Here is a 57671-nt window from a genome sequence, read left to right as displayed (position 1 = left end):
CGATTGCATGGTATTGGAGGCTACACTTTCTTTGTGCTTTACCGCTATATAATCTCTATTGGTAACATTTTCATTATAAAAAGAGCTGCCAACCATCAAAATGGGGGCTTGTAATCTATCGGCTAATTCAAAATGAGCTGCTCCTGTAATGAGAAGGTAGTTTTCATTATCATTTAAGCCCGCTTTAAGATGTTCGATACATTCAAACATATAATCATTTCGTTGCGCATTAGTTTTCTTATCACGCTCAGGATCATCGACAAAAAACATCACCATATCAGTTAGTGAAATACAATCAAGTAGCCTGCCTAACATGTAGGTTTGCAACTCTTTTTCAGAATCCTCATCGGTTTGGACTTCTGGACTTAGACAAAAGTTTTTCACGGCTTCTAACACAGGGGAATTTTTTGAAACAGGAACTTTATCTTTAACACCTTTTCCATCTGTGAATTCAAAATAAATATGTTTTACTGAAGTCAAAGATGGAAGGATGCTAATTAAATTTTCCCAAAAAGCCAAATCATTATGATTATGCAAAAGACACAAACCATTGTTTTTTTCAAGAAGCGATATGAATTCTTTTATAATGAGTTCTTTTCTTTCTTTAGATCCTAGAAACATTTAATCACCGATAGGTTAATTGAATTTTTTATCTAAACACAGGTTATGAGTTTTTGAGCAAAATAAATTATAGATAGTCATTCATATTATAGATTATTATATAAATAACTATTAGGGCTGAAACATTGCCTTATTGGCGCAGTTATAAGGGTTCACCTATTAACTAAATTACAGTAGAGAGAGAAAGAAAACCTAAGGATTTTGAATAATTTCATCATTCATAATAATTATTAGCGTGTCATTCGCTCCACCCACGACCCTATCTTGTAAAGATTTAAGCCAATCTTCAAACTTGGATTGTATGTATTGCGTTTAAGCTAAATAAACAAAGATACTCAAACTCGCTCGCTTGATGTTGCTAAAAATCTGGCTTCAGAATGAAATTATCATACTGTAGGATTAAAGTAATTCTGCAAATTCGGAGTTGAAAACCTCCTTTCGTTTGAATTCGATTCGATCTATCTTGTTAAGTGGTAAATTTAAAGCGGGTTGCTGTAGATTCTTCAGTGTCTCCTTATACCAAATAAATTGAGAAGCTTTTACCGAAGGAAAGCCGGAACGCATGATTAAGGTATTCTCTGCCGGGATCTTCATAATTGCTTCAGGTCGCATTAATGGCACGGCTTGATAATTTTTTCCATGACTATTGCTAATGCCTTGTGCCTGTAGAGAAGTGGATTCATTCGCTACCCGTTGCGTTTTAGTGCCTAACATTTTGCTGATGAACTCGGCATCGCCTAAATCGTCAGTGGTAAACGCCACTTTTGTTTTGATATTGGTAAAGGCTTTGGCTTCATCTTGAGAGTATTTTTCATAGGTTTGGGCAATGTATTGAAACATCAGAATACAGCGCACCCGGTATTCGCGAAGCAGCTTCAACGAGCGCCTTAATCGCTCAATACGGCCTAAGGAGGAAAATTCATCAATTAGACACAATAAGGGATACGGTTCTTTTTTAGGATCAGGGATTTCTCGAATCATGGCTGAAATTAATTGCTGCCAGAATAAGGTGAGTAAAGGCGCTAATCGTTCCATGTCGTCATCGGTAAAGCCGACATAAATAGTCATTTTCTTACGCCGTAACTCTTTGAAATCAAAATCGCTGGCACTGGTCGATATCGATACTTACTGAGGATTTGAACCCTAAGTGAATCAAGTCGCTATCCAGATGCAGCACCTTCACTTGAATTTGACCCTTGTCAATCAGAATCAATTCGCCTTCTCGTCTTCCCAAAATCAGCATGGTGTTCTCCCTTAGTTGCTGTGTAACATTTGTTTGATTAGTTTTAAGTACCTGCGCCCGACCTCGAGTGAAGCCGGAGTAGCTCGCTCATTCGGTGCTCTGTTCTTTAATGCCTCCTGTTCTTTTTCCCGAATGAGCAAGGTTCGGCACAGGTCATAAAATTGCGGTAAGGTTGGCGGAAGTTGCTTGCGTTTCAGGCAATGGTCGGTTGCCTCACGAATAATTGCCGGTGTAAATTCTTTCAAGCTGATTTGCCACTCGTTTTTCATAAACACGATAAACCCCTCTTCCTTCATGTGTGCACGCCATACCGCGCCGTAATAAGACGCAAATTTCAAAAATAAATCGTTAATGTGTTACGCTGGAGGCTCTTGGAAAGGCGATGACGTTGGAGGGCTCTTCGGCTTTGGCTTCCTGTCGAGGTCTACAGGTTGCCCAAAGCGGGTCGTAGCCGCTGGTTGCTGAAGTAGGCTTTTGATGTGTTGCATGGTGCTCGTCCTTTTGGTGTTGAGTCGGTAATTCATCGTTCCAGCATTGCAGGGATATCCAGTTACTGGCGTTTTTCCAGTTGGGCATCCAGCGTTTGAGAGCTATTTGTTGGTCGTAGTAAGCGATTTGCTGATGCAAGGCATTCATCATGCGCTGAAAGAGTTCGGCAGATGGATTTAATTCCAAGAAAGCCTGCTGTGCTTGAGGCATTGAGCGCTTGACTGGATACACCGACCAAAATTGCTCGAATTGTTTATATAAAAAAAATAAATAATTATTATTACTATTATGAGGTATGGCGGGTTCCGCCTTTTTGTCTATGGTGGCTTGCTGAGTAATTGCATCAAAAGCCCTTGCCCCGTCTGGGCTATTGGAGATATCCACAATGGCGGAATGGTGTGGCGCCTTGATGGCGGGTTTATTTTGGGCAGAAAAACGCTCAGTCGCTAATAAGCACTTTAAAATAAGCGCGTGCTCAGTACTGTGATTTTCGATTAAACCAGCCTTTTCCAATCCTTTAATGGCTCGGCGGATCTGATCTTTGCTTGGACTTCCGCTTTGTATTCCGGGGTGCGGTTCAACATAAAGCGCTTCAGCTATCGATTGATGACTGATCTTGCGTTTAATGCCTACTATGGCATTTTGTCTATCCATATAAGGGCGAATGCCTTGCAGGTAAATCAAGCGTTGTAAAAAGGGTAAACCGTTCAATGCAGTCAATTCCTTGTGATTAATTGTGAAATAATCCATTGGTAATGCATTCCTTAACTTTTTTATTCTTAATTTTTGTAAAACGTGATAATGTAGGTTATTAATTTATAAAGTTATCACTTTAAGTGATAATATGAAAAATATATCACACATTGTGATTAAATCAACTATTATTCATGGATTTTCTGTGGAGAGAAATTGAATGAATATCAAAGAACAAATTGGTCAGCGCATACAGCAAGCCAGAAAAGCCAAAAATTTAACACAAGCCAAATTAGCGGAGCTGGCAGGGAATTTTTCTCAGTCTCGTTTGAATAATTGGGAAAAGGGAATAAGGACACCTGGCTTAGAAGAGGTGAAATGTTTGGCCAAAGTACTAGGCATCTCACCTTCATATTTAATGTGTTTATCTGAACAATCTAGTTCTGCAAACTCAAATTCTCAGAACAATAAGTCTACTCTTTTGGTACCATTACTTGACTATGAACAAGCTACAGATCATGAGCGGTGGATTTCTAGTGCTAAAACCGATGGACCGGATGCACTAACGCCACACATTCCATTAAATGAAGAGCAAATGAAAAATCTAAGCTGTAATACTTTTGCTCTCAGAGTTAGTGATAAGAGTATGGCTCCTTTGTTATTAGTGAATGACATTGTCATTATTGATCCAGATCATGGCTATACCCCAGGAGCTATTATTGCAGCTCATTTTGCTGGTGAAAATAAAATACTCATTCGCGAATTAAAACAGTTAAATACTCAAGCTCACAAACATGAATTTGAGCTTATAGTAAAAAATGATGCTTGGGCAAATACAAAAATTAATATCAATGGGGGTGATAGAATCATTGGTATTGCAATCAGCTACTTTAGAAATCTACTATGAATAAATGCTGTAATTAGATGTGAACTATTTTAAGTAGCAAAAACAGAAGTGAATACGATGAACTGGAATATGATAAGATCTATAAATGGATCCCAGCAAGAAGGCTTTGAAGAATTAGTTTGTCAATTAGCTTACAAAGAAAAAGTCAATGATGGACATTTTATAAGATTAGGAAAGCCTGATGCAGGTGTAGAGTGTTACTGGGTATTAAACAATGGAGATGAATGGGGTTGGCAAGCTAAGTTCTTTCTTTCCAGCTTAAGTACTACCCAATGGAGTCAAATAGATAAGTCAATTAAAAGAGCATTGGAAACAAGACCAAATTTAAAGAAATACATAGTTGCTATTCCTATTGATCCACCAGACGCGAGAATTAAAGGCAAAATCTCAATGCTAGATAAGTGGATTAATAAAAAAAAAGAATGGACTGCACTTGCTAGACGAAAAGGAATGGAGGTTGAATTTGAAGCTTGGTGGTCAAGTGATTTAATTGAGAAGATATCTCCGCATGAAGGATTGGTGTATTACTGGTTCAATATAGAAGAATTTACTTCAAAGTGGTGTCTCGATGTCACTAAGCAAGCAATTTTAGATTTAGGAACACGATACACACCTGAAAACAACATAATACTTGAGATTAAAGATTTATTTTCAGGTTTGTATAGAGACGAATTTTTTTTAAATCAAACAAAAGGTATTTTTGATAGGGTATTTACCGCACTTAATGACTTATCAACTAAAAAGTATTTAGGTGAACAAAAAGAGCGAATTCAAGAATTATCTGAGAGACTATATAATACTTATGTTTCTACCGAGTTCACAGGCACAAAATCCATTCAATGGCATCTACTTTATTCAATTTTAAATCAACTTAATGAAACTATAAGTAACCTTGCAAAAAGTATTATAAATGACAAGCGGGTATATCACGAACTGACCAAGCTAGTTCAATACTTATCCGATTTAATAGACTATACTCAATCCCCCTTAGCAACACTAAGTAATGAGCCATTCCTTCTTATAAATGGTGATGCTGGTGCAGGTAAATCACATTTACTTGCAGATGTGATATTGGAAAGGAATGCTAGATCTCCAAATAATTTTCTTCTTTTAGGACAACACTTTGTTACAGACGATAATCCTTGGCATCAAATTTTAAAAAAACTTAATATAACATGTAAAGTTGATGAATTCTTAGGTTCATTGAATGCAAAGGGTGAAGCTCAACAAGAGCGGTTAATCGTATACATCGATGCAATAAACGAAGGAAGAGGTGTTAATTTTTGGCCGGGCAATGTTAATAGTTTTGTGGCTTTGATACAAAAATATGAATGGCTCGGGCTAGTACTATCAATACGAACTACATATATGGATGCAATTTTTCCTAATGGAATTAGTAAGTTGCCATTTACTTTATATACTCACATAGGATTCGCTAACTGTGTAGACACAGCAGCTCAGCAATTTTTTCACTACTATGGATTAGTCGCGCCAAATATCCCATTATTGCATCCTGAATTTCAGAATCCTTTATTATTAAAACTATTATGTGAAGCTATTAGTAAATCAGAGGGGTGCTCTTCACTTATAGGTTTTAAGGGCATGTCAACTATTGTATACACATACTTGGATTCTGTTAATTTAGCTATATCTAGCAAATTAAATATACCTAAAGAAATAAAAATCGTAAAAAAATCTTTACAAAAGATTATTGAAGAAATGGCAGAAAAAGGGGTTTCAGAATTAGTTTTTTTAGACGCATTTGTATTGTTAAATAAATTAATGCAGAACGAATTGCATTATCCAGTAAAAGATCTATTAACTCAATTAATATCCGAAGGAGTTCTGATAAAGAATATTTATAATGGCAAGCTTAATGAAGAAAGAATATCATTTTCTTTTGAAAGGGTGAAAGACTTTATTTTAGGAGACTATCTTTTAGAAAAATCAATAAAAGATGATGGATTTCATCCGTGTGAAATGCTATTAGCATGTTTCAAGGACAAGATTAGTTGTATAAGAAATCAAGGGTTATTAGAAATTCTGGCTATTCTTATGCCGGAAAAATTTGATAAAGAAATATACGAATTATTAGAGGATTTTTCTCATACATCAGTTGTGCAAGAGTCGTTTATACAAAGCCTAAAATGGCGGGAACTACCCTGCTTATCCACAAAGAATAGTGATTACATAAATAATATTTGGCGTAGTAAGCATAGTATTAATTTTTTCTTGAAAACAATTATATCACTTTGTGCTCAGCCAACAAATTGTCTCAATTCTCTTTATCTACATGAAATCATGATAAAGCAATCCCTAGCTATTAGAGATAGTTGGTGGACAATCTTTCTATGTAATGAGTTTTACGAGGGCTCAAGCATTTGGCTTCTAGTTCAATGGGGTTTGAATGTTAATGATGAAAACAATTTTCTTCAGGAATCAATCAAACTTGCTTCAATTTGTTTGGCGTGGTTTTTATCCTCAACAAATAATTTCCTAAGAGATAAAGCCACTAAGGCATTAATAAACTTACTAAAAGACCGAATTTCAACACTTATTGAGATTTTAAAACTATTTGAGAAAGTAAACGACCCTTATATATATGAACGACTATTTGCAGTTGCTTTGGGTTGTAGTATGTATGCTAAAGAAAAGTACAAACTGATTAATTTAAGCAATTATATTTATGGCATTATATTTGATGTTGAAAATGAAATATATCCACATATTTTGCTTAGAGATTATGCCCGTTCAATCATAGAATATACATTGCAAATTGGTTTTGATTTATCAATAGATGTTAACAAAATTAGACCTCCTTATAAAAGTCGTATGCCTGAATACTTCCCCGCAACTGAAGAAATAGACAAGAAGTATAAGCTAGCCTCTTCTGAAGATTATTATCGTGCACAAAATCAGATTATATCATCAATGGCAACTGAATATGGGCGAGGAATCGCACAATACGGGGATTTTGGTCGATATACTTTCCAACCAGCCATAAGCGCTTGGAACGTCAATATTGATAATATGAGTAATTTAGCAGTGGATTTAATTTTTACTAAATATGGATATGATGCGAAGTTACATGGACACTTCGATCAAAACATTGATTCAGGAAGTGTTAGACATTCAGGCTTAGAGCGAATTGGAAAAAAATATCAATGGATGGTTTTCCATGAGTTATTGGCGAGAATTTCAGATAACTGTCAGATGAAAGCACATTGGAATGGTACAGTAAAACAATATGAGGGACCTTGGGAACCTTTTGTCAGAGATATTGATCCTTCCATTATAAAAATAGGTACTTGTGCTACTTCTGATACAGAGAGGGCGGGGGCAATCAATTATTCAGATTGGGGTTTGACTGATGATGCTTGGATAGAAATGGAAGAGGATATACCTGATTTTCATTCGCTTATTAATTATTCTGACCAAAACCGTAAGAGTTGGATGGTTCTGGAGAGAATGGATACCTGGATGGAGCCAAAAATTTTAGGCGAGAAGGAGTTTGTAAAAAGGAAGCAATTATATCTACAAATCAGAAGTTATTTAATACCCAGAAGTTGTAGAGAAGATTTTTATTCTTGGGGTTGTAAGAAAAACTTTTTTGGCAGATGGATGCCGGAAGGTGACCAGCTATACAGTGTATTTTATAATGAATACTATTGGTCTCCAGCATACAAATATCATAAGGAAATCCAAGGGCAAGCAGACGTAGATATAACAGATCCTGACACAAAAGAATTTATCTGTTTAGGGATACCCACCGTAGAAACTTACATTCTTGAAAGTGGTAGGGACAGGTCTATAAATGAAACCATAACTTGTTTAAGACCTTGTTTGGAGCTTGCAGAGGGTGTTGAATTAAAAAGAGGGGATACTTTAGGTTATCAGTATGAAATGAATGGAAACTTAATTGTTTTTGACCCTTCTATTATTCATAATTGCGATCCGATTTTGCTAATGAGCAAAGAAAAATTATTGGAATACTTAGATAAAAATGATTTAAGCATTGTTTGGACAGTTATTGGTGAGAAGCTTATTTTGGATAATTATAAGCGGTTAGTTATCTCCGAAACAGGATATTTAGATGATCAAGGCGCATTGGTGAGCTGTAGAACGTTCTTTAAAAGATAGTTCTTTGCTATAACTTTTCCCCAAAACAAAAGGATGGCACAATTATTGACTCTATTTTGGCATATAGACTATAATTATACTAACACAGCCGCTATGCCTCTGATTATGAGTAATCATGCACACTTTAGCGGCTTTTGCTTATTTAGGATCATAAATTGCTTTTTGATAAGCCCGCGCTCTCAATCGATCAACTAGTAACTAAGTTAACAGAAAGAGGGCTTATAGTTGCTAACGTAGAGAGAGCTAAACGATATCTATTAAATATCGGTTATTATCGCTTATCAGCTTACATGCTCCCATTTCGAAGAAATAATCAAAATCATCTATTTGTGGAAAATGTTAATTTTGATAATGTTTTGAATCTATACATATTTGATAGAAAGTTAAGGCTTCTTTTACTTGATGCTATTGAACGTTTAGAAATCTCTCTCAGAGCGCAGCTAATTGATAATACAGTAATGTTGATAGGCCCTCACGGTTACCTTGATAAGAATAATTTTCATCAAAATTATAACCATCAATGGTTGCTCTCGAAAATTGAAAGTGAGATGGAGGCTTCTAGGGAGGTCTTTATTGAGCATTACAAAAGAAAATATACCACGCCTCAATTACCGCCATTCTGGATGGTTATGCAACTATTAACATTTAAGGAAATGACTTTTCTTCTTAGAGGGATTAAAGATTCAAATATAGCGAATAATATTGCTGCATATTTAGATGTGAAAAATGACATTCTTTTCTCTTGGAGCCGGAGTATATCGGATTTACGGAATTTATGCGCTCATCATAACCGTATTTGGAATAGGGTCTTTGGATCAAAGCCAAAATTACCCAAGAAGGCTCCCTCTAAATGGCCAAGTGATATTTTAAATTCATTTGAATTTTCTTTATACAATGAAAACCTGACAACGATCGATCCCCAAAGTAGCTTATGCTATCAAATAGTTATTATTTGGCATTGGATGAAAAAAATAAATCCAACTAGCAATTGGATGCAGCGGTTCTTGAGCATTATTGATGAGCATAAAATTGACGCAGGTTTCTTGGGATTTCACCGTGATGCTTTAAGTGACGAGTTTTGGCTTAAGCCTGAAATTAAACAGTGACGAAAACATGCCGTAGTTTTCACCGTTCCATACTGTTTTAGACAGTTTTAGGCAGTTCTAAACGATATTGATGCATCGTAAGTTGTTGATTATTAATTGTTATAAAAACTGAGCATAAGGCTTCGAACCAAGGTGTCGGGGGTTCGAGTCCCTCCGAGCGCGCCATTTAAAATCAAGCACTTAGCTCTAGTTTGTGACCAAAAAACCAAGTTACTGTGACCAAAACCTACATAATAACTTTAAAAATGTAATTAGTTTACATTTGTTAATATACTTACACCTATAGTTTAATTGTACATTAAAATATAAACCAAATAATACTAATTAAGCCAATGTTCCATCGTTTTTTGTAGCAAGCTGACAGAATCCATGAGTTTTTGTTTGGGCATTTTGCGAATATTTAAAAGCTTCCATTGTACTGTTGGGAGATATTGAATCTGATCGCTACATGCAAAAGACCACTCAGGCTCGCCCCTTTTAAAAGAGACTAAAAAATCATAATCCTGCTGAGTAAAATTATCTTTAAGACCCTGAATCATTTCTCCTGGTATTGCTGTTAGCTCTTCCAGGGTAACTGGTTCAGCAGTCATTCCTTTAAATTCACGTTCAAAAACTTGAGTTATATCTTTCCATCGTGGATTCAATATTTCTGAAATAGGCCTTTTGTGACTTAAAAGATAAGTAAGAAACCCATTAAAAAGCTCTCGGTCAATCTTTTGATTTTCTAACAAAACCTTAACATCAAAAAGATCTCTAGGATGCTGGCGATCTAAAGCAGCACATAATTTACCACCATAGAGATCAGGCAAAGAAACCACTTTCATTGACGCAAAACCAAACTCATTTTCCACCGAAGCAACAACATCAAGCTCAACGGGCGGCAAAAGAGTTCCACGCGCAACAGGTGAAACTTCTATCTTGATTTGGGTCCCTCTATTTAAAGAAGAATGATCTTCAACAATAATTCGCATTTCATCTGGTTTGTTATCTTGCAAAACTGCATTCAAATCTGGAATTTTATTAATATTTGCCGCAATAGCCGCTAATGCATTACGCACATTGGCTAAAGCAATCTCACGTGGCTCTAGAGGTAAATACGCTAGATCTATATCCACAGATAACCTCGGGAAATCTCGCACAAATAAATTAATAGCAGTACCTCCCTTTAAAGCAAAACAAGCTTCCTTTTCGACGAGAGGAATTAAACGAATGAGCAACAAAACCTGCTTATAATATGGTGACTGTTTATTCATATTTTAATCGCTACTTATAAATTGTTCTGGAACAGTGATTTGATATTGTTTTTCTAATTTTCCATCAGAGACTATTTGACGCTTACCTGCACCAAGATTAATTAAAGACTCATTTACCCGTCCGGCCCATGGATGCTTATAGAAATGACCAAAAAATAAAAAAAGTCGGTTCGTTTGAATAGATCCACTTCTTTTTAAAATATGTTCTACTTTTCTTGGACTTAAGTTTACTAATCCTTGAAAAAGTTCTGCTGCATGCTCAAATGACAAAGTAGAAGGTACAGCCTCCAGGACCTCGAATGCAGCTAACTCTTGATTGCTTGCTTTTAACTTAATTCCATCTACTTCTACAGTAGTTAAGTCATTATCATCTTGAGTATCTAACTTGGATGTTTTAATGATTTCCCAATTTGGTATTAGTTTATCCGAAACAACTAATTCTGGAAAATTCTTAAACCACTTTGGCAAAATCGTTTTTGCTTGAACGTTTATCCAAATGGAATTTGCTGCAAACTGTAGGTAATGCGATTTGCCCTGCTGCGCCAAACTTGTTAAACCTGCAAGATGGATCATGTACCGACTCTGATTCTGAAGACAATAAACTGCATTTTGCCATCCAGGTTTACGCCCTGCACGATAATAAACACCTGCTCCCAATTTTACCAACCATTGGCTTTGACAGTATTTTCTTGCTAACTGTGGGGTAATTCCATGGCTTGATAACCAAGATTGGAGCAAGATTTCACCTGAGGCAATATTATTCAGAAGCCAGTTTATTTTTGATGACATAAATATACTTATAGTTTAACTATATTAATAATATTAAACTACTCAAGAGGATTTTTGTCAATTTTGATCTACCCTAATAGTTATAAACGTATTACTTGACCACAGGCCTTCCAAAGAGTTTATCAAGTCTTGTCCATAGAAACGGTTATACTAGAATTTCCAATTTGGAAATCGGAAATCTGCGTTGTTCAAGTTGGGTATTAAGAAAATCCTTTTACACTAATCAAAGCCTGAATTATCCTAATAACCAGGCTTTGATATCAGGTACTTACTGCTAATTAAAATCATTTAGCGTTTCAGAATCCATCGGAAATATTGCTTTAGGTAAAGAAGGATTGCCAGCAACAGGTCGTTTAAAAAACAAATTGCCTCCCTGTTCTTGCGCATATGATGTTCTATTATATTTTGCCCGAGCTTCCTTAGAGGCTGCAAAGGAGGCGGTTTCCCATTCATAAGGGGAAAGGGGCTGGCCTGTTTTTCCAACCTGTTCCATACGTTTGGAATTTTCAAACAAATTGAATAAATCCTGGAATGAAGGCTCATTATCATTTTCTTCGCATTTATCCAGGACCAGATTAAGTTGCTTTGGGGAGATAAGCTCTCGGCTCGTTACGGGATATTTTGAACGGTAGCTTTTTCCCTGGTTTATCATTTCTAATTCAAAGATCCAGAAATGAAGTATATAGCTGGTGCGTTTATCTATTTTAATTTTGTTAGTTTCAATGAAATTCAAAAATAATTGGGCTACGGAAGAGCGGCCAACGGGCCCCTTTAGGTTCCATAAACCAATATCAAATTCGGCGTGTTCCCTGATATTAGGCGGGTTGGAACGACAACTTTCAGTATAGCCAAATATCGGTGTCTCTTTATCAAGAATGTTGTATAACTGCCTTACAAGATTTGTATCTCCTTTTATGTGAATTTCTTTTTCGTAATTATCAGTGAATTGTATTTCAAACATATTTAATCCCTCCCTACGAGAAAATTGACAAAGAAGCTCTCTGTAAACTTGTTTTCTACCCCCCAAATTGCTCTGTGGATACCACAGCAAAGTTTCTTATACAGGCAATCCATTTACGTTCGGCTGACATAACGTAAGAATGCATTATACAGTATTGCTCAACAATTGGTCAAATTGATCAATTTATCATGATATTGCTTATAATTTCTGGGACTGCCGCAGCTAAAAAAGTAGCAGAAGAAACGCTTGAAGAGGTTCGGAGTGCTATTGGATTACGGTATTTTGATATTTGATACTCTTTACCTGGCTTCAATTTTTGAAGCGATTAATTTGAAGGATTGAGAGGCTTAAAAATTCTGGATCTATTAAAGCTCCTTTCAATCCAAAAACTATGCGCCGGCGGCATGCATCGTAAAATTTAAGAGCACTGATAGAATCCATGTTCATAGTTATTGTCTTTGTGAGTTCCACCTCTTTTAAAAAAATTCAGTGATCAATTGATCTTCGAGACAGTGTACAAGATCATCGGAAATAATGATGGGTATAGCGGAGGGACTCATCTGCGGATAATGGCTAAGATATATTTAATGTGGTTTATATTTTTGCATAAGGTATTTTTTTATGGTAGTGTGACAATTGATGTCAATTCAAATCCACAGGAGATTACCATGCGTTCACTCTCTGAAATAAATAAGCTCATTCAATTAAATCTTGGTTTGTCTACTCAATGTCGGGGGTATCTTTTTAAGCGCTAAACCCAAAAATTTAAATCTCTCCATTCATTCTAAAGCAACTGGCGAATCCATCTTATCCACCACTCGTAAAATGGGAAAAAACTTCCTGGATTACCACAGACGTACATCCCTTTCTCAACCCTTGACTAATATTGATCACGTTATCACTTATCACAATGGCCTTTTGGAATTATGGGGTAAACGAAATGATCATAGTTTGCATATTCAGGACTCTGCTGAGACTGAAGCACTAAAACCAACCTATAATATCTTGAAATCACTGTCCCATAATTCAGTGATATTAGACTGTGTTCTTCGATCGATATGTACTCATCATATCAGGACAGGTCAAGATGAGCTTGACTTATTGAATTTAGTTGAATTACTGACTGAGCTCAGCTCCGGGGATCCCTACTACATTAAACCTCATCAGGCAGCAATTGAGCAATTGATATTGGTTGCCAATAAGGCCCGATTGTCTCCATGTCTGCATGAGATAGCTTGCTTACAGACCCGATATGCAAAGGAAATCAGTCCTGTAAATGAAGGGTATCTAAAGCAGGCAGCGGAACTTCAATTGACTGGAATGCATCAAATTATTTCTCGCTGGAATTTGTCTTTTAATAAAACACAGGTACTCATTGCAGTCGCTGAGGGACCTAAAGAGGATTTGATAGAAGGGCAGTATTTTGATGCGCTATATAAAGAAAAAGGGAAGGATAAACCCTGCCTTGATTATGTAGTAATGCTGCCTAAACAATTAGGCACAATTACTGGTGCCTGTTTAATTGATAATTTAAGAGAACGATTGCTTAATCAAAGCATTGCAAATAATATGCTGGGTTGTCCCAAAAAAATGGCTAGAGATGTCTTGGGACCCTATGCACCAGCAATTCTGGAAAGACTACTACCCTCGTACAGTCAATCCACTAAAATAATTAAGCCTGATCGATATTCATTCTTCCACCAGGCAGTGGAAAGGACTGATAGCCTGCAAAATGCATCCTGTCCTAAAATGCGAGGATGATATTTTCCTTTTGCCGAAACCGCCAGGAAAACGCTGGTTTTCAAGGTGGTTTCTCTTTAATTTGAACATGCCCAATATTACCTGGAAAGATTCACCAGTAAATCGATGAATTGGTCATGATCGTTAATACAGGGGATTACTTTCAACTGCTGCCCAGTTAGTTGATGCCATTGCCTTTGCGCTTGTATTCCGATTTCCTCCAGGGTTTCCAGACAATCTGCAACAAACGAAGGACAAACAATAGCTAGATCAGTAATGCCATCACTGGCAAGCCTGGTTAGCATTTCATCGGTGTAAGGTCTAATCCAGGGCGTTTTACCAAGACGGGATTGAAAGCTTTGCGTATACTGGGATTCGTTAAGCCCCAGTTTTTCTGTAATCAATCGGGTTGTTTCATAGCATTGAGCGCGATAACAGAAATGATTCTCTTTATTAACAGGCTTGCAGACGGGGTTACAGATTTCCGTGCAACCGCCCTTAATCAGCTGGCGCTCAGGCAGACCGTGATAGCTAAATAGATAATAGCTTGCCGGGGTTTTCCGGATTTGATCCGCGTAGGCTTCAATAAATTCATTGTACTGATAAAAATCCCTGATAACGGTCAGCTCCGGTATAATCTGCCAGGACATGATGTGATCGAGGGCGGCTTCAATCGCACTGCCTGTTGCCGCAGAAGAGTATTCAGGAAATAATGGGATAATTGTTATTTCCCGCAAGTCTTTTAAAGGATCTAATGCTGTTTTAAGACTAGGGCTCCCATAACGCATACCTAAGGAAACAACATAGTCTTCGCCCAGTTTTTGCTGTAATTTCTGGGCGATCCTCTCACTAATGCGCAACAAGGGAGATCCATCCTCTCCCCATATGGATTGATAGGCGTGCGCTGATTTTTTGGGCCGAAAAGGGAGGATGAAGCACTCCACTAAAATGGTTCTTAAAACGACAGGCAGGTCAATAACGCGTTTATCGTGAAGAAATTCTCGCAAATAACGCCTGACATCGGAGATGCTATCGGATGCGGGAGTGCCTAAATTTGTCAGTAATACCCCTTTCTTCATGGGCCATCCTATCTTAGCTTGTTGAAAAAAACTAAATTATGTACGGAAATTTGGTTAAAAATCCAGATGAATGCGAATCAAATGAGAGATTGTAGAATTATAACTCGCCAGGTTTTGGATAAGTTCGATTTTAATTCAATTCAAATCGTCTCAACGTCATCCTGAACGCAGTGAAGGATCTCCTGAATCTGGCTCAGTTCCAAGCAGTTGAGATCCTTCGCTACCCTCAGGATGACGTACCTCGGTGTTACGTAGAATTAATTAAACTTAAGCAATTGATTTTTAAATACTAGCTGAGAATATTTTATGTAAAACAACAAAGTCAACCATAGCTCTCTCAAAAAGACGTTTATGGTCTAGTATTAACATAAAGATTAATTCCAATTCAGAAAGAGCTGTTAAGGAACAATAGGGAATAAGGAGATACATTATGATGGCAGCTGATAGTCTCGTAAATCGCTTACACATTAATCCAAAGCATGAGTTAGCATCGAATACGCCGTTTATGCTCAGGATGTTATTTAAAAAAGAAGATGATTTACCAGAGAAAACCGATATAGTTAATTTGTTTATTCAGTACATTCCACTTTATAAAGCCATGGAAACCCGATTGGAAGAGCTGACTAAACAGGGCACAGTCAATTATCTGGATATTTTTTGTAAGGAGCCCTGGCTTAATCGGTCCTGTTTGGTTGAGCAAGATATTTCCGAAATGATTAACTATGTCTCTGATGAGGAGCAGCACAATTTATTGCCTATAAATTACACATTTCCAGCAACCAAGGCTATGGCCAGGGCTGTAGAGCAGGCCGACCCCATGCATTTACTCACTTATCTGGCAGTTAGAAGTTTAGCCGATTGTTATGGTGGGCAGGCACTGGGCCGTTTAAACCAGAAAGCATTTGGCGAGGAGTATCCTCTTAGCGCCAGGTTTTATAAAAGCGCATCAAGACAGGCTAGAAGTCTCGGGGAAGAAGTGAATAACCTCAGTCTATCTAAAGAAGAAGAGCAAAAGCTATTGCAAATTAGCGATGATTTTTTTCAAATGCACATCGATTTATTCGAAGAAATGGAAGCCAAAAGACATCATTGATGAGTGAAAGAGTCAGGCAGGAGAGTACGTTCCTAATTTTTGAAAAGCCTGGCAATGATATTCCTGGCATTCGCATTTTGTTTGGAGCTATGGCAGGCCTTATGCATAAACAATCTGAGATAGAGTTTCAAAAGTCTTCTGCACTGATTCCAGGTGGTGTTAATTCTCCTGTCAGGGCATTTAAAGGAGTGGGCGGGCATCCTGTTTTTTTTAAGGACGCAAAAGGGGCTTATCTAACCGATGTCGATGATCAGCGTTACATCGATTACATTGGCTCATGGGGACCAATGATCCTGGGCCATGGTAACGAACAAGTTATTGATGCAGTCATACAGGCAGCCCAAAAAGCTTTCAGTTTTGGGGCGCCTTCGATCAGTGAGACTGAACTGGCACAGCAGATAATCGAGATGATGCCTTCGATTGAAAAAATTCGCATGCTAAACTCAGGCACAGAAGCCGCCATGACGGCTGTTCGGCTCGCTCGTGGCTATACCAGTAAAGACAAAATTATTAAATTTAATGGTTGTTACCATGGTCATAGTGATGGACTATTAGCCAAGGCTGGCTCAGGGATGCTGACCTTGGGTATTCCATCTACACCAGGCATACCCAAAAGTGTAACAGAACATACCCTGGTGGCAGAATATAACAGTATAGAAGAGGTTGAAGCTTACTTTGGGCAGTATAAAGATGATATTGCAGCAGTCATCATCGAGCCCATCGCTGGAAATATGGGATTTGTCCGGGCAGATAAAGAATTCCTGCTGCAATTAAGAGAGCTTTGTAATAAAAATCAGGCTTTGTTAATTTTTGATGAAGTCATGAGCGGCTTTCGAGTGGCTCGGGGAGGTGCCCAGTCGCTTTATGCTATTGAACCAGATTTGACGACGCTCGGAAAAGTGATTGGTGGAGGAATGCCCGTAGGTGCCCTGGGCGGCAGGAAAGAGATTATGGATTATCTGGCTCCGCTCGGTCCAGTCTATCAGGCGGGAACACTATCGGGGTCACCGGTCGCTATGGCGGCAGGATTGGCTACCCTGATGCAGCTTGATGAGCAGGTATACCAGTCACTCGCTGAACGCACAAAGGCACTGGTAAATGGCTTGATTGAGCGGGCTCAAGCCAGAAACATTCCTCTGATTGCTGACTATGAGGGAGGAATGTTTGGGGTCTTCTTTACCGAAGAACCTGAAGTCCGTAATTTCAAGCAGGTACAGAAAAGCAATGAATCACGATTTAAAACATTTTATCATGGTATGTTGGAATCAGGCGTTTATCTTGCACCTTCTATGTATGAAGCAGGATTTGTATCCTGTTGTCACGGGGAAGAAGAGATTGTCAAAACCCTGAATGCGGCAGATGAAGTGTTTAAGACTTTATAAATTTTGAATCATGGGTATTTTATCAAGAAGAGGGATTAAAGATGTTATTTTTGTGGCTCAAAGCTTTTCATATCATTGCCATGGTCGCCTGGTTTGCTGGATTATTCTACTTGCCCAGGTTGTTTATCTATCACAATGAGGCCCGCGATAAAGTGAGTATCGAGCGCTTCAAGGTGATGGAATACCGGCTGTTTTATGCAATCACTTATCCTGCTGCAATTGTGACCACTATTCTGGGCATTGGTTTAATTTCAATGAACTGGCAATACTATTCAAGCGCCGTCTGGATGTGGCTCAAACTGTTTTTGGTTATCCTTTTGTGGGGATATCATATTCATTGCGGAATTTATTTAAAACGGTTCCGTGACGATAAAAATAAACAATCTACCCGTTTTTTCAGAATTTTTAATGAAATACCGACTCTATTTTTAATTTTGATCGTTATTCTGGTTGTCACCCGGCCGTTCTAGAAAATCAATTCTATACTTAAGTAAAGCAAGTGGATGAAATAATGCCATCTTTATCTACGAGGTATTTATGAGCAGCGGATTTTCGAGAAACCAGAAAATGGATAATACTGACTCTCATAAGGGCCGCAAAAAAACGGCTCTGACCAGGTCTCATGGAAAAAGAGGTAAGCACACCCCGGAAAATAAAGAATCCTGGATTATTGAATTCATGGCAAACACCATTTTTAATGGCTAAGTTCTGATTTTGGTCTGCGGGTTTGCTAATATAATTACCTTTTACCGCAGATACTTATGGATCATAGAATAAAAAAAATTGCTCTTTTTTCCCTCCCGGTCAGTGCCAATAATCTTGTTAATATTCTGGGAAACATTATCGGGGTTATTTTAGTAGCCAAATTGGGAATAAAAGAAATAGCGGCAGTCAATATTTCAACATCGCTGTATATTGTTCTACTAACTATCACCAGTACCTGTACTTATGCAACCTCTATACTTATCGGCATGGAAGTAGCAAAAGCCGAGAGTGGCCAGGATTCATCTCATGCCAGAGTCTTTCAGTCATCGATTGTCGCTATTATTCTATTTAGCCTGCCGATTGCGGTCATTATGTGGTTTGGCAGCAACCTGTTGGAACTGGCTGGCCAGCCAGGGAAACTGACCCAACTGACTGTACCGTATTTTCATTATGCCGCACTTGCCATTTTTTCCATTAATCTCGGAATGGTGAACTCACAGTTTTGTATTGGCCTTAAAAAACCAAAAGTAAGTTTTTATTTCTCTTTGCTTCGACTGCTGCTGGTTAGTATTTTATCCTATGGATTAATTTTAGGGCATATGGGGCTTCCCAAACTGGGAATTGCTGGCATTCCTGCTGCCGCTTTTTATGCGCAAAGCATCGTTTGTTTGTCAATGTATGCTTATTTCATGGTGAGCCCCGATTTTAAGCGGTTAAAGTTATTTAAACACTTTAACCAATTAAACCTGGATTCTCTCATCCCTTTTTACAAACTGGGTGTTCCCATTGGCGTTCAATTTGGTGGAGAACTAGCGGCAATATTCGTCAATACGATGATGATAGGCTATTTGGGCACAGATGCTCTGGCTGCTTCCCAGGTATCAATTCAGTTCGGACTCTTACTGATTATGATTTTCCTGGGGCTCTCACAAACTCTTTCAGTATTCACCAGTATTAATTATCAGGAAAATCAGGTTCAAACTATCAAAAACGATTGTCTCGCTGCTGTTAAATTGCATTCCATGCTTTTTGTTGGGTTGGGCGTGTTATTTGCCATTGCTTATAAGCCTCTTATTTCATTATATTTCGATGTTAATTTAGTGAAAAATTATTATTTGCTACATTTAACACTCACCATTACCGCTATACGCTGGTTTATTCTCTACTTTGATGGTTTACGCAGTCTTTTTTCCGGGGTATTAAGGGGCTTGGGGCAATCGGCTTATCCGATGAAAATTGGTCTCTCTTGTTTATGGTTTATTTCAAACCTCTGTTCCTATCTGACTGGCTTTGTCTTGAACGGTGGAGTTATTGGGCTCTGCATTGGATTTAGTAGTGGTTTTATTGTAGCGTCTCTGCTGTTATGGCTTCGCTTGAATTCTCTCCTTAAAACGGAACGCGAAAATATAAATGCTGAATATGCAAAACAATCCTGATTCATTTGAGGGAACATTATTGCCCTTACTGTATCGTGTTCCTAATAATCCTGTCGTGCTTGTCAATGAGTGAATGCACTTCCTGAAGCATGGTCGAATCATGGTTTTTGCAAGACTCTTTTAACAGTAATGTGCCCATGTGGAGTAATACACCAGAGAGATCTTTTATAACTATCGATAACTTTTTATCATCGCTGTCTTTTGGTAAAAAGGTTTGAATATGTTCAATATATTCTTTTAAATGGGCTCTTTCCATTTGAATTACTTTTTGCATGAAGTTTGTATCTAATTCTTTACAGAGTTGAAAGATCGATGTTTCAATGAACAGATCAAGCTCTATTTCTATTGCTTTACTCAAAAGGTTACATTTTTGTTCTGAAAGGGCAGCCAGGTCATCAATATCATAATAGGTAATATTTTCATATTTTCTAACCGTTGAACACACTGCGGGAGGCAAGGATGAGTCAGAAATGAAAATATTTTTATCTTTGTCAAACATATCTAAATGGGAAGAATTAATAATTGTCTCGCTCACATTAGTCGCTGTAAAACAGGCATCAACATGAGGAAAATTTTCGACAATTTCATCGATGATACCAATATGATGGGCTGCGTCCCGCAAAAAGCCGCAAACCCTGCCGGGGTTTCTGGAGACAATATAGAGTTTTTTGGGCTCGTGCTTTAGAATTTTCTTCACGATTTCTGTACTCAATTTGCCAGAACCGAAGGTGACAAAGATTTTTTGTCTTGGATCCGGGAAATGTTTTTCAAACGCTTTTTCAAAGCAATTTGCCAGGGAATTTACAGGTAGTGCCAAACTGTTGTGGATTTTCTTCGAAGCCTTATACACGTTCTGGTAGATAAAATTCAGTGTTTTACCCGCTAGTTGGTGGGTGGTGGCAATTTCCAGAGATTTCTTAACTTGACCGACAATATTCGTTTCACCAAATATTTTAGAATCCAAACCAGATATCACCCTGTAAATATGCTTTAACGCTTCCATGCTTTGCATCACTTTAAAACTTGCCCTAACCTCATCGTGACTAGTGCGGCATTTAAAAGCTATCCACGCTATCACTGCATCAAGATCGCTTCCTAAAAATATTATTTCAAGGCGATTACAGGTAGAAATAATCAAGCCTTCCTTCACAATTTCAGCACATTTTAACTCTTTAACTCGTGACTCCAAATCCTGAAATACAACACCATATCGACTTCTGACTTCAACATTCATAAATCGATGTGACATGCTCAAACAATAAATACCTTTCATACTGGTCCTTAGCTTGAATCCCGCTTAGTATCTATCTTTAACTATTCTTTCATATCTAAAATTAGTCGCCTTTTGTGAAATATAGAAGAGATTGCTTGCTTAGGCAAAAAAAAGACAGTCTGTTTATTTTTGTTTTCATCATGTTAATGATAATCGTTCTCATTTCAATTTTCTTTGCAGGAGGAATTATCAGCCTTATGGATATCGTTAAAATAACAAACTATACTCAAAACCATGCCTGTTCCGGTTACCCCTAAGGCAATTACATCAACTCGATACGGCAATCTCATGAAACAATCATTACAGGGCTTACGCATTTTAAATACCCGACCCCGAAAGCAGGCGCAAACCCTAAGCAAAGAGATTGAAGCAGCAGGCGGTATTGCTGTTGAATGCCCCACCCTGGAAATTGAACCTTGTGAAACGGGTTGGCTCAGCTCATTACCTGCTTTGGAGCAAGTACAGCATGCTATTTTTGTCAGCCCAAATGCCGCCCATATCAGTATGCAGCACCTGAGGGTAAAACAACTGCACTGGCCATCTGATATTAATGTAATAGCCGTTGGCCATGGCACAGCCAAAACTTTAAAAGAATTCAATATACAGGTAAACGCGGTTCCAACTGTTCCGGACAGTGAGCATTTACTGGCGATTAAGTCATTACAAGCCTTGAAAGATCAGACCGTACTATTGTTTAAGGGCGAGGAAGGCAGGACCCTGATTGAAGAAAGCCTCGTGCAAAAAGGGGCGAATTTATTCAGTGTGCCCGTATATCGACGAGTGATGCCACAAATAGATGAGCAATTTATGAAGGCTTTATGGCATGATGATTTAGTTGACATCATATTGCTGACAAGCGAGCAGTCCATGCATAATCTATTCAAAATGCTTGGTATGGATGCACACCCCTGGCTACAACAAAAGCCTTGCCTGGTGATAAGTCAGCGGATCGCAGAAAAAGCAGCTTCCTTAGGCATAAAGAAAATCATCCTCAGCCATCCTGAAAGAATGCTGGAGACTTTGTACACTTATGCGGAATGAGCCCTGGTATATCCATTGATGAGTACTGCGGACAATCCGCAGCACTATGCAATGGACAAGCCTCAGTATGTAAGCTATAAAAAATTATGGACTTTTTGGAGTCATACATGCGTATTGACGAGCTACTGCTTGCATCCAGACAGGCATCAATCCCGATTCAATTCCCTTATGAAACGGTTGAAAAAAAATTCAGAGAGCATGGGGTAGTGCTGACGAAAGCTGATTATGAAAATTTCACCAGTTTATTGGCAATTACTTATCAGGCAGTCTTGACGGAAACTCTGCGTTGCAACAAGCAGTGACAGAATTAAAAACCCGCGCTGAAGAGGCGATTAGTCAGCGGAAAGAATGCATCAATAGATAGTCCCTATTACGTGTAACAGGTGATTGCTAATCCTGCTCATGATTTGCTTCCAATTTTAATCGAAAAATCTCACCATTCAGTTCGATCGTATCTCCTGCAAGCATTTTTTTTCTTTTCTGTTTTTCTATCATGCCGTTAACCAATACATTGCCAGCAGCTATCAGGTCTTTAGCTTCTGATCCACTAGCGGCGATACCTTCAAACTTAAGAATTTTAAAGAGTTCAACGGGCTCTTTATTAATGAGAACATACTTCATATTATTTTTACTCCAATAATGACGAGTTATCGCAATTTTTGCTTTTTAAGAAATCGCGATAAAGAGTTTCAACTGCAGTTCTTGCCCATGGTGTTTTGCGCAGGAATTTAAGGCTTGAATTGATGCTGGGGTTGGAATGAAAACAATTAATTTTGATTTTTGCGGCCAGGCCTTCCCAGCCATAACAAATTAACAACCTATTCAAGATCGCTTCCAGAGTAATGCCATGCAGGGGATCATTAGACGTTCTGTCCATCAACTATACCTTTTTTGTTGCATATTGGGTGAGTTTAGCCCCTTACTTATACTGCTTTTCTCTGTCTAAAGCCATACGTTCTTTGTTGATTAGCGTAACACTAGCTAAAGCTGATCACCTATTATTTTGATTTAAAATGAGGGATCGGGGCGTTTTTCAATTTAAAAAATGGGCCTGAAAACAGCTGCGTTTTCCGCCTCTCTAATTTTATTAGTCTATCTTTAATAATACAAGAATATTATTTCTGAGAAATTATGATCAAAGTTGTATTCTTTTTTGCCGGTACAGGAGACAACGGCGCACATGATTTTAAAATCTCAGGAACCGATGAATGCGTTTAAAGATGACGTCATTAGAATTTATATTCAAGGATGTCAGCATCCAAACGTAGGCAACAGTGAAAACCAATCCTGACCTGGAAATTATTGCCAGCAAAATTAACAATTCGTTTGCCCAGGGAGCGAATCTGGATCTAAATAAACTTAAGCAAGAACTTGGAACCGCCATTCATAAAATTGTGCCCCCGGCTGCGGAGTCATTATCAACAGCCTCAATCACTAATATTGGGCTAGAGGGTCAAAAGAAATAATAACCTTTTCTTGATTGAAATAAAATAGTACAATTTGCTCTTTTTTATATAAAGAGCATTAGTATGAAACTACTTATTTCAAATAAAGACTTTACAACGGCAAAACGAATAATTGAACAGACCACGGCTGAAGATTTCATTCAGGTTTTTTTATCAATGGCTAACAATGGGGAAACATCCGTACGTTTTAAAGATTTTTTTCCTCGTGTATTGCAGATTCTATTTTTCAAGGCAAAATTTTCTCCTGAAGCATTATCTATATCTTCTGGTGCAGCTTATTGTGAAATTAAAATAGCAAATGAGGTGTTTTCTCCTTTAGGTGATTCAAAAGGTTGCAGGGGTGTTCGTAGCCAATTAAGTACTTTGGTTCGACAGCTATTTTGCAGGATAACAAAGGAGTACGATAAGTTCGTACAACATATCAAAGCGGAAAATCGAAGTGTTTTAAATGTTAATTATGTTGAATCGATAGCGAAATCAAAAAATATATCTGCTTTAAACAATTTACCTGAACATGGTGATATAAATACTATATTTGCAACTGATCGTGCCTTGTCATTATCAGAATATATGCAAAAATATAGGCTCAGCGAGCAGGATGTAAGTTCAAGGAACCATCTTAAGGAAAAAGTAAATGATTTTGAGAAGCCATCTTCTGTAAAAAGAACCATTGGTGAAGTTGAGGCGGCTGAAGTTTTAGATACCCGATTTAATCAGAATAAAAAAACTAAATCCAATCCATCACCTTTTCAAACGCGCTTGTCATTCTTCGGCGCTAATTCACTGGCTGAAAGTACGGTGTCTATAGCTAACGATGAAGGCGTGTCAAGAACCTTTGGAAATATGACTCTTAAGGTAGCATCGGTCATTTTACCCCCGCCAGATGTGAAGATGTATAGTGTTACATTTTAAAGATGAATGAATCTCTGCTGTATCTTATTAAAGCATACTACCCGCCTCACGGAGTTTTGTCATTCCGCGAAGGCGGGAATCCATTCCTCATAAGTAAGTCCATTAGTCCGTCTATTTAGCTTCAGGCCCTGCAGTATTTGAATTGTTTATTTCATCTATCCACTGAAACTGATTATCCCTTTCCTGAAGAATGTTAATAGGTTCCGGTGCTTCTCTTCTATTCCTTTTTGTCTCAGAAAAAAAGCCGGCATTATATTTCTGAGTTTCAAATTGCCCTCGCTGGTATAAGGCATGATAGAGTTTGATTAATCGCCAGCTAAACACTAATACTTGCCCAGGGTTGCTGTCAGCTTTCGCCTTATGAAAGAATAATTGCTCCCTGACCGCTTCCGATACCTCTCTTTCTTCAAACACATAGTGTTTTAATTTCCCATACATTTTCTTCTTTTCCTGGCTATCGAGAGCTCTGTTTGTTTCTACGATATCATTCGATAATGCAATATCTTCAAGACTCCTTAGAACTACGAAATTTAAAGGATGGGGGGTGTGCATTTTTGACTGCAAATCCTCGCAACAGAGTAGATGCGGTATGCCGTTAGGAAAAATTCGTCTTTTACTGACATTGTATTTTTCATGTGTAAGTCGATCATCGCTATGCAGGTTAAGAAAACGAAGACCCGAAGCATCATCCAGTTTTAAATTTTTTGGCAAGTTGCTAGTGGTTAAAGCCAAATTGATCATCGCGTCAATGCCATGTTTCCAAACCAGAATACAATCATAATCGCTATGAGGTCCAAAAGCTTTGGCTGCCTTTTCATTTGCATAGGAAAGACCGGTCACACTACTTCCTTTGAAGCATAGATACTCGGGCGGCTCATAGTCCGTTACTTTATCTACGAAATGACCTTTATCAAAATTAGTTACCAGGTAATTGCAAAGTATGGCAAACTGATGATTGCTCATGCCTAATGGCAATTCATTCGAGCTAAGGGGTTTTTCTGTGTTCCCCAAGACCCCTTCAGTGGAAGAAACGAGGGTTCTTTTAGACCCAATTTGAGTGTTAGAGGATTTCCTTAATCTTCCGATACTTAAATTCGGGACTTTTTTGTCAGCCTCAGTATGCCTTGGCGACTGGACATCCAGACCGCCTGTTTTGTTTCTGTTTAAATTGGTTTTTATTCCTTCCTCGACTTCCCGCATAAATTTTTCTGTCTGGGCTTCAGTAATCTCCTCTATTGTTAAATCAGTATGAAGGGATTCTCTTTCAATTGCTTCTTTCAATAGTTCAAGCTTCCCACACCAACGCTCGATACATTTATTGCGCCTTTGCTCATCTTCAAAATAATGATTGGCCAGAATGGTTATCTTTTGCTTAACGTAATACGCCAGGAAGTAGGGATTGAGTTCATGTTTACTTTGCATTACACACCTATGAGCTACTAGTTTAATGCGTAAATTATATACTTAATGGTTAAATATTATTAATAGCTAAATTGGAAAATAATTATTTCCTTTTCAAACAAATTCCAAACGTAAACTCTTATAAGATGCTTCAATTCCATTGCTCTGAAGTAACAAAGTCTTCATAATAAAAAAACAATGATGAATCCCATTAAATCAGAGTCCTGCTTTGTTCTCTGTTCTAAAATTAGTGTATGAAAATGATAAAATCCTGGCTAAATACCAAATTAAAAAAACTGACGGATGATTCGGTTCTCAGTGAGCAGCCGGTATCCTATGGGCCCAAAAAGGCGCAGCCAAATGCTGATTTTTATAAAAACTATTTTTCTCTCATCGCAGATGGCGCACGCCTCAAACTGGTTGAAGCAATGTTCAACCTGAATCTCTTTGATTTATTTGAAGGCAGGGAATACGTTTTAGAAACTGAGATTATTGAAAAGCTGGGATTAATGCCGATTCGTGCCAAAAAATGGCTGCATCTTTTAAGCAGTGAGCATTTTTTAATAAAAGCGAAGTCCAGAGACTATCGAGTGGCCTACCGACTGCCTGAAGAATTTATTCAAATAATCAATAGCGATAAATGGTGGGGGATGAAGTTCTTTTTTAACACCTGGCAGGTCGCCGCTGAGGAAAATTTGAGTGATGTATTGCGCTATGGGAAGGTTAAAATCAGTGTCTCCTGGCCGCCCAAAACCGATGGCGAAGTTCAGTGGCTGGAAGACTGGATGAGAAATACCATACGCCGGCCAGCCGAACGTTTTCTGGAATCTATCGATTTTACAAAAGTGAAAAGCGTGCTTGATATTGGCGGCGGCGATGGATCATTGGCCTGTCAACTGGTGAATGCTCACCCTCATTTAAAAATAGCAGTATATAATTTACCCAAGTCAGCGGTGTTGGCTCGAGAAAATATTGAGGCCCAGGGATTAAGTCAGAAGATAAGCGTAGTGGAAGGTGATTTTATTGCGGATGATGCATTTCCAACCGGTTTTGACCTGCTTCTTTTTTCCCGGGTTTTATATGACTGGGATGAAGGGGTAAACAGAAAACTACTGCGAATGGCTTATCAGGCATTGCCTAAAAATGGTTTAGTGGCAATTTGTGAGACATTTAAAGAAAATAATAATGATCTTTGCCTGTCTGCAGAATATCGCTACATGTTCCATGATGATTTCTCCCCCCATGTCATGAAAGCTGCGGCAGACTATTACCGGATGCTCGAGAAAATTGGATTTACTGTCGTTTTGCCCACAACAAATAAAACAGATGTTCTGTATTATTCGATCATTGTTGCGCGCAAATAATGCCTAAGTGCTTATAAAATGCCTACTACAAAAGAATTAAGAGTCAAACAGACAGAAGACATGCTAGGCCAGTTTGCGCGCTCTTATGAGGCCTTAAGCTGGTCTAAACAAAGAATAGGCGAGTATCGCAATTATCAGTTAAGAAAACTTCTGCAATATGCCAAAACGCATTCGCCCTGGTATCAAAAACAATTAGCTTCTATTAATCTTGAGCTGTTCACTGAAGAGCAGCTCCCAGAAATACCTGTTATGGATAAAAAAACCTTGATGGAAAACTGGGATGAAATAGTGACTGATACGCGATTGTCACTAGGGATGGTTGAAGAGCATATTCATAAGATGAAAGACGATGGCGAGATCTTATATTTACTGGATGAGTATCATGTTCTGGCTACCAGCGGCTCCAGTGGTAAAAGAGCAATTTATGTCTATAATTGGGACGAATGGAATACCTACTATTTGCACAGCGTACGTTATGCTCCGCGCCAGCCAATTCCGCATCGGGCAAACCAGGGCGCTACAAAATTAAAAGTGGCAATGATCCTGATACCAAACACCGTCTACGCCATGTATTCTCTGATAAAGACTTTTCAGCATGATCATATTGAACAGTTTCTCATTTCAATTACCCAGCCAACCGATCAAATCGTTAGCGAACTAAATAAAATTCAACCGGATTATTTACTGGGAACACCTACCACTATTGCAAGAATATGCCATGAACCTTATGTGAGCCGCTTAAAAATTGACCCCGTGCTAGTCTCGCTTTCTGGTGAACCTTTATTCATGCCCATCCGCCAGTTAATTGAAAAAGCATGGCCTAATGCCAGAATTAATAATGCTTACGGCTGCTCTGAAGGTTTGGCAGGGATTAACTGCGGAGTTAATAGCCGTGAAATGCATCTGAATGATGACGGGTGTATTCTGGAACCCGTTGATGCACAAGATAAGCCTGTTCCCCTGGGGGTAATTCCTCAGAAAATGTATTTAACTAATTTGTATTTTTATACCTTGCCGCTCATACGCTATGAATTTTTTGATCAATTGCTATTTTTAGATAAAACCTGTGTTTGCGGAGTCAATCATCAGTTGATTGCAGAGCCAGAGGGGCGTCCTGAATATGATTTTACCTACTCCGAAAATGTGTTTGTACATCACTTAGCCTTTGTGACGCCGCTGTTACTTGAAAAAAATATACAGGAATATCAGGTGGTGCAAACTGAAAAAGGGGCCCATATCCGGGTGATGACAACAGGTCTGATTAATCAACAGCAGATATCTCAATCTATAGGCAATTCTTTAAAACAGGCAGGCCTGAAAAACCCTGAAATTACCTTTGCGGAAGTTACTGAATTTGAATATTTGTCCTCAGGAAAACTGCGCCGATTTTTAAAACTGAAGTAAGGAGAGATTTATTTCTTTGCCTAATCGAGGATGAATTTAATATAAGTTGAGGAGTTATTGTAGGTGAGCCCTTACTCCCTACGTGCCTCGGCCGAGGGGCATAGATAAATAATTATGCGAAAGTCCAGCCTTGTTACCACACAATGCTGCGAGTCACAATTTTCGTTTTCTCGTTAACAGACTCTCGATCTGACGTAAAAGATCGTCGCTGTCCTTGAAATGAATATCTGATCCAACATAAAACAAAGGCTGGTTTTTTAATCCAAACAGGTTTTGCGGATCGTCAACCAGGATGGGAGTTGCTCCCTTTCCTTCCAGTAAGAGAACCGGATGGGTATAGAATTTAATCTTATTGGTGGTGGTCAGTTGACATACAGCACTGCCGTGCCATGGCTGAACCGGATCGCCCTGTCCTGCGGTGGTTAACAAGGCTAACTGACCCCGCTTGGCATGAATAGTCCAGCGGATTGTATCAGGAAAACAGGTCAGGACTGGATCAGCAGCTAAATCCCTGTCGCTTCTGATTTCAGCAATATAATACATAGCTGCCAGCCAGGCTTCCTCCAGCATTTTCTGTCGTAAATATTCCAGGGTGTGCAGACTGGAATCTACTGCTTCCAGAGAAGAATAAGGTTCAAAAATGCGGCGAATAATTTCTGCATAAAGCGAATCATACTCCATACCGTTTATCAACGCATGATGCTGTAAGCACTGATAAGAAATGGTATATACCAGCGATTTGAAAAGAGGTACAAATCGTCCTTCTGAGTAATCCGTTTCGGGATCAGGATCTCGGGCTATGGCCTCATTTAACGTCTGGGTCATCGCAGAGGGGTTCAGAATGGGGAGCATTAATTCAGTGTATAATTGAACGACCTGATTTCTGATAGTATTTTTCTGTAAATACTGGGCTTTAGGCAAGGAGTTTTCAATACTTTGCTGATAGTCAGCAATCTCAACATACTCTCCAATTTCTAATTGATTAATCCACCAGTTTAATTGCTGCTGATAGTTATGAATATTCTCAAGCGGCTCATTTAGAAAGCGGTTAAATCGGCTGCCGTCTGAAATGACCGTAAATTTAGCTGGAATTTTGGGCGCTGAAGGATGTTCAGCATAAATACGAGCAATGGTTTGGGCAATTTCGGCTAAGCCAAGCAGAAAATTGACTTCCGATAAATCAGGAAATATACCTCGGCTTTTTAGCGGTGAAGTCGACTTATAAGGAAGGGCGGGAATGACCATGCGTATAATCTGGTTTTTCCTAATCAGCTCTTTAATGTCACTGACTAAATCCAGGTGCGAATAATTGCTTTTTCGTCCTTTAAGGAATTGGCGATCGAACATTACTTCGGCTATGAACTCTGCTGTTCCAATATCACTGGCTGCACTCAGACCATACTCTTTGAAGTTGAGAATAGCTCTTTTTTTTGCAGCAGAAACTCTTTCAGAAACAAACTGTCGGGATGCTTTTAACAGACTGGGAATTAAGCCCTTAAAAACCCAGTCAGGGGAAACATAAATGGCTCGTTCAAAAAATATTTCTGAATTGTATAATGTTAATTCGCTATTACGATTAATTTTATCCATAAAATGGGCACTGATTACAGCCTCATTTTTTTTATCCAGGCCCGCCTGATAGGCATTTGAGCTATTCTTTTTCATCCTGGCCGACCCAAGAATGAAGTATAATTTTTGATCTCCTCAATTGTTCTGCATCCAGTTAATTTCATTGCCAGTGCAAACTCATCCTCTAGTAACTTTAGCATCGTCACCAACTCATTTTTACCGCCAACTGCCAATGCCCAAAGGACCGGTCTGCCAATCAGTACCGCATCTGCACCAAGAGCCAGCGCTTTAAAAAGATCAGTGCCGCGTTCCATCGCACCATCAATAAGAATCATAGCTCGACCTGCCACAGTGCTTGCTATATCCGGCAAAGCGATTATCGGGGATTCGGCGGTATCCAGTTGTCGGCCGCCATGATTGGAAACAATAATTCCGGCAATGTTGCGTCGGCAGGCTTCTTCAGCGTCTAAAGGATTGAGAATACCTTTAAGAATAACGGGCAGTCTGGTTTGCGATTGCACCCATTCTACATCTTTCCAGGTTAAGGAGGGATCGAGGTGGGTGGCAGTAAAATCATAAATCGTTTGCTTATCAACTACCGTTTTGAAATTACCAATGCTCAGTGTATCTGAAAGAGAAAATTGATTACGAAGATCACGCTCTCTTTTCCCGCCAACTGGTACTCCAACCGTCAGAACAATGGCTTTATAACCGGCTTTCTCTATCCGTTTAATTAATGACTGCGTTAGGGCTCTGTCTTTGAAAATATACAACTGCGACCACAGGTGCTCGCTACCAGCAGAGCCTGCAATGTCCTCAAGAGAACGATTAGACATACAGCTGACTATCAGATTAATACCCGAAGCCTTAGCCGCAAGGCTGGTACTAAGCTCGCCTTTCGCCTCAACCAGCTGATGAAAAGCCATAGGAGCGATCAATAAAGGGAAGGCCAGCTTTGAACCCAGTACCGTCGTTGAGATATCTATATTGGATACATCGCGCAGACAATAAGGGCGTATGCTGATTTCATCCAGAGACTTTCTATTATTGGATTTGCTGATTTCATCGCAGGCGCCGCCATCAATGTAGTCAAAGATATCCGCTTTAAGCCGGCTTTGAGCCAGGGTTCTGTAATCTGCGACTTTCACTGGATTCATTTGCCTGCCTGTTAAATCAAATCGCCTATCTTCGCTTTATTCGCCAGGATAATCAAATGATTGAATCCTGAGGGGGAATACTTATTCTGGTTTTACGAGTAATTGATTATGCAACCAGAAATGTAGTTTTTGCACGATGTAAGCTGCGGCATTTTCTTCTGTCATTTTATAAGAAATTTGCTCGCAGATTTCCATAAATGTCGCCCCTGCCCGGATGGCATTTATCAAAAGTAATTCAAGATGATCAAGTTTATTATGGCATACTTCAAGCTGTCGCCGCCAAATAAGCACAAATTGTGGGTTTTTAAGTTTTTTGGGCTTAGGGATTGAACGACCCTGTCCTGCGGTTTCAGCCAGTATCAGGCTATTCCAGTGCATGCCAATGACTTCACAGGAAGGGTGAAGATAAAATTTCAGATTCAGCCATTCTTCGGGAGATAATTTCTGTAAATCAGCCTCATAAAGGAGGCTTGCATCATGGCTGGTTATCGCAGTAGATCGCGCCCATTCAAAAGCAGCAATTTCACTCAAATAAGGTTTTCTGCTAAAAGGCACTGTTTCCAATAGAAATTGGCGAAGCTGTTGACCGAATAAATCGAGCGAATAGTGAGAGGAAGGATACGCATTAATGTATTTTCGGCTCATATTATGAAAATTCGACTCTCCCATTACTGTAACCAGTGCAGGATAATCATCCATCAGTGCTTCTTCGAGACGATTGTAAAATCCATTCGCATAAATGGAAATGCGATCTTCAATTGAACCGCGCGGGGGCTGACAAAGATGAGGCTTAACAACAGGTTCCAAGGTCAGCATGGAGTTTTGCAGTAATTCTGAGAGTTCCTCAAATTTCATGCTCTAGGCTCGCTTTTATCGGGAATAAAGAATTTTGTTTAATCACCCTGGCGTAGTCTAATTCTTGCATCAATTCCTCGAGAGGTGGAATATTATCATCGCGCTCGATCATTGTAGGAATATCCCCAAAGCGTTTAACTGCCGCTCTATAAAGTTCCCATACTTCCGGGATAACGGGGTGATCATGAGTATCAATAATATAATCTTTACAATTCAAATGACCTGCCAGATGAAATTGTTGCACCCGGTTTACAGGAATAGAGTCGATATAGGTCAGCGGGTCAAAACCATGATTAAAAGCGCTGACATAAATATTATTGATATCCAGCAAAATCAGGCAATCCGCACGATTTGCAATTTCAGTCAGAAACTCCCACTCAGGCATTTCTGATGACTGATAACTAATATAACTGGAAACATTTTCCAGTAATATTTGTCTCTGATAAAAATCCTGCACGTATTTAACGCGTTCAACCACATGAGAAATCATTTGTTCGGTATAGGGTAATGGTAACAAATCATGCATATTACGCTGATGCACTCCTGTCCAGCAGAGATGATCAGAAATCCAGCTCGCCTCAATGCGATCAGCTAACTGTTTAACCTTCTTTAAATAGTTGTGATTGAGAGGATCCAAATTCCCAATGGATAAAGAAACGCCATGCATACACATGGGATACTGTTCACGGATTTTGTCCAGGAAATAGAGCGGTCGTCCTCCGTTTACCAGATAGTTTTCAGTCAGGATTTCAAACCAATCAATGTTTGGAAGCCGTTCCAGGATATATTGATAGTGATCAGGACGCAAACCTAAGCCCATACCGGAGGTATGGGCTGAGTTATGTTTTTCCATTAATTATTCATTCCCTTTATGCAATTATTGCATTAGTAGCTCTTGCAGTTATTTTTATATTTACAAGAGTTTTTATATTTGCAGGAATTGTAACTTTTGCAATTGTTATAGCTTTTGCAATTGTTATGACTCTTGCATTTGTTATAGCTCTTGCATTGATTATAGCTCTTACAGTTGTTGTAGCTTTTGCAGTTATTATAGCTCTTGCACTTGTTATAGCTTTTGCAGTTGTTATAACTCTTGCACTTGTTATAGCTTTTGCAGTTATTATAGCTCTTGCACTTGTTATAGCTTTTACAGTTGTTATAGCTCTTACAATTGTTATGGCTTTTGCAGTTATTATAGCTCTTGCACTTGTCATAACTTTTGCATTTGCTTTGACTCTTGCAGCTATTCGAGCTCTTGCAGGAGTTTTTGCCTCCACCACCGTATCCCGAATCACCAGATCCACCATAACCGCCACTGGAACCGCTATTTTTTGAATCTCCCCCGTAACCTCCCTGACTGTTATTTGTTCCCCCGTATCCTGAGTTGCTTGGGCTAGCATATAGGCCAGATGCAAAAAGGGCTGCTGCTGCAGTGGCAATGATGAGACCTTTTTTATCCATGTCAATCTCCATTTGAGCAAATATTGCTCATTTAAGAATAGATGAGCGGCCCAATATCTTCAAGCGTGTCAATTTTGAAGCTAATGCTTAAGATCAAACTCTTTGTGCTCCTATTGATCAGATGTGTGTATATATTATTTAAAATAAGGGTTATAATTTAACAGTGATTAAAAATTTTGAACATTTTCCAAGAGATATTATCATGCCTGATTTTTCTTACCAAACATTGGATAGTCAAGAAATTCCTAAAACATCTTTTGTTGAGAATGGTAAAACATATAATTTTCATACTGAAAATTCTGCCTTTGCAATATTTGAGCCTCCCCCGGAGCAGTGGGCAGATCACCCTGAAATTCAATCACCATGGAAAATTCATTTAAATGTTCAAAAGGAATCATTACCGCAAGTCTGGAATCTTGTTCAACCTATGCTAATGGCGAATGATGTTCCGAGCTTTAAGGTTAGCCGTTTAAGTAAGGGCGAGGGAGTAGATGATAGTGCGGCAGCGCGTGTGACGGAAGGCGCTCAGATAACCATTTATATTCAAAAAGGCAAAGAGTTTCAGTTCAATAATTTAATCGCTAAAATCGAGCAGAAACTGTTAGCGGAGGGAATACAACCTGGTCAATTTGCAGACAGTGACAAGAAGGTTGGCAGCTTTGTGTCCGTCAGAGGGGCCGGTGTGGTAGGTGGCTCTCCTCCATATCTTAATGCCGATCAGACAGGTAACGATTACAATCCACATGGATTGCAAGATCCCTTTGTGGTTCAGGAATCCAAACTGCAGGCTGAGTTTGCTGCTGGCCTTAACCAGTATTTGAAAAGCGATTATGTTCAGGACAGAATTAATACGGCGATTACCCAGAATGATCCTGGAATGATTACTCGGTTGTTCGATAAGCTCGCTCATCAAGAGAACATCATGGCCTATGGTGATCAATTACTTGCCAATACAGAAGCGGCTATTGAAGCAGGGAATTTGCCAGGCTATCTTAGCCAGTTTTCAAGAGGTAATGCGCAAGTGCTTTTTAATCAGGATATGAGTGATTTACATCCTTCAGTGATTGAGGCAATCGGTCAGGATAATTATAACCGGCTTATTTTAAGTATGGGCAGCAAAACGGAGCTAGTGACTAAAATGATCCAGGCCACCGTTATCTTTCATACAGCGGTTGTCACCGATGCTATGTATACTAAAATTGGCATTAAAGAAGAGGAAACCCATACTGAGGAGCAAAATCAAGCCTTAGTGAAGTTTACGAATGAAATCACCGTTCCCTCTCAGGAGGTACAGGTATCCCTGACTCCTCAAACGCTTCTTCATAAAGAATTTCTTCCCGAGGCAAAGCAATCAGTTGATTTGACAGAGAAAACGAAAGCCTTGGCCGATTTGGAAGATTTCCTTGGGAATTTACAGGCTGCACAAGAGACTCTTCAAAATCAGATTGCTGCTTTGGAAAAATGGGGTGGTTCTACCGAAAATACAGCGGCACAAATCCAAACATTGAAAAGCCTGGACAGAACATTAGGAATGCAGGGCGATAAAATTCAAGAGGCTATTGATAAAGCTGAACATCCAAGGACCACTGCAGAATCTCTGAAACAAGACTATGAAAACTCAAAAAGTAAGATTAATGATTTTATTGAAAATAAATCGGTTAGTGCAGAAGAAAAAAACATGCTGACCGCAGTTGTCTTTGATAAGAGAAGTAGTAGCGCGAAACAGGAAGCCATTAGCAAGCTGGAAACACTTCATGGCAATTTGGACACTGCAGAAAAGCAGTTGGAGATCCATATCAATAATTTTAAGAAATGGGGACATTTAAAAGAAAAACCGGCAATTGTAGCAGAGAAAATTACTCTCCTGAGTAATTTAAAAAATAATCTGGCTACACAAAAAAATGAAATTGCTGATGAGCTTAAAGCGCATATCACAGATCCAGCTAGTACTGCACAAGCAATTAATGAAAGCCTGGAAAAGCATAAAGAGACTATCGGCGTAAACTTTAAAGACAATATCGACTCTCAGGTTTACAATCCCCGGGAAAAAAAATTACTGGAGATCATCTGGAAAGGTATTGTCAGCCTTTTTACAGCATTCAGGGTCAACTATGAACCTAAGGAAGTCAAAGAGGCTAAAGTGGATGTTACGAATGTCAAAGAGGCTCTGTTCGCTTTGAAAGCTGCGGTCGAAAAAGAACCCGCCAATGACCAGATGCAAAGCAGTGAACCTGAGGAAGACTATGAAAACTCAATGTCGACCCCAAGTTAGAACCTGGTCGTTCTCAGGTATTCAGAGTAAATGCAGAGGTAACACCTTCTGTTTTCTCTGGTTGTTCTTTACGCGATACTTTGACTTCATGCATAAAAAATCTGACTTTTGAAAACCAACCTTTGTCCCAGCCAGCATTATTCTTTGCCGTAGTTTCCAGTGCTTCCCAGTTTTTTTCACTTGGTTCACTGGCATATTTTTGCATGGCCCTCATCACAGCCACTTTGGGCTTATGTATAACATCTGTTTTGTCACCGCGATCAAATTTTTGTAAATAGCTGTTAATAGCAGTATTTACTTTATTTTTTATAATGCCTGCACCATTTTTCAAGTCACTAATTTTTTTATTGTTCTGGGCAAGTCTGCCTATCAGATTTTCCAGTTCTTTGCTTTTCTTTTCTGCAGGCTGGGTTGCAAAATAGATATTTTTTGCCTCATTCACTTGTTTCCAATCCGCTGCTGTTGGGTTTGGCTTGTCACAATAAGTCTTTAACTCGGCATATAATTTTTTGAGCGGGGTATCATGACTTTGCTCCTGAATCACTTTCTTATTAGTGCTTAAGATATTGCTAAATTTCATATGAGTTGATGTTTCGGTCAACTTGCCAGCTTCTGTATCTTTCTCTTGCTGACTTATAATGAGAGCTATAATGTCTTCGCGTTCTGCTTTCGCATAAAGCATCTCAGTAGAATAATGTTTTAAACCGATGCGCAATTCGTTTATAAACTCCTCCGCCCCATAAATGCTCCGCCAGATTTTCTCGAAAAAGCTATCATTTTGAAGCATTCTGGCTAAATACTCTTCGTCTCCCTCGATTTTTTGTGCAAGGGATTCTGTTCTGGAAGCAGGTTGAGACAGATTCATTGCGGCATTTTTAGCGTTTAGGAATCCGCTGAGCTCATTTTTAATTCCCTTTCTCCAGCTGGAGTTTACACCCTTCACTTTGGCATCCAATAAAGCCAGAATTGCTGCTTGCTTCTGTGAGGGATCATTCTCAATTTGCCTGATTAACTGAGCATAATATCCCACTTCGATTTTATGATTCTGAATTGCGTGCAGACGTTTTCTTGATCTTAAGAAATCCAGGGCAATTACTGCATCCAGGCTGGCTACTGCCTGCACACCCCTATGAGTATAGCAATTTTGGGGAGCATCCAGATCCTCAATATTATCCAGGAGTTTGATAAGGCAGAAGTCGGCAGATTGTTCATTGAATTCAGTAAAATTATGATACTGGGCAGCAAGAGCACGCATTTGGCTTTCCTGCTGATTCGTCCGTCCACGAATACGTTTTAATTTATTCCATTCTAAGTAATCAGCCGTCTTCTGATTGCCGTACATGATTGCGGATACCATCCCATCCTCATTACCGGTCAGCATGGAGGTTCCCATCCGGGTAGTTACAGAAACGAAGCCGCCAATTTTACTTTCCTTAGGATGGGTAGCTGCTTTCACTACAACCTGTTTAAACCCTCGTTTATACAAGGCTTCTGCTACTTGCTGTGCCAAAGGCCGAGTTCCAAATCCTCCCTCGCAAGCCACTAATTTAATGGATTTAAGCCGTGACAAGTCTTTACCTTTAAATTGAGCGGCGAGTTTTCGTGATAGTTCTTCTGGTGTTAAATCGCCGATATATTGCCGTGTAACATCGCTATGAGCCATCAAAATAATTTCGTCTGGTATCTCCCTGCTTCTGCTACTAAATTGAAGTAAGGCAATCTCATTTGTACTTCTATTACTATGTTTAGCCAGGTTTTCCTGAAGCTTAAGCGCTGATTCGCGCTCTGATTCATCTCCAATATAGTAAATTTCTACTTTTGCTTTACTCATACTTCATTCTCAAAAAAATTAGTTGGCCATTATAATTTAAAGCCGGGTTAAATGCTGGTACTGCAGCACTATGTATTCAGCTGCATTAAATAGCTTTTGAGAATTATACTACCACAGATATTATGAAATTATTAAGAATAAATTTTTTGTGAGATTTAATTGGATAATTGTAAAAAAAGTAAATTTTCATGGTTAAATATATTTACAATTCATTGATGCGATTTTGTAGTTCAGCGAGTTTAATTTTGATTTTTTTATAAACGGAAATAACAAGGTCTGTAAATTTAGAATAGTTGAGACACTCTGGTGAAAGGGCTGCAAAAAAGATTTTTTTAGTTGGGATTATTTTAAAACAGTTTATGTGGATATCCGAAACAACCCAGGGATTTATTATTTCCCCAGAGCTGATTTTAATAATTGATGTCTCCTGATTGTCCTTGTCTACTAAAATCTGTGCCTCTCCCTCAATCATTATCAGCAAGAATTGATTAGTAATTGTTATAGGTATATCGGAGTTTTTATCATAATGATAAAAGCTGATTTTTTTTAAATAATCTTGTTTATACTGCTCTGGTAATAAAGAAAATATATCGAAAGATCCTACACGGGCTTTTTGTCTGCTGCTCAGAACATCAAATGCCTTTGGGCGCCCCGATTCCTTGTTTATTATGGGTGTGAAATTAAGTTTGCAGCAGGTTTGTTCAATGTGCTGTGCCACATAGTTGATGATTCTTTGGGTGAATATAAATGCTGAATAGTTGGAATGATTGAAAATCGCATCCAGGATATTTTTTTGAATAAAAAATACCTGGCTATCGGTTTTGGCAATGGCACTTGCCGTTCTTGGGATATTGGCTAAAATGCCAAGCTCTCCAAATAGTTCTCCCGCGCCAAGGGTTGCAACTACCTTCATACTGGATTGAGCTGCAATCGTAACTTCACCCGTAATAATGATGTACATTCCATCTGCTGGGGTATATTGCTTAAATATACAAGTGTTCGCTGGAAATGATTCAATCGTTGATATTAGACCAATATCATGAAATATAATCGGATCAAGACCAGAAAAGACAGTTAATTTTTCAATGAAATCACTAAAATACAATGAATTATAGTTGGATTTATTTCTTAAATCTGTTGGGATTTTTACGCTTTGCAAGAGCTTGTTAGCTACTTCAATTCCACTAATAAATGCAGACTCATGTACGTGGGGAGGTATGAGATAGGAACCACAGTACCAGGTATTATTTTCACCTTGAATTTCATTTATATACTGCCTGCTGATTTGGCTGGAATGGATCATCGAAGGGTGAATATAAAACTTCTGCTGATAGATTTTATCTGGATCAATTTGTTTGAATGGATTAAGTGTCAGGAAAACATCTGGAATCTGTGCAGGGAGATTTTTAATTTTATTGATATAAAAAGTAATAGTGGGTCTTAAAATAGTTGAGGACTCTGGAGCATACAGGCAATTATATCCTCCCCAATGTGCTTTTTCTTTTGGCATGATACTGCTATCGCTATGAATAGTGAATGTCGCCCGCTGCCAGGGAAAATTGACTAGTAAATTCTTTTCATATTTTTTCGCATCTTCAAAAAGACTGATGGCGTGGTATGGATTAATGCTGATGATTACATGATCAAAAGTCAGTGATATATTTTCTCCGGAGTTACTGCTTGCCCGAATAGAAATTTTATGACCATGACGAGCAATTCCTAGAACTCGTTTCTTAAGCATGATCCGATTATTGCTGTTTTTTTTAATAAACCAGTTTTTGAATACTTCAGTATAACTAAACATCCCGTCATTTAAAGCCATACGTTTCCCAGTGGAACCAATAATCCCGTGAATTTGCCAAAACTGAAGTAATGGAATCAAACGATAATTTTCAGGATTACTATTGGGAACCTGAAAGCAGGCTGTTGCTCTTGGATAAATATATTCTTCACTAAAAATTTTGCTGTAAGATTGGTTCTTAAGATAATTACCCAGGGAAATTTCTGAATCTGGATTGCTCAACAGAAATTCCAGACTTTCCATGCGGAAACGATTGATTTCGTTTAAATAGACTTCCTGGTCAAGAGGGCAATCTTTTCGGATGAAGACCGTACCGTCAATATTGGCAAACACCAGGTTATTGCGTTCATCTATGATCGCCAGGCTTTGATTGATAGGATGATAAGGGATCTTGAAAAAATCGATAAATTGTTTGAAATGATGAAATTGATCCTGGTTAAAATCAGTCACGCCGGCGTCCAGAACCCAGGACTGGCCCTGCTTATCAGATACTTTCACTCCAAAGCAATGCCCACCCAGATGCTCGAGTTCTTCAATGATAGTCACATTGTGGTTTTCATTGGCTAAAGTGAAAGCAGCGGCAATACCGGATGCGCCGCCTCCAACAATAACTATATCCATATCATTCCCTTAGATGAAACGATAATGCCTTTCAGTTATTTAAATTAAAGCAGAGCCTGAATTAAAATGCTGAAAAAAACAAGTTCTTATTCGCTACCTCATGTTCAAGCTTAGTAAAGAATGAGAATCAGTTTTTTCTAAAGCCGCTAATAATTCATCCTTGAATTCTTTAACTCTTGTATCATACAGTCTTGAGAAATTATTGCGATCGGTAATTGCTGGCCAAAACCGTTCACATAGGAACGCACCCTCTATCGTGTCTCCTCTGGCAATGCTAGCCCCCATGCCAAGAAAAGGCAGAGCTCTCTCCATTTCGGTAAAGCACTGCTCAAAGAAGCCTATATACTGAAGAGGAGGGCGCTCATTTTTTGTGATGCTAAAATCGTGACGCGCATTCCAAACAAAAGAGGGGGAAAAAATTATTGCAGCGTTATCCTCAACTGCGTCATCTTTTGGAAGTGTAGGGCGAAATATTTCTAATAACATATGACGAGGCATTTTCTTTTGCTCTTCGCCCACCTTGTTAAATGCACTATTCAATCTTTCGCAGAACTCTTCTTCTTCTGCTGCTTGCAGATTGCCGTTGCTGCATGCTTTAACGTATTCGCCAAAGAGAGCTAAGTAATTGTCATAAGCTTTTAATAAAGGCTTAATATTATAATGTTCCTGTTGTTCTTTTATTTGCTGGTTAAATTGCTCCTGATTGTCAGTCAATGCCGAAAACATTGTCCACATATAACTATCATAGTTTTTAAAAGCTAATTTCAATGGGCTGATATATTCTGCCGTTGCAGGTCCATAAATGAATTTGGGATCAGATCCCTCAGGGATTCCTTCTATAATTTGCGTGTTGCTGTAATAAATAGCATGTTGTAAGATTAAATCAGGGTTTGCTTTGGCTAATTTTTCCGCTTCTGCGTAATCCGCATGCGCGACTCGATCCAGTAGTCGATAGATATCTAATGGTGGAAACTGCTTCTTGCAATTTTCAAATTTTTCCCTGGTTTCAGGTTTATCTTTTGTGTGGCTTTCAAAAATAGCCAGCATGCGCTCATGATTAATTTCCAGAGCATATTGCAAGGGGCTGGTATATTTAGAGCAGAACACGGATTTTTCCAAATCAGGAGCTTCTTTGTTATCAGTTCGAAGCTTAAAATGAAAATTAACCTGCGTAAACATTGCATCAGGATTTTCTATTACAATTTTTTCTGCTCTATCATAATTTCCCTCAACAAAACAATTCATTAGAGCATAGGCATCCCTGTAAGAATTTTTTTGTCGAAAAATAGAAAATTTCTTACAGGTATGTGCAAGAGTCCGAACGGTTTCTAGATCGAAAGGAACATTTTGTACATAGAAAGAATTGGGTATTTTAAGAAGTTCAGGGGTATCGGATTGACCGGTCATTGTGTTTCCTGCGCAAGTTATAGTCAAAAATAAGCGTTAAGCTCCATAGTATAAAATAGGAATGCGCGAGGTGGTAGCCTAATCCTGGTTTAAGAGAGTTGATCCCTCGCGATGGAAGCTAATCAGAGTTCTAGCAAGCGATATCTCTCGCGGTCCTCTTCATCGGTTTTTTCTGGAATAAAATTTAAATTTTTAATCGTTTTCCCTCCCAGGGAATACATGGTTTTAGGTGTGAAAAATAATTGCCGCTGAGCGTCTTTAATGCAAGAGGTGATTGTATTAACGTCATCGGAATAATCGATAACTTCTACGGCAGGTTTATTTTCTAAATCAGAGGCTACTATCTTTTGTTCTTGCCTGAAGTTTGGATTAAATACAATTTCTCCATTAATCGTGAAACTGCTTGTAACCAGCGTTGAAAACCCGAATGTTTCTTTTATTGGCTTATGCTGTGTGATTTCAACTCCGCAAACAATATTTGAAGCGGGCACATGCGTGGCGATACATTCATAAGCAGAAAGGGTTTGGCAAGAGGCCATTTTGTAATCAGGAGGTATTTCAGTATTTGTAGAATTATAAATAGCTAATTGCGTCTGAAAGGAATGTAGATCGAGTGCATTATTCACTATAGGATAACAAATGCTTTGATTCGTAATGGGCATGCAATTCATAGCCAATTTGATCGGCTCTGGCATTACAATAGCGTATAAATAACTTTTTCTTTCCCTGGCATTTCCTAAAGGGAACATCGCGGCACTATTCATATTGAAGCTCATGCACACACATTTTTGTTGAATTGCCTCAACAGAATAGGCATAAGGATAGGTATCTGCGTCAGACCTTGATCGTATGGATTTTAACCACCATCTGGAATGAAACTGCTCATCGATCGCTTCCCTGGGATAAAACCCCTCAAAATTCTCAGCAAAAGGTCGAGTATCTGAGCGCCATAATATTCTTGTTTGCACAACTTTACCTGAATGAATAAATTGGTATTGTAGAATTAAATGCTTAAGTTATTATTAAATTAATCAGGCAAGAGGTCAGTGTCGAAAAAAACGTTACTCCCCAGGTATGTCATCCTGAGCGTAGCGAAGGATCTCAAACTGCTTGGAACTGAGCCAGATTCAGGAGATCCTTCACTTCGTTCAGGATGACGTTAAGACGATTTGATTGAAAAAAAACTTTAGAGCATCCTGTTCAGACTAAATCATTTACTCTTCTACTAATCATCTGATTTAGTAAATTTTTCTTCTTTTCAGGCATTTCGATTAAATATAAGCACTCATGATGCCTTATAAATCGCTCAAGAAGTGTATCAATTGCGGAATTAATTGCTTTTTTACTTATATTATATCGTTCAGCAAAAGTGATAAATGTTTTTCTTTTTATATTATCATCACGTCCATCAATTTTGATAGCCATTCTGAAATCACTATAAATAGCTGTACAAATTAAATCATAAAGGGGTGTTAGTGTAATGATCCCGTCCTCAAGTGTCTGCAAACTGATATTTTTAGCATGTAAATCACCATTACAAATAAGATAGGAAAATGCGTATTGGCAAAGTAAATTTAAAATTTCAAGCTGAGGTGCATTCGTTATGTGTAGTAAGGCGTCTGCTATTTGATTAATGCTAATACGATATTTATCCGCAGGATAGCGATTTAAAAATTGGCACGCGTCTTCCTGATGTAGTTTCTGCTGGTTTATCCTGTCAAATCGCTCTATTAATAATCCGTAATTGCCATCCTTATCAATAACTATTTTAGCCTTCGGAACTGTAAAACCACACTTTTTTGCTAACTGGAGGCAATGTAATTCATTTTGAATTAAGTTATTTTTATCTTTTGGATTCAGTTTTAAAATATAGGATTTATTTTTTCTTGCAATATTCAGTGGAAAACTAATCATGGAGGCTGAAATTTTTTCCTGAACTCCGGCTAATGAGTTGTTGTCTAATATTGAATTCGAGGGGTCTAACAACGCTTCAAAATAAGCGTAGAAATTTACTTCATCTAACTTGGGTTGTTCTTTTATTTTCGCAGGTAAAGGATCTCCAACGTAAATATCACCAATGCAGTCAGTACCCACTGCCGCAAACAAAGAAAACAAATCATCACTAGAGGTTTTCACTTTGCTGATGAGTGCATTTAACCGTCTTCCTTCAGGCAGAAGACCTGCAAAAAAAGGAGGCAAGTTATCACCGCTGATGAGTATATTGGGTGAATTATTAGGAATACAATATGAAAAATAGGGCAGTTTACTGGTTTTAATATAATCAGGGTAAAGATGAAATTCACAACCCTGCGGCGTTCTTTGCAAAATCCCGGCCGGATCCAGATTTTTATAGATAATCAGCTTATTAATGTTCTTGAAATCATTCATTATGATTAACCACTCCAGCAGAGCCTTTCTCTATGGCGAGCTGTAAGCCTAGAATTTGCAGAACATTAATCACCTTGCCAATTTGTGCCGTAGCTTTCCCCCTTTCTATCTGGCTCACAAAATTAATGCTGGTATTGGATAATTCAGCCAGGCGGGTTTGGGTAAGCCTTCTTCGCTTCCTTTCTGTTTCGATTGCCAGGCCTATGGTTAGTGTATGGGGATGTTTCATATTTTTTTCATCATAGCGAGTGAATTTTCAGTAATATATCATTGATTATAGCGCTAATAATGAATATTTCACTCAATCGAGTGAAATAATTGCGATTTATTTTTAATATACCTGGTTTCCAGCTATCATTCATACGATCATGTGAATATTGTGCAACTGCAGGGAGATCCCTCGCTGTGCTCGGGATGATGTGGGGAGTTACGAGCGGGGTTTAAATATAAATGGTGCATTGGAATGTTAAATCACCATGATGTAGATATTTTGCTCTTTTTGGTGATATAATGGGTGCCTTTGTAATTTTGGAAAGATATCTATGTTTATAAAACCCGTTTCAGTATCCGATAAATGGCTGCAAGAAAATACAGCGCTTAGATTAGGTTTGCCACAAGTGGAAACGAAAGCTCCTAATGAATCAATATTAATCGCTGGAGCAAACATCGTTCTTCCTTTAGTAGTTGAAAAATCAGATAAATTCGACAGTATAAAATTAGCGGCTAACGCAGAGCTCAGAGTTGGCTCTGGAAAACACGGCCAATTCAACTCCTCCATTGATGCTGAGGAATCTTCAGACCACCAAAAGAGCGCTTTCTGGCTGTGTACGGATGAAGAAACAGAGGGTCGCAAAGGGGTTTTATTTAAGACACAGGAAGAAGCAGAAGCTTTTAGTGCTCTCTATAAATCAGTTGCGAATTATTATCAGTCTGGTTTACATAAACAAAAACCGATTTCCCCTGACAATGGTAACTACTTATTGTTGAGCGGCAACACCCTGGATTTTTTTGAAGCTGAATTACGTGCCTCCAAACAAAAGCACATTCTTAAAGGTGATTATAATTTAACCGCCGCCGGTTCGCTCGATAAATTACGTTCCCCTGACGGCTCAAACTGGGTAATGGTATCGCTTAAGAAGGGCGTTGATGCACAGGCGGTTTTTCCAAACTCTTACAAAATTCAGAATCTGTTACTGCAAAATTCAGATGCAAAAAAATTTGGCAAGCTGGATTTACCGCCTGTACTGAAAAACGAAAAAACAGAGTTACCTGAAAAGAAAAAATCGAATCCTTTGTTAAGCTGCCTGCCATTCTTCAAAGCCAAATCGAAAGCAAGTGTAGAAGAAGTTCAGGATAAATCATCGGACAAAGATTTAATGCAAATACAAGTGGTTAAATAAACCAGATCCTTCACGCTTATCGAGACTACTCAATGTCTTGATAAGCTGCCTCTTCAAATTCAAATTAGTTACTTCGAGGTACGTCATCCTGAGCGTAGCGAAGGATCTCAAACTGCTTAGAGCTGAGCTAGATTCGGGAGATCCTTCACTGCGTTCAGGATGACGTACCTTGGAGTTCCAGAGGTTATCCCGCAGAAATCTTTGCTTGTTTCCACAAGTGTATCCAATATAATCCAAATCTGTTTTACCAATAAGGATATTTACAATGAAGAAATGGCTAATACTTGCTGCAAGCAGTCTAATGACCACTGCTCATGCTGGAGAACTGACCTGGTGTAACTATAAAGATTACTTTCGTTTAAGTGATATCAGTCATCCAGGCATTGCTATTGTAGAGACTCATCATGATGCAGAGGTGGTTTTAACTCCAGTTGGCCCCCGCAGTTTTGAAATACAGGATGGCTCGCAATGTCAAAGCGGTTTCGCCCATGTCACGGTTGCATACGATAGTCATCATTGGTGTTTGTTAGACATCAAGGATGGGCCGTTTATTAATCATCCAACGGTTAAGGCGTCCTGTACGGGTATTCGCTATATCGATACGATTTATGATGGAACGGGTTCTCATTCCTATACAATTAATCTGGATTAGTCAAAGCAGGAAGGATCTTCTGGTTTCTTTATTCTTTTTGTTCGGTTACTCTAGGTTTTTTTATGTTCTGTGGTTTATACGGAGTTGTTTCAAAAATAGGGCTAAGCAGCTAACTTGTCGTCTTTGCGAACGAAGTGAAGCAATCCAGATCGAAACTTGAACAAAGGTTAGGAGCTGCTTCGCTGACGCTCGCAAAGACGGTTTTTGTGCATCTATCTTCATTTATGCAACAACTCCGGTTTATCAGCAGAATCCATGATTCTATCTCAAGGAGGAAGTAATGCGTTGTCGTTTATTGTATTTTTTTATAAGCCTTTTTTTTATTAACTCGATATCTTTTGCTCAATTACCCGCTAATTATCAGAGCTTATCTGCTGAAGAAAAACAGGAGCTCTTGTGGAGCGAAGTGAGTAAAAGTCACACGAGTAATCCGTTACCAAAACTTACAGAGAATAGCTTTAAACAACTGCTTGTTACCATTAAAGGATTTTTCAATTTAAGACCCTCTTTTGATCACGAAAGTGATGAAGAGCCTGAAGGAAGAGCAAAAATTCTTCATTCAAATGGTTCCGTAGGAAAAATCCGATTCATTCCAACAAATGATCATCCATTCACAGGGATTTATAAAACGGGAGCTATTGGAATAGCACGCTTGTCTATGGCGATGCCTGCGAGTGATACCAGTTTTGTTCCAGGAATGGCGGTTAAATTTTTAATTGATAAGCATGCATCCGTAAATATCCATGCCATTAATTCTTTGGAAGGCCAGGGCGGCGATTGGAACTTTTTTGCGAAGGATTTCTCAAATAAAATAGAGCATCCTAAAGGCAAAATCCTTCGGGCAATTGAGTTAATTTTTGAATGGACTCATGATCCTGCCAATGAATTGGGTCTATGGCGTTTAGCGGCATGGGATAGGGATGGTCAACCTGCGGGAATTCCGGTTTATCCTGAGAGAATTTATTTTAAACCGGCCACTGAGGTGCAAAATATCATTCCAGCTGATTCACGCGATGACTTCAGAGTTTCACTGTCACAGGTCTCTATCGGCCCTATCTACGAAGTTTATGGTCTATACCAGGGCAATGAATACCATGTAGGCAGCCTAATGTTAGAAAGCGAACTGTTGGCCTCTGAGTATGGCGACAATAATTTGTTTTTCCAACATCAGAGATAACACGCTTTAGCACTAGCCAGGCAATCTAATCCTGGCTCAGTGCCAAATCACGCATAGATTCCCGCCTGGCGCGGGAATGACAACATCCTAAATCGAATTAACGAAAATCACTTGTTTTATTTTCAATTTATTGCATCTATACACACAGTTATCCACAGTTTTTGGGGATAACTGAGCTAAGCCGATAGATATTAATGAGTAATAGAAGCCTTAAAATATAAGGGTTTTGAGAGCAGTTCGGGGAGTTTGAACAACCAGATGGCAAATAGGGAGAATAAGTTATCCACAAAATTGTCATCCTGAATAGGACTTTGCGGAAAGGCATTTTAACCTCTTTTTTTAGAGAGAACCAGTCTTGACATCCTAACGCTGCTTTATTTTAATTCATTTTTATTGTATCTATATGAAATAATTATAAATTTATTTTTAGTCTGATGTGCTAAACAGATAATTCAGCTGCAAGCTTTCATTGATAATGTGTGTCAATTGTACTAACATATGGTTAAGGAGATTTGTTTTGAGAAATATGATGACAGATGCCAGAAAGGTGGAACATACAAAAGCACCTGTAGCTAAAGATCAAAGAAGGGTCAAAAGTACACACAAAAGTACGCAGTCAAGGACTGCGAGTGCAAAAAATTCTCGATTAGGTTTTCGGGCGTCTGAAACGCAAGCTAAAATAATTCGGATGGCCTCCGAGCTAAGCCATAAATCATTGACCGATTTTATAATGGATAGCGCTTATCAAGCTGCTGAAAAAGTCATTTTAGATCAAAGACTCTTCATGGTTTCCGAGGATGTTTTTAATAAGTTTTCCGAAATTCTAAATCGCCCCCAGCAAGAGAATGAAGGACTCAAGGATTTATTTTCTTTATCATCTCCCTGGGATCAAAATGACGTTAAAAAAACCTGAAATTTTAAATAAAGATCATGATCTAATGGGTTTTAATAGTAATTATCCTGAATTAGATGAATGGTTAAAAAAATATGCTTTTCAAGCAAAAATGTCCGGTTCTGCGAACATCTTCATCGTTACTGATAAAAACCTTGTGGTTGGTTTTTACAGTCTTACAGTAGGGCAGGTGGATATTGGGGAAGCATCAGAGCGTATAAAAAAAGGTATGGGAAAATATCCAATTCCTGTTGTTATTTTAGCAAGATTAGCTGTACATCATACATATCAGGGAAGGAGTATTGGAAAAGGAATGCTTAAAGATGCGATATTAAAAACCTTGCAAATTGCAGAGCAAGGCGGTGTGAGAGCTTTATTAGTTCATGCTATAGATGAAAAAGCGAACGCTTTTTATAAACGGTTTGGATTTGAGCCTTCTCCAATACGAGAAAATCAATTATTACTTCTTTTAAAAGATGCTAAAAAATTAATATCTGAATAAGGGATAGAAAATTCTCCACAGCCTTTTTTCTGATAATCTCGAAATTAAAGAGGAGATGCCAGCCGGTAATGTTTTTAACGTCTTGCATTCCTCTTAATCAATTGAAGATTTAATAGACAATTATCAAAGCGGGCTTAAGCAACTGGATATTGATAAATCTCCTTCGGATTCTTCGGCTAATACGGCCCTCGTCCAATCACTTGGCTTGCATAAAAGTTCAGAGTTTACATTGAACAATTGATTTTTGAAATCGATTTTTGCCGATTCAATCTTAAGTCCTTCGATTCCTTTATCCTTTGCTAACGTATATTGAGATTGAGTGTATGAGTAGTCAGGATTTTTGTTGTCCTTAAGATAAGCTTTTAAGCAATCCATTATTTTATTAGCTTCTGTCAATTTAATATTCGCATCAACAAACTTGAGATTGATAATCTCCAATATGGATTCAAATAACTCGGCTTTAAGTTTTTCAATGTTAGCCTTAACCTCTTCAGGGCAGTCTCCTGAGATTTCCCTTGCCGATGTATACAAGTCTGCAGTCTGGCGATAATCGTCTACTGTAAACTGGTTAGCTGGAGTTTTAAATTTCTCAAGACGATCTAATTCTTTTGCTGTTGCTGCAAAAAATGCCATTGGATTTTTCATATTAATCTCTGTTAATTAAAATTGGATAATATTCAATCAAAAAGAACATGTCAATGCATCATATCAACAACATGTTCTTTTCATGTGTTATTTGTATATGGGGAGACCCGCTTTTGAAGCGGGGTGGCGCTTATCAACAGTTCTCATTGCGACGAACGCAGGACTGCAAGATTATCATCTGAGGCATAATGTTCTTCTGAGAACCATATCGCTGGCTTTACAGTATTGCCAGGAATAGCTTGCGATACGGTATTTTCAATTATAGCGGGTTTGAAAAAGGGGATAGTAACCCGGCTATGGCCAAATCCAGGAGCTCTTGTGTAAAATTGTATCATTGCCTCATCAGCAGTTTCATTGGCATAACGATGGACAGAAACCGAATCAAATGCAAATAAAACATGATTTCGATAGCGCATCATTTCTAACTTAATAGCTTCCTGTTGACTATTTCCATAGGCGACCTTAAGTTGTTCATAATGTCTGAAGATCCGGTCTGCAGGAGTGAAAGAAGAATAGTGTTTATTTTTCTTTAATTCATTGCCTAAATCATGCAGATTGATATTATCGGTTGTTAAAATCCGATGCATTAATTCTGCTGCCATGCAGGACTGAATAAATGAAGCAGCGTGGCTTCGTTGCTCATTAATCGTAATGAAATGCTTATCAATGAACCTCATTTCAATATTTTGGATAGGAAACATAAAAATATTGAGTTCAATATCATATCTGCTTTTAAGTTCTCTAATCACGTTGACCAAAAAACTGGAGCGCTGAAGCCCTTTGGGATTTAAATCCAGGAGACATAAATGAGCGTCTCCTTCTTCATTTTGCTTTCTTAATAAGTCACGGATCACTTGTTCAAAGAGGGCTGGCCAGTCTTTACGAGCACTATTTGCTTTGTCAGTAAATTGTTTTCTCAGTTTCTGGTATTCCAAAGTCATCTTTTGGCTCAATAGCTTAGGATCATCAGCATTCAAAATGCCCTGCAAATGCAGTCTCCACCACAAGGCAGCCGCATCGATTTGAAATGGAGTCAGTTTTGTAATTAGTTGCATAAGTGGTTTATCTTAATAAAAACCGATCATTATATATTATATATGGTTAAAAATAAAACTTTAAATTTATTATTTGTGTAATTGGGGTTTTGGTTGTTCGATATGAGACAAACGTGGCCTCTTTTAGCAATTCGATTATGCTGTTTACTAATAGTCTGAAACTGTCCGCTATACTATGAGAAAGCAGCTTCAAGGTCCTGGAATATGATTACTGAGCTGATTTTGTTTGCACTGGGGTTTATTCTCATCTTAAAGGGCGGGGATTTATTTGTTAATTCAAGTACGATGATTGCCTACCGCCTGAAGATTCCAAGATTTATTATTGGTGGAACCATTGTAAGTCTTGCTACAACCGCTCCTGAGTTTGTGGTATCGGCCACTGCAAGTTATCTGGGCGATTCGGGAATCGCGCTTGGTAATGCTCTGGGATCTGCCATAGCCAACATTGGTTTAATCGTTAGTTTAACAGCCATTATTGCTCCCATTTCAGTTGAACTGCTTCCCTTTAAAAGACGCGCGCTGTGGATGCTGTTCACTACGGTATTTGTTTTCATTTTTGCGTGGAATCTTGAAATCAGCCGCTGGGGAGGGGTGTTCCTGGTCATTTCTGCCCTTGTTTACTTGTTATTAAATTTAGTAAAAGCCCGATCCGAGCGCAGGAAAACAACCGCGAAAGAAGAAGCCATAGTCCCTGAAATGAATGATTCCATGGGCAAATCAATACTGTATTTCGGGATTGGAATCGTCCTGGTGATCTCGGGAAGCTGGCTGCTGGTAAATTCAGGCACTGCTATTGCGACTGCCTTGAAAATCCCTTCATTCATTATCGGGCTGACAGTCGTTGCAGTGGGTACTTCCTTGCCGGAGTTGATTACCGCGATTAAATCCGCGAAAAAGAATGTGAGCGATCTCTCGATTAGCAATATCATCGGCGCCAATATTCTCAATTTAGGATTAATAACCGGAACTGCTGCAATCATCAGACCGCTGACGATGGATTTATTTACGAAATATTACGCCTTTAGCTGGGTGTTTATTATGATTATCGGGATAATGCTGATCTTTTGGAAGACAGGGAAAATGACAAAACGTCATGGTCTGATTATGCTTTCACTCTATGGTATATACGTCATTGGTTTATTAGTTTTTCCACTTGTTTTCCCAGAGGCTGCGGGATGAGCGCCACAGACATGCCGGCATGGGTTATTCCAGTAATTTCAGTTTACAGGATAGAAGATTTAGACTACATTTGAATTACGTACAAAATTCAAAATGCCCATAAGGATTGGAGTTAACCATTAAAGAGGTGGCTCTGTGTTTGCACTCATCGATTGTAATAACTTTTATGCCAGCTGTGAAAGGCTGTTTCGCCCTGATTTACAAACCACTCCAATTGTTGTTCTGAGTAATAATGATGGCTGCGTGATTGCGCGTTCCAATGAAGCCAAGGCACTCGGCATTGCAATGGGGGCACCTTACTTTCAAGTTAAGGGTCTATGCAAGAAATTGGGGGTTCAGGTATTCTCCTCAAACTATGCCTTATACGGGGACTTATCCAATCGCGTAATGAGAGTTATCGAAGACCATTGGCCGGACACGGAAATTTATTCAATTGATGAAGCATTTTTAAATTTGAGCACGCTGCCTGCGTCTCAGGTTACAGAATTCTGTCAGAATTTACAAAAAACTATTTTCAAATGGGTCGGTATTCCTGTTTCGATTGGAATCGGGCCGACTAAAACCCTGGCAAAAGCAGCCAATCATGTAGGAAAAAAAATCCTTAAAACGCCGGTTTACTCAATTAATGGCAGTGCAGAATTATGGCTTAAACAAATGGATGCGCGAGAGATTTGGGGAGTAGGGCGCCAATTAGTGAAACGATTGAATCAGATAGGCATTTATACAGCCGAAGATCTGGCCAAGGCTGATCACTTTTTAATTAAAAAGAAATTTAGTGTCGTCCTCCAACGTACGGTTTTAGAATTGAATGGCGTTTCCTGCCTTGAATTGGAGGAGCCTGAACCCAGGCAGTCCATTATGACATCATGCTCTTTCGGGGGGCTTCAGTCCGATTATGAGCAAATCCAGGAGGCGATTAGCCATCACTCGGCGACCGCATCAGCCAAGCTTAGAAAGCAAGGCTTGAGGGCGCATTATTTATCGGTTTTCATTCGCTCAAGCCCATTTCGCGAAGATTTGAAACAGTATTCAAATTCGATCGGGTTTCGTTTGATAAATCCCACAGATGATGTGCGTGTTATCACTAAATGGGCAAAACATTGTCTGAAAAAGATTTACCGTAAAGGAGTTTATTATCAAAAGTCAGGTGTTTTGCTTTCTGATTTAATAAGTAAAAGTCATTATCAGCCCGATTTGTTTAATCAACCCTCTGACCAGGAGCTGGAACGTTCTCATAGCTTGATGAAGTTGATGGATAGCATCAATGCCAAATACGGTTCACGAACTGTAAGGCTGGCTGCTGAAGGCTTTCGGAAAGATTGGGCGATGAAGCGGGAATTAATGTCCCCTTGCTACACGACTCGCTGGTCGGATCTCCCTGTGGTTTATGCCAGATAATGTAAAAGATGGCGGCTTGGGCTATTCTTTATAGAAAGAGCGGAGCCAGGGATGAGCGAGAAGCCGGAATCTTATTACCTTAAATTCAGGTTAGGGGAGCAGATTATTTTAGTCTCTCTGGATTTTGTTTTTCTCATTTTGCCTATCGCACAGTTGCAACACATTCCTCAACAGCATTCCGCACTGGCAGGTATTCTTAACTATCATGGGCAAGCGGTTCCTGTGTATCATTTATACGAACTGCTTGAAGCATCAAAAGTCGCTTACGATTTGGACACCCCCATCATTCTCTGTTCTTTATCTTCTCAATGTGTCGGTTTATTTGTTTCTGAAGTGATGGAAGTCTGTGATATCAATGAACAGCTTATACAACAGCCGCCTAAAACCTGGTCTTATGTCAAAGGAATTATCAAAGATGAAACGTCATCAGCCTGGATTCTGGATTTGGAGCAATTATTGCACTGGCCTCAATCTTGCCTGGAGCGTGCTCATGAATAAGTGGATTGTTATTCTGAAAGAATGGGTTGCAGCTCATTCTGGCCTTCTTTTATCTGAGCAGCAGATGGAGTCGGGTGTCCAGGAGTTAAGACGCTTAATGGATTCCTTAAATTTGAGTGAAACAGAATATCTTAATGCTTTACAAGCAGGAGATGACAAGCTCATTAAGTCAACCATTGATATTTTAACGGTGCAGGAAAGTTATTTTTTTCGTGATTCCCCCCTGTTTTCCTATTTAAAAAACGAATTGCTCCCACAATTAATTAGTGAAAAAAGAATGAAGCAAACACTCAGCCTTCGTATCTGGAGTGCTGGATGTGCCAGAGGCGAAGAAATCTATTCAATTGCCATTTTATTGAATGAACTGCTTTCCGATATTAATCGCTGGACTATTGAGCTTGCAGCTACGGATATAAGTTACAGCGCACTTGAAAAAGGGATATCTGGAGCATTTAATGAGTCCAGGCTGCGCGCTACCGAAGATAAGCTGCGAGAAAAATATTTTATCAAACGCGATTCATTATATTATTTGAATGAAGAAATTAAAAATCGGGTCAGTTTTTCATATTTCAATCTTCGGAAGCCGGGAAAGTTATTTAAGAGCTTCGATTTAATTTTTTGCCGCAATGTATTTATTTATTTTTCAAAAAGCCATGTGGAAAATATTCTCCAGTTTTTTTATGAGCATCTGGTTGAAGAAGGTATTTTGTTTCTTGGGCCTGCCGATTTAGTAACCCATTGCCAGCATCATTTTTCTGTACAAATGACTCAAGGAGTATACCGGTTAAAAAAAATAACCCAGATAAAAGAGCAGCCGAAGAAAGCTGGTTTAGCTGTGGCGAAAATAGAAAAGGAGACTCCCTTATATAAGCCCAGTTCTCAGGAAACCACTCATTCGCTTCAACTTATTCAGGAGTTATTAACCAATACCCATTATAAAGAGGCATTAAATAAAATTGATAATTTGTTTCTTAAAGGAGAAACAGCACTGCTTTACCGTTGTCAGGCTCAGGCATTGATTGCTTTGGGTGATATCAATGCTGCTCAGGTTTCACTTGAAAAATCCATTAGAATTGACCCCCTGGATGCCATGAGTCACTTTTTACTTGGCCTGGTGGAAGTCGATCAAAAAGAAAATAAAAATGCACTTATTTCGTTTCAGAAAGCGCTCTATATTAAACCCTTATTCCCGGAGGCCGCGTATCATCTTGGCTTGCTTCATTTGCAGATGAAACAAAATGAACAAGGAATAAAATGGTTAAATCAGGCATTGCGTTCTGCCAGCGCACAAGATAATGAGGAATTAATTTTTTATACGAATGAACCCAAAACCCATTTAATTAACGCAATTCAGGCAAGCATTTCATATTATCGAGGACAACATGATGAATGAGCCTTTTCTGGATGAAAAAGCAAAAAAAATACTGGCAGATCGAGCTGCGCTGATGGCCAGAAAGGAGAGGGATCTTAATGCAAACGCTACCAGTAATTTATTAGCATTCTATGTGGGAGAGGAGCAACAATATGCCCTGGCTTACGAATCGATTGATAAAGTGATCCCAAGCCATAAAATTACACCTGTACCAGGAGTAAATCCTTTATTTTCAGGCCTTTTATACCATAATACCGAGGCTTGGGTAGTAGTCAATTTACATCAGCTATTAATTGGAAAGCCTGCAAAATCATTTAGTCACTTCATATTATTAAGCGAGGATCATTATCGCATTGCCTTGAGTGCGGATACTATCGTTGGGCAAATCAGTTATGATGAAACAGTTGAATTAGTTCAGCTGACATTGAGTGAAACCGGGCAGTCTTATGTGCGTGGCATCTATAAAAATAACATAGCAATTTTAGATAAGAAATCGATTATTGATCTGCTTAATCTGGAACAAGTGGAATGGAATTAACTTTAAGGAATAGCAATGGAAGAGCAAAATCAGTTTCAGTTTAGAAAACGTTTTTCACTAATACTTATCATGATCTTCTTAATTTCGTTAATCAGTATGTTGTTGAATATATTTGTTCTGAGCAGGCTACATGACAGCTCTCCTGATTTAGAAAAAATTGAATCGTATATTCAACTGTTAGAGGCCTTGTTAATTATCAGCTTGCTGATCAATGGCTTATCTTTATTATTGTGGCATAGGAATAGTCAATATGAAAACCATATAAATCAGGCCTTGTTAGCGAAAATTGATGCCATTTCCAAATCACAGGCCATCATTGAGTTTAACATGGATGGAACGATTATTGATGCTAACCAGAAGTTCCTCGATCTCATGAATTATTCGCTGGATGAAATCAAAGGAAAGCATCATAGTATATTTGTTGAACCAGGAGATAGAGACAGCCTGGAATACAGAGAGTTCTGGAGGAAATTAAATCAGGGAGAGTATGACCAGTCTGAATACAAACGTTTAGGAAAAAATGGAAAAGAAGTCTGGTTACAATCCTCATACAATCCTGTTTTAAATGAAAAAGGAAAAGCAGTTAAAGTAATTAAGGTGGCAACTGATATAACTGAACGGAAAAACAAAGACAAACAATTGGCTGCATTAACCAGGAATCTGCAGGATGTCGGTCAGGAAATCCTGTCCAATAGCAATGAACTTTCTGTGGGGATCAATCAGCTTGAAGCCTCTGCCATCTCTCAAGCCGCCAGCGCCTCTGAGCAAGCCAGTTCGGTAACGCAAATTAGTGCGACACTTGAGGAAATAAAGGCAACCACCCAGCACACATTAGAGAAGGCAAAACAGCTGGGCGATTCTGCAACAGCAACCAGAAAGGAAGGTGAAAACGGGCGATCAGCGATTGAAGCAATGCATGCGTCAATGAAAATACTGCAAGAGAAAATGAAACAGATTTCCACCACTATTCTCAGTCTCAATGATAAATCACAGCAGATTAGTGAAATTACCGAGGTAGTAGCCGACATTGCCAAGCAGTCTAAAATGCTGGCGCTTAACGCGTCCATTGAAGCTGCCAAGGCTGGGGAAACCGGAAAGGGATTTGCCGTAGTGGCAGGGGAAGTGAAAGAGTTAGCTGAAAAATCAAAACTGTCGACCGAGCGCGTACAAAAGATACTGCTTGATATCAAGCAAACTGCTGAAAGAGCGGTAATGGTCACTGAAGAAGGTAACAAAAGCGTTGATGAAAATATTCGTCAAGTGCGAAGCACTGGCAATATTATCAATGCCCTCGGAAATGTGATTGAAGAAAGCTCTCTGGCTTCTTTACAGATTGTCTCGGCAGTACGTGAGGAATCGGTCGCTATTGAACAGGTCGATATCAGCGTTCGCGAAATCAACAAGGTGACTCATTCCTTCACTTCTGCGACCGAACAAACCAAACAAGCGATAATCGGACTCAGTAAAGTGGCCAATTCACTTAACGATACAGCAAGAATTTATCAGAAAGACGATAAAGAATAGGGAGGCAGTGATGCCTATAGATCCCAAACTAGCCCAGATGTTACTGGAGACTTTTAAAACGGAGTTACAGGAACTTCATCAGTCGATGATTAATGACCTGCTTTCCCTGGAAAAAGCGCACAGCGCCGAAGAAGTAGAGGAGATTTTAAAAAGACTGTTTCGCTATTCACATAATATGAAAGGAGCGGCTGCCTGTTCATCGGTAGATGCGATTGTTTCAATGGCGCATCGGCTGGAGGATCTATTCAGCAAATGGCGAGAAACTCATCATACCCCCGACATCAGTCAGATTAATGCCTGCCTTGAGGTTGCTGACAATACACTTCTGGCTCTTGAGGATCATTGTAATGCGAAAGCGATTGATATTGATAATTATCTGAAACCCTTATCGGGTAAAAAAACCATTCATCATCATGCCGATGTGAGCGAGAGTGAATTAATCAAATTACCCCTGGCAAGACTGGAGCGGGTTAGTGCAAAAGCGAATGAATTTATAACCTACCGTTTAAAACTGATGAACTGGTTTAAGAGTATTGATTATTATTTAAGTACACTCAATGAAACCGATTTGGATCTGGCTCCCTTACTGAAGGAACTGGGCACCATTTCCAGAGACAGCGGGCAGTTTCTAGGGGAGTTTACCCGGGCTGTTCAGGCTTTACAGGATGACTTAAGGGCGATGCGTATGCTGCCCATATCCAATCTGCTGATTCCTTTAAATCGAACGGTAAGAGATGTAGCTGCCAGTCTGAATAAGACGGTTGAATTGCAGGTGCAGGGTGGAGATATCGAGCTGGATAAAACTATTATTGATGCCATCAGAGAGCCTTTGGTTCATTTGATCCGAAACGCGATTGATCATGGCATTGAATCGGATGAAAAGCGAAAAGAATTAAATAAGCCGCATCCTGCGATTTTATCAATTCAGGTTACTCAAAGTTCGGGAAAAATCAAACTAAGCTGTTGTGATGATGGACAG

54 protein-coding genes (2 of these 54 only partly in view) are annotated in these 57671 nt (G+C 38.9%); 28 read left to right on the top strand and 26 right to left on the bottom strand.

All coding sequences use genetic code 11. The features are described from left to right. The 5 genes from B1207_RS06925 to B1207_RS06905 form a co-directional block, all read right to left on the bottom strand. A protein-coding gene (locus B1207_RS06925) for a hypothetical protein (RefSeq protein WP_112219267.1) crosses the window boundary here: on the bottom strand, nucleotides 1-621 show its 5' portion. The gene continues 495 nt to the left of window position 1, outside the view; 621 of the gene's 1116 nt are visible here — the first part of the coding sequence; the start codon lies at nucleotides 619-621; its stop codon lies beyond the left edge, outside the window. Nucleotides 622-1020: 399 nt separating this feature from the next. Beyond that, nucleotides 1021-1740: a type IV secretory system conjugative DNA transfer family protein gene (locus tag B1207_RS06920; protein WP_367379934.1), complete on the bottom strand. Its 720-nt coding sequence runs from the start codon at nucleotides 1738-1740 to the stop codon at nucleotides 1021-1023. Next, on the bottom strand, nucleotides 1715-1864 hold the full coding sequence (locus B1207_RS06915) for a carbon storage regulator (protein WP_112219265.1): 150 nt from the start codon (nucleotides 1862-1864) through the stop codon (nucleotides 1715-1717). The genes B1207_RS06920 and B1207_RS06915 overlap by 26 nt, the downstream gene beginning before the upstream one ends. 11 nt (nucleotides 1865-1875) lie before the next feature. Then, a complete protein-coding gene (locus tag B1207_RS06910; RefSeq protein WP_112219264.1) occupies nucleotides 1876-2160 on the bottom strand; it encodes a hypothetical protein in 285 nt (94 codons plus the stop codon). 52 nt (nucleotides 2161-2212) lie between these two features. Continuing rightward, nucleotides 2213-3103, bottom strand: a complete 891-nt coding sequence (locus B1207_RS06905; RefSeq protein WP_112219263.1) for a hypothetical protein — start codon at nucleotides 3101-3103, stop codon at nucleotides 2213-2215. Between the two features lie 163 nt (nucleotides 3104-3266). Here B1207_RS06905 and B1207_RS06900 point away from each other — a divergent pair, with 163 nt between their 5' ends. The 3 genes from B1207_RS06900 (at nucleotide 3267) to B1207_RS06890 (ending at nucleotide 9199) form a co-directional block, all read left to right on the top strand. After that, nucleotides 3267-3953: a helix-turn-helix domain-containing protein gene (locus tag B1207_RS06900; RefSeq protein ID WP_112219262.1), complete on the top strand. Its 687-nt coding sequence runs from the start codon at nucleotides 3267-3269 to the stop codon at nucleotides 3951-3953. 57 nt (nucleotides 3954-4010) lie between these two features. After that, nucleotides 4011-8093 carry a hypothetical protein gene (locus B1207_RS06895; RefSeq protein WP_146740037.1) on the top strand — a complete coding sequence of 1361 codons (4083 nt, stop codon included), beginning with the start codon at nucleotides 4011-4013 and terminating at the stop codon, nucleotides 8091-8093. Nucleotides 8094-8248: 155 nt separating this feature from the next. Continuing rightward, nucleotides 8249-9199, top strand: coding sequence for an Abi family protein (locus B1207_RS06890; RefSeq protein ID WP_112219260.1), 951 nt, complete (start codon nucleotides 8249-8251; stop codon nucleotides 9197-9199). A 320-nt stretch (nucleotides 9200-9519) separates the two neighbouring features. Here the strand turns inward: B1207_RS06890 and B1207_RS06885 are convergent, their stop codons facing one another. The 3 genes from B1207_RS06885 to B1207_RS06875 form a co-directional block, all read right to left on the bottom strand. Then, nucleotides 9520-10452, bottom strand: a complete 933-nt coding sequence (locus B1207_RS06885; protein ID WP_112219259.1) for a nucleotidyl transferase AbiEii/AbiGii toxin family protein — start codon at nucleotides 10450-10452, stop codon at nucleotides 9520-9522. Between the two features lie 3 nt (nucleotides 10453-10455). Then, the gene (locus B1207_RS06880; RefSeq protein ID WP_112219258.1) at nucleotides 10456-11241 is read right to left on the bottom strand and encodes a type IV toxin-antitoxin system AbiEi family antitoxin; all 786 of its coding nucleotides are present in this window, start codon (nucleotides 11239-11241) and stop codon (nucleotides 10456-10458) included. A 274-nt stretch (nucleotides 11242-11515) separates the two neighbouring features. Further along, complete coding sequence (locus B1207_RS06875; protein ID WP_112219257.1) at nucleotides 11516-12202, bottom strand: hypothetical protein; 687 nt, start codon at nucleotides 12200-12202, stop codon at nucleotides 11516-11518. A 711-nt stretch (nucleotides 12203-12913) separates the two neighbouring features. Between B1207_RS06875 and B1207_RS06870 the strand changes: the two genes are divergently transcribed. After that, nucleotides 12914-13963, top strand: coding sequence for a hypothetical protein (locus B1207_RS06870; RefSeq protein WP_146740036.1), 1050 nt, complete (start codon nucleotides 12914-12916; stop codon nucleotides 13961-13963). Between the two features lie 77 nt (nucleotides 13964-14040). Here the strand turns inward: B1207_RS06870 and hemH are convergent, their stop codons facing one another. Continuing rightward, complete coding sequence (hemH, locus tag B1207_RS06865) at nucleotides 14041-15021, bottom strand: ferrochelatase (protein WP_112219255.1); 981 nt, start codon at nucleotides 15019-15021, stop codon at nucleotides 14041-14043. 430 nt (nucleotides 15022-15451) lie between these two features. Between hemH and B1207_RS06860 the strand changes: the two genes are divergently transcribed. From B1207_RS06860 to B1207_RS06845, 5 genes are all read left to right on the top strand, one after another. Continuing rightward, on the top strand, nucleotides 15452-16114 hold the full coding sequence (locus B1207_RS06860; protein ID WP_112219254.1) for a biliverdin-producing heme oxygenase: 663 nt from the start codon (nucleotides 15452-15454) through the stop codon (nucleotides 16112-16114). A 101-nt stretch (nucleotides 16115-16215) separates the two neighbouring features. Next, nucleotides 16216-17496: a glutamate-1-semialdehyde 2,1-aminomutase gene (hemL, locus tag B1207_RS06855; protein WP_112219280.1), complete on the top strand. Its 1281-nt coding sequence runs from the start codon at nucleotides 16216-16218 to the stop codon at nucleotides 17494-17496. Nucleotides 17497-17537: 41 nt separating this feature from the next. Beyond that, nucleotides 17538-17966: a protoporphyrinogen oxidase HemJ gene (hemJ, locus tag B1207_RS06850; protein ID WP_112219253.1), complete on the top strand. Its 429-nt coding sequence runs from the start codon at nucleotides 17538-17540 to the stop codon at nucleotides 17964-17966. A gap of 67 nt (nucleotides 17967-18033) precedes the next feature. Then, nucleotides 18034-18201: a hypothetical protein gene (locus B1207_RS15955; RefSeq protein WP_172458179.1), complete on the top strand. Its 168-nt coding sequence runs from the start codon at nucleotides 18034-18036 to the stop codon at nucleotides 18199-18201. Nucleotides 18202-18257: 56 nt separating this feature from the next. After that, nucleotides 18258-19637 carry an MATE family efflux transporter gene (locus B1207_RS06845; protein ID WP_112219252.1) on the top strand — a complete coding sequence of 460 codons (1380 nt, stop codon included), beginning with the start codon at nucleotides 18258-18260 and terminating at the stop codon, nucleotides 19635-19637. A gap of 25 nt (nucleotides 19638-19662) precedes the next feature. On the opposite strand, the gene B1207_RS06840 is transcribed toward B1207_RS06845, so the two are convergent. Continuing rightward, nucleotides 19663-20910 (bottom strand): hypothetical protein, encoded by a 1248-nt coding sequence (locus B1207_RS06840; protein WP_112219251.1) that lies wholly within the window; start codon nucleotides 20908-20910, stop codon nucleotides 19663-19665. Between the two features lie 288 nt (nucleotides 20911-21198). Here B1207_RS06840 and B1207_RS06835 point away from each other — a divergent pair, with 288 nt between their 5' ends. Beyond that, entirely contained in the window at nucleotides 21199-21951 is a 753-nt protein-coding gene (locus B1207_RS06835; protein ID WP_112219250.1) for a uroporphyrinogen-III synthase, read from the top strand. Between the two features lie 107 nt (nucleotides 21952-22058). Continuing rightward, nucleotides 22059-22253: a hypothetical protein gene (locus tag B1207_RS06830; protein WP_112219249.1), complete on the top strand. Its 195-nt coding sequence runs from the start codon at nucleotides 22059-22061 to the stop codon at nucleotides 22251-22253. Between the two features lie 88 nt (nucleotides 22254-22341). Here B1207_RS06830 and B1207_RS06825 read toward each other — a convergent pair whose 3' ends face one another. Together B1207_RS06825 and B1207_RS06820 are read right to left on the bottom strand one after the other, a co-directional pair. Beyond that, nucleotides 22342-22572, bottom strand: coding sequence for an RNA-binding S4 domain-containing protein (locus B1207_RS06825; RefSeq protein WP_112219248.1), 231 nt, complete (start codon nucleotides 22570-22572; stop codon nucleotides 22342-22344). Between the two features lie 7 nt (nucleotides 22573-22579). Then, nucleotides 22580-22828 carry a VF530 family DNA-binding protein gene (locus B1207_RS06820; protein WP_112219247.1) on the bottom strand — a complete coding sequence of 83 codons (249 nt, stop codon included), beginning with the start codon at nucleotides 22826-22828 and terminating at the stop codon, nucleotides 22580-22582. A gap of 397 nt (nucleotides 22829-23225) precedes the next feature. On the opposite strand from B1207_RS06820, the gene B1207_RS06815 reads away from it, so the two are divergent. Both B1207_RS06815 and B1207_RS06810 read left to right on the top strand, forming a co-directional pair. Continuing rightward, nucleotides 23226-23417 carry a hypothetical protein gene (locus B1207_RS06815; protein ID WP_112219246.1) on the top strand — a complete coding sequence of 64 codons (192 nt, stop codon included), beginning with the start codon at nucleotides 23226-23228 and terminating at the stop codon, nucleotides 23415-23417. A 63-nt stretch (nucleotides 23418-23480) separates the two neighbouring features. Further along, the gene (locus B1207_RS06810; protein WP_112219245.1) at nucleotides 23481-24329 is read left to right on the top strand and encodes a hypothetical protein; all 849 of its coding nucleotides are present in this window, start codon (nucleotides 23481-23483) and stop codon (nucleotides 24327-24329) included. A gap of 111 nt (nucleotides 24330-24440) precedes the next feature. Here B1207_RS06810 and B1207_RS06805 read toward each other — a convergent pair whose 3' ends face one another. Further along, complete coding sequence (locus B1207_RS06805) at nucleotides 24441-25751, bottom strand: hypothetical protein (protein ID WP_112219244.1); 1311 nt, start codon at nucleotides 25749-25751, stop codon at nucleotides 24441-24443. A 233-nt stretch (nucleotides 25752-25984) separates the two neighbouring features. Between B1207_RS06805 and B1207_RS06800 the strand changes: the two genes are divergently transcribed. After that, the gene (locus tag B1207_RS06800) at nucleotides 25985-27094 is read left to right on the top strand and encodes a methyltransferase (RefSeq protein ID WP_172458177.1); all 1110 of its coding nucleotides are present in this window, start codon (nucleotides 25985-25987) and stop codon (nucleotides 27092-27094) included. Nucleotides 27095-27112: 18 nt separating this feature from the next. Then, a complete protein-coding gene (locus B1207_RS06795) occupies nucleotides 27113-28498 on the top strand; it encodes a phenylacetate--CoA ligase family protein (protein ID WP_112219243.1) in 1386 nt (461 codons plus the stop codon). 153 nt (nucleotides 28499-28651) lie between these two features. Here B1207_RS06795 and B1207_RS06790 read toward each other — a convergent pair whose 3' ends face one another. The 5 genes from B1207_RS06790 to B1207_RS06770 form a co-directional block, all read right to left on the bottom strand. Then, a complete protein-coding gene (locus B1207_RS06790; RefSeq protein WP_112219242.1) occupies nucleotides 28652-30163 on the bottom strand; it encodes an L-tyrosine/L-tryptophan isonitrile synthase family protein in 1512 nt (503 codons plus the stop codon). After that, nucleotides 30160-31224, bottom strand: a complete 1065-nt coding sequence (locus B1207_RS06785; RefSeq protein ID WP_112219241.1) for an alpha-hydroxy acid oxidase — start codon at nucleotides 31222-31224, stop codon at nucleotides 30160-30162. The genes B1207_RS06790 and B1207_RS06785 overlap by 4 nt, the downstream gene beginning before the upstream one ends. Before the next feature lie 81 nt (nucleotides 31225-31305). After that, nucleotides 31306-32079: an HvfC/BufC N-terminal domain-containing protein gene (locus B1207_RS06780; RefSeq protein WP_112219240.1), complete on the bottom strand. Its 774-nt coding sequence runs from the start codon at nucleotides 32077-32079 to the stop codon at nucleotides 31306-31308. After that, nucleotides 32069-32932, bottom strand: coding sequence for an MNIO family bufferin maturase (gene bufB, locus B1207_RS06775; protein ID WP_112219239.1), 864 nt, complete (start codon nucleotides 32930-32932; stop codon nucleotides 32069-32071). Before bufB ends, B1207_RS06780 begins: the two co-directional genes overlap by 11 nt. A gap of 16 nt (nucleotides 32933-32948) precedes the next feature. Then, entirely contained in the window at nucleotides 32949-33545 is a 597-nt protein-coding gene (locus B1207_RS06770) for a hypothetical protein (protein ID WP_146740035.1), read from the bottom strand. Between the two features lie 197 nt (nucleotides 33546-33742). Between B1207_RS06770 and B1207_RS06765 the strand changes: the two genes are divergently transcribed. Next, a complete protein-coding gene (locus B1207_RS06765; protein WP_146740034.1) occupies nucleotides 33743-35812 on the top strand; it encodes a hypothetical protein in 2070 nt (689 codons plus the stop codon). 13 nt (nucleotides 35813-35825) lie between these two features. On the opposite strand, the gene B1207_RS06760 is transcribed toward B1207_RS06765, so the two are convergent. From B1207_RS06760 to B1207_RS06735, 6 genes are all read right to left on the bottom strand, one after another. Next, nucleotides 35826-37643 (bottom strand): hypothetical protein, encoded by a 1818-nt coding sequence (locus tag B1207_RS06760; RefSeq protein ID WP_112219236.1) that lies wholly within the window; start codon nucleotides 37641-37643, stop codon nucleotides 35826-35828. 202 nt (nucleotides 37644-37845) lie between these two features. Continuing rightward, on the bottom strand, nucleotides 37846-40065 hold the full coding sequence (locus tag B1207_RS06755; protein WP_112219235.1) for a cyclic nucleotide-binding domain-containing protein: 2220 nt from the start codon (nucleotides 40063-40065) through the stop codon (nucleotides 37846-37848). A gap of 93 nt (nucleotides 40066-40158) precedes the next feature. Continuing rightward, nucleotides 40159-41472 carry a hypothetical protein gene (locus B1207_RS06750; protein WP_112219234.1) on the bottom strand — a complete coding sequence of 438 codons (1314 nt, stop codon included), beginning with the start codon at nucleotides 41470-41472 and terminating at the stop codon, nucleotides 40159-40161. A 122-nt stretch (nucleotides 41473-41594) separates the two neighbouring features. Next, nucleotides 41595-42440 (bottom strand): hypothetical protein, encoded by an 846-nt coding sequence (locus tag B1207_RS06745; RefSeq protein WP_112219233.1) that lies wholly within the window; start codon nucleotides 42438-42440, stop codon nucleotides 41595-41597. Between the two features lie 232 nt (nucleotides 42441-42672). After that, a complete protein-coding gene (locus B1207_RS06740) occupies nucleotides 42673-43860 on the bottom strand; it encodes a type II toxin-antitoxin system HipA family toxin (protein ID WP_112219232.1) in 1188 nt (395 codons plus the stop codon). Continuing rightward, nucleotides 43853-44089, bottom strand: coding sequence for a helix-turn-helix domain-containing protein (locus B1207_RS06735; RefSeq protein WP_112219231.1), 237 nt, complete (start codon nucleotides 44087-44089; stop codon nucleotides 43853-43855). The genes B1207_RS06740 and B1207_RS06735 overlap by 8 nt, the downstream gene beginning before the upstream one ends. A gap of 313 nt (nucleotides 44090-44402) precedes the next feature. Between B1207_RS06735 and B1207_RS06730 the strand changes: the two genes are divergently transcribed. From B1207_RS06730 to B1207_RS06710, 5 genes are all read left to right on the top strand, one after another. Beyond that, nucleotides 44403-45260: a hypothetical protein gene (locus tag B1207_RS06730; protein ID WP_112219230.1), complete on the top strand. Its 858-nt coding sequence runs from the start codon at nucleotides 44403-44405 to the stop codon at nucleotides 45258-45260. Between the two features lie 265 nt (nucleotides 45261-45525). Continuing rightward, nucleotides 45526-45912: a hypothetical protein gene (locus B1207_RS06725; RefSeq protein WP_112219229.1), complete on the top strand. Its 387-nt coding sequence runs from the start codon at nucleotides 45526-45528 to the stop codon at nucleotides 45910-45912. Nucleotides 45913-46192: 280 nt separating this feature from the next. After that, a complete protein-coding gene (locus B1207_RS06720; RefSeq protein ID WP_112219228.1) occupies nucleotides 46193-47089 on the top strand; it encodes a hypothetical protein in 897 nt (298 codons plus the stop codon). A gap of 526 nt (nucleotides 47090-47615) precedes the next feature. Further along, complete coding sequence (locus tag B1207_RS06715) at nucleotides 47616-48002, top strand: DUF1778 domain-containing protein (protein ID WP_253255799.1); 387 nt, start codon at nucleotides 47616-47618, stop codon at nucleotides 48000-48002. Then, the gene (locus tag B1207_RS06710) at nucleotides 47983-48483 is read left to right on the top strand and encodes a GNAT family N-acetyltransferase (protein ID WP_112219226.1); all 501 of its coding nucleotides are present in this window, start codon (nucleotides 47983-47985) and stop codon (nucleotides 48481-48483) included. Before B1207_RS06715 ends, B1207_RS06710 begins: the two co-directional genes overlap by 20 nt. A 123-nt stretch (nucleotides 48484-48606) precedes the next feature. Here the strand turns inward: B1207_RS06710 and B1207_RS06705 are convergent, their stop codons facing one another. Together B1207_RS06705 and B1207_RS06700 are read right to left on the bottom strand one after the other, a co-directional pair. Then, nucleotides 48607-49128 carry a hypothetical protein gene (locus B1207_RS06705; protein WP_112219225.1) on the bottom strand — a complete coding sequence of 174 codons (522 nt, stop codon included), beginning with the start codon at nucleotides 49126-49128 and terminating at the stop codon, nucleotides 48607-48609. Between the two features lie 143 nt (nucleotides 49129-49271). Next, nucleotides 49272-50183: a hypothetical protein gene (locus B1207_RS06700; RefSeq protein ID WP_112219224.1), complete on the bottom strand. Its 912-nt coding sequence runs from the start codon at nucleotides 50181-50183 to the stop codon at nucleotides 49272-49274. 204 nt (nucleotides 50184-50387) lie between these two features. Here B1207_RS06700 and B1207_RS06695 point away from each other — a divergent pair, with 204 nt between their 5' ends. The 7 genes from B1207_RS06695 to B1207_RS06665 form a co-directional block, all read left to right on the top strand. Next, entirely contained in the window at nucleotides 50388-51362 is a 975-nt protein-coding gene (locus B1207_RS06695; RefSeq protein WP_112219223.1) for a calcium/sodium antiporter, read from the top strand. 135 nt (nucleotides 51363-51497) lie between these two features. Beyond that, the gene (locus tag B1207_RS06690; protein ID WP_112219222.1) at nucleotides 51498-52760 is read left to right on the top strand and encodes a Y-family DNA polymerase; all 1263 of its coding nucleotides are present in this window, start codon (nucleotides 51498-51500) and stop codon (nucleotides 52758-52760) included. 51 nt (nucleotides 52761-52811) lie between these two features. After that, entirely contained in the window at nucleotides 52812-53258 is a 447-nt protein-coding gene (locus tag B1207_RS06685) for a chemotaxis protein CheW (protein WP_112219221.1), read from the top strand. After that, nucleotides 53251-54651 (top strand): CheR family methyltransferase, encoded by a 1401-nt coding sequence (locus B1207_RS06680; RefSeq protein WP_172458175.1) that lies wholly within the window; start codon nucleotides 53251-53253, stop codon nucleotides 54649-54651. The genes B1207_RS06685 and B1207_RS06680 overlap by 8 nt, the downstream gene beginning before the upstream one ends. Beyond that, a complete protein-coding gene (locus B1207_RS06675; protein WP_112219219.1) occupies nucleotides 54641-55168 on the top strand; it encodes a chemotaxis protein CheW in 528 nt (175 codons plus the stop codon). Before B1207_RS06680 ends, B1207_RS06675 begins: the two co-directional genes overlap by 11 nt. A 15-nt stretch (nucleotides 55169-55183) precedes the next feature. Continuing rightward, nucleotides 55184-56692, top strand: coding sequence for a methyl-accepting chemotaxis protein (locus B1207_RS06670; protein WP_112219218.1), 1509 nt, complete (start codon nucleotides 55184-55186; stop codon nucleotides 56690-56692). A 10-nt stretch (nucleotides 56693-56702) separates the two neighbouring features. Then, nucleotides 56703-57671, top strand: partial view of a hybrid sensor histidine kinase/response regulator gene (locus B1207_RS06665; RefSeq protein ID WP_112219217.1) — the 5' portion only. It continues 1098 nt past the right edge of the window; only the first 969 of its 2067 coding nucleotides appear in the window; its start codon is at nucleotides 56703-56705; its stop codon lies beyond the right edge, outside the window.

This window comes from Legionella quinlivanii, from assembly GCF_003265995.1.
Classification (GTDB): Bacteria; Pseudomonadota; Gammaproteobacteria; order Legionellales; family Legionellaceae; genus Legionella_C; species Legionella_C quinlivanii_A.
The sequence above is the reverse complement of the archived record's forward strand: the minus strand, read 5'-3'. Positions and strand labels throughout refer to the sequence as shown.

Coding starts and splice junctions, on each gene's coding strand:
- B1207_RS06900 (WP_112219262.1), top strand. CDS start 3,267: ATGAATATCAAAGAACAAATTGGTCAGCGCATACAGCAAGCCAGAAAA.
- hemL (WP_112219280.1), top strand. CDS start 16,216: ATGCATAAACAATCTGAGATAGAGTTTCAAAAGTCTTCTGCACTGATT.
- B1207_RS06790 (WP_112219242.1), bottom strand. CDS start 30,163: ATGAAAAAGAATAGCTCAAATGCCTATCAGGCGGGCCTGGATAAAAAA.
- B1207_RS06860 (WP_112219254.1), top strand. CDS start 15,452: ATGATGGCAGCTGATAGTCTCGTAAATCGCTTACACATTAATCCAAAG.
- B1207_RS06755 (WP_112219235.1), bottom strand. CDS start 40,065: ATGGATATAGTTATTGTTGGAGGCGGCGCATCCGGTATTGCCGCTGCT.
- B1207_RS06675 (WP_112219219.1), top strand. CDS start 54,641: ATGATGAATGAGCCTTTTCTGGATGAAAAAGCAAAAAAAATACTGGCA.
- B1207_RS06835 (WP_112219250.1), top strand. CDS start 21,199: ATGAAACAATCATTACAGGGCTTACGCATTTTAAATACCCGACCCCGA.
- B1207_RS06730 (WP_112219230.1), top strand. CDS start 44,403: ATGTTTATAAAACCCGTTTCAGTATCCGATAAATGGCTGCAAGAAAAT.
- B1207_RS06895 (WP_146740037.1), top strand. CDS start 4,011: ATGAACTGGAATATGATAAGATCTATAAATGGATCCCAGCAAGAAGGC.
- B1207_RS06820 (WP_112219247.1), bottom strand. CDS start 22,828: ATGGACAGAACGTCTAATGATCCCCTGCATGGCATTACTCTGGAAGCG.
- B1207_RS06915 (WP_112219265.1), bottom strand. CDS start 1,864: ATGCTGATTTTGGGAAGACGAGAAGGCGAATTGATTCTGATTGACAAG.
- B1207_RS06705 (WP_112219225.1), bottom strand. CDS start 49,128: ATGAAAAATCCAATGGCATTTTTTGCAGCAACAGCAAAAGAATTAGAT.
- B1207_RS06880 (WP_112219258.1), bottom strand. CDS start 11,241: ATGTCATCAAAAATAAACTGGCTTCTGAATAATATTGCCTCAGGTGAA.
- B1207_RS06715 (WP_253255799.1), top strand. CDS start 47,616: ATGATGACAGATGCCAGAAAGGTGGAACATACAAAAGCACCTGTAGCT.
- B1207_RS06885 (WP_112219259.1), bottom strand. CDS start 10,452: ATGAATAAACAGTCACCATATTATAAGCAGGTTTTGTTGCTCATTCGT.
- B1207_RS06680 (WP_172458175.1), top strand. CDS start 53,251: ATGAATAAGTGGATTGTTATTCTGAAAGAATGGGTTGCAGCTCATTCT.
- B1207_RS06700 (WP_112219224.1), bottom strand. CDS start 50,183: ATGCAACTAATTACAAAACTGACTCCATTTCAAATCGATGCGGCTGCC.
- B1207_RS06800 (WP_172458177.1), top strand. CDS start 25,985: ATGAAAATGATAAAATCCTGGCTAAATACCAAATTAAAAAAACTGACG.
- B1207_RS06785 (WP_112219241.1), bottom strand. CDS start 31,224: ATGAATCCAGTGAAAGTCGCAGATTACAGAACCCTGGCTCAAAGCCGG.
- B1207_RS06740 (WP_112219232.1), bottom strand. CDS start 43,860: ATGAATGATTTCAAGAACATTAATAAGCTGATTATCTATAAAAATCTG.
- B1207_RS06780 (WP_112219240.1), bottom strand. CDS start 32,079: ATGAAATTTGAGGAACTCTCAGAATTACTGCAAAACTCCATGCTGACC.
- B1207_RS06735 (WP_112219231.1), bottom strand. CDS start 44,089: ATGAAACATCCCCATACACTAACCATAGGCCTGGCAATCGAAACAGAA.
- B1207_RS06765 (WP_146740034.1), top strand. CDS start 33,743: ATGCCTGATTTTTCTTACCAAACATTGGATAGTCAAGAAATTCCTAAA.
- B1207_RS06875 (WP_112219257.1), bottom strand. CDS start 12,202: ATGTTTGAAATACAATTCACTGATAATTACGAAAAAGAAATTCACATA.
- B1207_RS06830 (WP_112219249.1), top strand. CDS start 22,059: ATGCGTATTGACGAGCTACTGCTTGCATCCAGACAGGCATCAATCCCG.
- B1207_RS06825 (WP_112219248.1), bottom strand. CDS start 22,572: ATGAAGTATGTTCTCATTAATAAAGAGCCCGTTGAACTCTTTAAAATT.
- B1207_RS06720 (WP_112219228.1), top strand. CDS start 46,193: ATGCGTTGTCGTTTATTGTATTTTTTTATAAGCCTTTTTTTTATTAAC.
- B1207_RS06805 (WP_112219244.1), bottom strand. CDS start 25,751: ATGCAAAGTAAACATGAACTCAATCCCTACTTCCTGGCGTATTACGTT.
- B1207_RS06795 (WP_112219243.1), top strand. CDS start 27,113: ATGCCTACTACAAAAGAATTAAGAGTCAAACAGACAGAAGACATGCTA.
- B1207_RS06905 (WP_112219263.1), bottom strand. CDS start 3,103: ATGGATTATTTCACAATTAATCACAAGGAATTGACTGCATTGAACGGT.
- B1207_RS06810 (WP_112219245.1), top strand. CDS start 23,481: ATGAAACTACTTATTTCAAATAAAGACTTTACAACGGCAAAACGAATA.
- B1207_RS06760 (WP_112219236.1), bottom strand. CDS start 37,643: ATGAGTAAAGCAAAAGTAGAAATTTACTATATTGGAGATGAATCAGAG.
- B1207_RS06695 (WP_112219223.1), top strand. CDS start 50,388: ATGATTACTGAGCTGATTTTGTTTGCACTGGGGTTTATTCTCATCTTA.
- hemJ (WP_112219253.1), top strand. CDS start 17,538: ATGTTATTTTTGTGGCTCAAAGCTTTTCATATCATTGCCATGGTCGCC.
- bufB (WP_112219239.1), bottom strand. CDS start 32,932: ATGGAAAAACATAACTCAGCCCATACCTCCGGTATGGGCTTAGGTTTG.
- B1207_RS06845 (WP_112219252.1), top strand. CDS start 18,258: ATGGATCATAGAATAAAAAAAATTGCTCTTTTTTCCCTCCCGGTCAGT.
- B1207_RS06910 (WP_112219264.1), bottom strand. CDS start 2,160: ATGAAGGAAGAGGGGTTTATCGTGTTTATGAAAAACGAGTGGCAAATC.
- B1207_RS06840 (WP_112219251.1), bottom strand. CDS start 20,910: ATGAAAGGTATTTATTGTTTGAGCATGTCACATCGATTTATGAATGTT.
- B1207_RS06670 (WP_112219218.1), top strand. CDS start 55,184: ATGGAAGAGCAAAATCAGTTTCAGTTTAGAAAACGTTTTTCACTAATA.
- hemH (WP_112219255.1), bottom strand. CDS start 15,021: ATGAAGAAAGGGGTATTACTGACAAATTTAGGCACTCCCGCATCCGAT.
- B1207_RS06725 (WP_112219229.1), top strand. CDS start 45,526: ATGAAGAAATGGCTAATACTTGCTGCAAGCAGTCTAATGACCACTGCT.
- B1207_RS06685 (WP_112219221.1), top strand. CDS start 52,812: ATGAGCGAGAAGCCGGAATCTTATTACCTTAAATTCAGGTTAGGGGAG.
- B1207_RS06750 (WP_112219234.1), bottom strand. CDS start 41,472: ATGACCGGTCAATCCGATACCCCTGAACTTCTTAAAATACCCAATTCT.
- B1207_RS06710 (WP_112219226.1), top strand. CDS start 47,983: ATGACGTTAAAAAAACCTGAAATTTTAAATAAAGATCATGATCTAATG.
- B1207_RS15955 (WP_172458179.1), top strand. CDS start 18,034: ATGAGCAGCGGATTTTCGAGAAACCAGAAAATGGATAATACTGACTCT.